Raw genomic sequence first — 50,067 nt, 5'->3', positions numbered from 1 at the left:
TGGCTGCATACACTGGAGGCGCGAGCGCACGGGATTCCGTCAATTTAGAGTTGGCTGCATACACTAGGGGGCGAGCGCACGGGATTCCGTCAATTTAGTGTTGGTACACTATACTGGTGTCCGCACACCCCTTTTCGGCGCTCCAGTGTAAATCGGCTTGCACGTGACTAACCACTGGCTTCGGATAGTCAACTCGAAATTTATCTCATGAAAAAAAGAAACGGATGCGCGCATCCGTTTCTTCTGTCTTCATTATTTATTGTTGGCCAGCCACTCGTCAAGCTGCTTCTGCATCTCGGCCATTACCTTATCGAAGCCCGCTGCTTTAAACTTCTCAATCGCCTTTGGCAGGTACTCTTCAGGATCGACTGTACCCGTCATAAGCGCAGTCCAAAACTCCTCCTTCACGTTGGAAAGCGTAGCCAGTTCTGTCGCTACCGGAGTCGCGTCGAAGTTGAAGCCAAGCAGTGGAGCAGACTTGCCCGCATCGTTGAACTCCTTGAATACTTCCCACTTGTTCTCAGGATCGGACGGATTCAAATATGTCAGCATGATGTTGCCAAGAGAGAATGTCGGCATATCGTAGTTTTTGTTCTCCGGCAGGTTCTCCATGACGTTGTCGCTAACTTTCTTGTAATGCACGCCTTCGATGCCGGAATCCACCATATTGCGCAACACAGGGTCTGTGTTGAGCAGGTTCAAGAATTCCATAGCTTTCTCAGGATATTCGGAGTTGGCCGATATTGCTTGCATGGAACCCATGACGGACCAGTTGAACACATACGGCTCACTTTGCGGCGTGGAGACGACCGGGTACCCTTTTTGCGACCAGAGATTGTCTGCGAACGGCTGAGTAGTCGCTTTATCTGCGAACCACTTGCCTGTCGTTTGAATGTCCGTCAAGGAATCCAGCGTTGCCGCTTCCGTAGGCAGATAGCCGGCTTTATAGTATTTATGCATCGTAGTCAACGCTTGCTTCATCTCTTCCGTTTCCAGCACGTTCACAATTTTGTAGTCCGTCGTATTGAGCGGAACGGCGAATGGCATCGCTTCGATGACATAATCGTACGGAATATACGGTCCGAAGGATTTGTCCGCCGCGAACGGGATGATTTCAGGCTCAAGCTCTTTGATTTGTTTCAGCAGCGGCTCCAGACTTTCCAGTGTGTATACGCCATCGAAGCTCAGATTGTGCTTATCCAGCAGATCCTTGTTGAAGCGCCACACTTCTTGCGCAGGCAGCTCTTTATTGGCGGGAACACCGTAATTTTTGCCGTCTACTTTCGAGCCCTCCAGGAATGCAGGGTCAAGCGTGTCGACGATGCCCTTGCCATGCTCCTGCAGCAGCTCCGTAATATCGTAGAATGCTCCTTTGCGCGCGTTCTGTACATAGTTGAACGCCCATGAAGAAGTGAACATAATGTCCATCGGCTCGCCGGAAGCGGTCATGACCTGCATTTTTTGCGTATAATCGCCCCAGTCGATCATGTTCATTTTTACCGTAACGCCGATTTTTTCTTTCGTGTATTTGCTTACTTCCTCCATGACGCGGTCGACGTCCTTCTGAGGAGTACCGATTGTATACCAGATCAATTCTACAGGCTTTTCGCTGTTGGCGCTTTCATTTTTACCCTCATTTTTGCTGCCGCTATTGTTTTTCTCGCCGCTGTCCTTTCCGCATGCGCTTACAATTAAGGCAACGGACATGATCAGGACCAGCATGGACAGCCATCCTTTTTTTGTTTTCCCCATTTTCATATACCTCCTAGATGTGTAATCCTTATCCTTGCACCCGTTTCAACCAGCTTTGGGCTACTTCTACATTAAATCATGTAAGCCGTTACAAATAGGGGACATATTAAACATTACATCTCCAAACTAAACTTTCGTATTGGAACAAGGCAACACATCATTGCAAACAATGGATAATGCTGCAAAATCGCCCCGCAAGGCGGGGCTTTGCTTCGAAGCTTGCTCAGGGTACTTTGCGGAGACCCCGGAACTTGATAAATTAAAAAGCCGCGAGACCGCATCTCCCTTTTGCAAAGGAAATACGGTCTCGCGGCTGCGAAAGCCTAAAACTATGCAATGTCCTAATTATGCTTCAAATGCTGCAGCGTCAGCAGAAACAGCTGCTCCACATGATCGTCGTCAAGCGAATAAAATACGGTCTTCCCGACTTTGCGGCGCTTCACGATACGCATATTGCGCAGCAGGCGAAGCTGATGGGATACGGCGGACTGCCCCATACCCAGCACCTCTGTCAAATCATGTACGCACAGCTCGCATTGCTGCAGCGCGTGGATGAGGCGAATGCGGTTCGGATCGCCGAGCGCCTTGAACAAGTCCGCCAGCTGCGATGCGGTGGCATCGTCAACCAGCTTGTCCCTCACTCTGGCGACATCCGCTTCGGAGCCGCCGCATGTATCGTCGCAAGCCGCCGCTTGCCCCATTACACTCTCTTCGATCATAAGACCACCAACTTTTATCTAGTTAGATGCTATTATAGCATATTGCGGTCCTATTCGTACCAGTAGCCCTTATGCCCCTTCGTCAGACGCATAAGCGCCTCCATATAGTAATAATCGCCCCAGATCATATAATCGTCCGGCGAATTGTCCGCTCGCACGCTGTAGGAGCCGCGCTCCAGCAAGCCCTCTGCACCCGGCTTGCCGATCGTCGCATAGTGCTTGATCAGCCCTTCCATGGAACGGTTCAGTCCTTCCTGCAGCCAGCTGCGGTCGGGATGATCCTCGGCCAGCCCCTTAAGGAGCTCATGAATGCCGCATACGGTAATGGCGGAAGCGGAGCTGTCGCGCTTCGTATCTTCGTTGATCGGCGCGTTGAAGTCCCAATAGACGACGCCGTCCTCCGGCAGACGCTCCAGGAAGTGGAGGGCCATCCGAATCGCAGTCTCCTGATAGACGGCATTGCCCGTGTTGACATAAGCCAACGCGAAGCCATATACACCCCAAGCTTGTCCGCGAGTCCAAGTAGAACTGTCAGCATACCCTTGAGCAGTGCCGCCACGGATCGCCTCGCCCGTCTCCTGATCGAAGTAGAACGTATGATAGCTGGAATCGTCGCCGCGCACCAGGAAGCGTCTGCTCTTCTCCAGATGCTCCATGGCGGCATCCACATAGCGGTTGTCGCCCGTCTGCTTCGTCGCCCAGAACAGCAGCGGCAAGTTCATGAGACAGTCAATGATGATGCGACCTCCGCTTACCTCGTCGCCTTCGCGTCCCCAGGCTTGAATGAGACGTGACTTCGGTCTCCACCGCTTCATCAGGCAGTCTGCCGCTTCCAGCGTCAACGCCCGCGCCGCTTCATCCTTCTCAATCATCCATTGCGCCTTGGCGGACAAAGAATACAAGAAGCCGATATCGTGATGATCCAGTACGACATTGTCCTGCATCCGCTTGCGGAAGCTCTCTACCGTTCTTGCCGCCGCATCTCGGAACGCCTCGTCCCCCGTCTGCTCGTAGCCAAGCCATAGCATGCCGGACCAGAAGCCGTCCGTCCAATCCGTATTGTCGTTGAGCAGATACACATCATCCTTGCTGACATGCGGGAACTGATCGCCGAACCGGGCGATATTGGCTTTCGTTTTCTCTACTGCATCCTGCAGCGCCATATGCAACATTTCATTCATGGTTATCGTCTCCTCCTATATATTGGGCCTACTTACACAGCGGCACAGTATTATTCACAGCAATAAACAGCAAGCTGTCTAATGACGGGATTTGCGGCTGATTCCGTTATACGCAGACGAATAGCGTCAACACATACAGGAGCTATTCGGTCGATCCTCTTATGTCCGATCGCAGTGCCTTGCGACAATTCCTTCCATTCGTCTCCATATCTTCCTTCCAGTACATATTGACGGATTCGCTCACCATAACGAATATCCTCCATCGCTATGATATGGTCAATTAACGTTGCTCCCTCTAGCTCCAGCACAACTTCATCGCCTTCACCGTGCGTCTCTGCAATTGGTTTGGCGAATCTTCGGCGTACCTCCTCACCGAAGGCGAGTACACGCTCCATATCCGCCTCCGGCATCAAACCTCGGTTATCCGGTGCTACATTCAAGAGCAGTGTAGCCCCATGTCCGATTGAACGATAATAAATATCCATCAGCGATTCCAGCGACAGAATGCGATCCTCTTCGCCGGAGCGCCAGAACCAGCGGCCTTCACGAATCGGCACATCGCATTCCGCCGGCACCCATTGCGGCGTCTCCGGCAGCCATTGCAGAGACTGGTCGCTAAACATACTGATTTTGGCGGATTCCGCCGTATTCCAGCATGGATATGGCGCCAATCCGTCTTCGTTGCCGACCCAACGAATCGTAGGAGCTCCCATATTGAAGATCATCGCCTCAGGATGATGCTGCTTTACCATACTTATAATACTTGGCCAGTCGTATTCCCTGCCTTCCGATCCCGCACCATCGAACCATAATTCCACCAACGAACCGTAGCCGGTCAGAAGCTCCTCCAACTGCTGCAAATAAAATTGGTCATAAGCGGGCTTATTAGAGTAACATGGCTCATGACGATCCCAAGGCGAGAGGTAGAGGCCGAAGCCGATCCCTTCTTCCTTGCAGGCGTCCGCACATTCACGAACTACGTCACCTTTGCCATTCTTCCATGGACTAGAGGCAACAGAATAATCCGTTGTCGCGGTCGGCCATAAGCAGAATCCGTCATGATGCTTGGCTGTCAGAACAAAGTAACGAAATCCCGCCTGCTTGGCCGTCCTTACCCATTGACGGGCATCCAGCCCAGTCGGATGGAAGAGTTCCGGGGAATCCGTTCCTTCACCCCATTCCTGACTGCAGAATGTGTTCATGCCGAAGTGGCAGAACATTCCCATCTCATAATCCTGCCAACGCAATTGATGCTCTGTAGGGACGGGCAAACTTACCGATCGTGTCATCCATGCTTCCTGCCTCTCTATGCCTTGTATGTTTAAATACGACTTATTCCACCTGGCTACCATGCTACTTGATCTTCTCTCGCAGCTCGGTGGGTGTCAGGCCGGTATATTTCTTGAATACTTTAGAGAAATAGCTTCTCTCGTAATAGCCCAGTTTCGCGGCAACAAGCTCAACCTTCTCATCGCTGTTGCGGAGCAGCTGCTCTGCCACCCCGACCTTATAGCGGTGCATGTAGTCCGTAATATTCATGCCCGTCAAGCGCTTGAAATACCTGGAGAAGTAGCTGGGGTTAAGCCCCAGAAAGTGGGCGATATCGATGGAGCTGATATTGTCAGACATATGGCTCATAATATAATGATCGATCGCTTGCAGTTTCGGCTCCGAGCGCTTTGAATGCTGCGGCTTGTCACTTTGCTCCATCAGCTCGTTCATCCTCCACCTTAACAGGCCGATCAATTCATCGCTGCTCATCGCCGCATCCAGCGACAGATAGAACAACTCGTCTTTCGCCCGAACAGACAGCTTCACCTCCAGCGAGCGCATCAACTCCGTACAGAGCGCAATCCATTCCAAAGGCTGAACGAACTTCTCCGAAGCTTCCCTTCCCATCTCCTCAAGCAACTTCATGACGGCACCTTCGGTACCTTCCAATGCGGCACTCTCCACTTTTTTCACACAAGCCTTCAGACTTCCCGGAACAGGATATAGCAGACAATGGCGGTCCCACCGCCACAACAACAGGTCAGTGCCCTTATAAAACAGCTGCCATCGTTCCCGTTGCCATCTTTTGTACGCATCCGCTATGCCGCCAAGCGTAAGCTCAGACATGCAACAGACAAATCTAATCTGAATCTTCAGGAATGACTCAACCTGACGCTGCACTTCCACCATATACCGCTCCATATCCTGCTGTGGCGTGCCCGTTCCCGTATTGCGATAATTCATCAGCACCATCAAATAGTCTCTATATCGAAATGCGCTGATTCCTTCATGCCGTTCAGAGATTTCCGAAGCTATGTTGTACACCGAATAACGCAGCAGTTCCATATCCTTTTGCGCATATCGTCCATAGAGGCTGGATTGCTGTATATGCCCTATGCCCAGCTTGAACGAAGGGTAACGCCACTTCACGCCCAAACGGCGGGCATATTGAACGGCAGCCTGTTCGTCTGTGCCGCCTCCCGCCAATTGATCGAAGAACGAAGTCTTGAGCACATCCAGATTGCGAATGAAATCCTCCTGATACGAATCTCGCGCTTCTTGCACGGCATGCTGCTGCAGTGCTTTCATAGACTTGAGCAGCGTCTCCTCCAGCTGCGATGCGAAGAGCTTGTCCTTCAGCAAATATTCATCAGCATTCATGTTCATCGCTTGCTTCAAATATTGGAACTCCTCATGGCAGGTCAGAAATACAATTCGGACATCGGGCTTCATCCGCTTGAATTGATCCGCGAGCTGAAGCCCGTTAATCTGTGGCAGCCCAATATCCGTGATGACGATATCTGGTTGTTCCTGCTTGAATAGTTCCAATGCCTTGACGCTGGAGTACGTCTGCAACAACTTGCTTATTCCAAGTTCATCCCACTGGATCAATCCGCTCAAATATTTCAGCATCAACGCGTCGTCATCGATTAGCAGCACTTTATACAAGCTTACCACTCCTTATCCGTTACAGAATGGATGACCGGGAAGCTTAGCATAACCGTTATGCCGGCATCCGCATTCGCCACTATATGCATACCCGCTTCGGAGCCATACAGCAACTTCATTCGCTTCAAAATATTATTCAATCCGATGTGGTCAGGGTCTGCGCTGTCCGGCAACTCAGCTTCAAGCAGCTTCCGGTTCATAACCGTCATCTCAAGCTCCGTCATGCCGACTCCGTTATCCGATACCGCGATCTCAAGCTTTCCGTTGCTAATTCGGGCTTGTAGCGTAATGACGGGTTTAATCTCCCGTTCGACGAAGCCGTGTACAATCGCATTCTCTACAATCGGCTGCAGCAGCAGTTTCGGAATCTGGCAGCGCCCCGCCTCGTCACTGAAATCCGCTCGCCACTCAATCGACATATCACTTCGCATCTCCATCAGACTGACGTAATGGCAAAGTATCTCGCATTCTTCACTCAACAAGGAAGGCTCCTCCAGCTTCAAATAATTGCGCAGCAGCGTCATCAGCGAATTGACTTTCTCGCTGTGAGCGGCGTCCTTGTTCATAATCAAACTGATCTTTATCGCATTAAGCGTATTGAGCAGGAAATGGGGCCTTATCTGATTCGCCAGTGTATGAAGCTCCATCCTTCGCTTCTCATCCTGCTCCGCTCTTATATCTGCGATCAGCGCTTCGATCTGGTCCAACATATCATTAATCGTTCGCCCCAGATGGTTCATCTCATCATTGCCCGTCACCAGAAAACGCATGGATCGATTGCCACCGCCGAATTGCGAGGCAATGCGCTGCAGCTTGTGAATCGGCTTATGCAGAGTTTTGGCAACAAGCATGGATAACAACAAGAACAGAATCATGGAAACGGCGACAATAATACCGCTCACGTAGAAGGTTTTGTTTAATTGGCCGACTACGTCATGCTTCGATGTCTCGAATACAAGCGTCCAATTAACGATCGGTATGACCGCGCTGTCACGTATAGTAGCCTCGTCGTCTTGACGTGTGAGAAGAACGTCTTCGGAACCTGCAAACAGATTCCCTTCGCTGTCAAATAAAGCAAACTTTCCCCTCTCTACCGGCTCGAACAGCGCAGTAAAGTATTTTTCCGAGATCCCGATATTCAGTACCGCCAGCAAGCGGCCGGTACTCGGATCCGTAATGATCCTGGAGCCGTAGAAATATTTCTCCGGATTCCCTTCGGCGGATACGGCTCCCAGCCATTGAAAGTGATGTCCCAACGTCGTAAACGACTCCTTGGCTCTAATTTCCCTCCAATGCTTCTCTAATTGCACCATATCATTCCCCATTCCGAAGAAACCCGGCGTAGATATAATCAGACCTTGTTCATTAGCGACAAACAGATGAATATGATCAAGCGTCGCTTCGAACGACACGAGTGTCAAAAGACTTTCAATACCGCTATAAGTTGTATAATCCTGGTAACTGTTAATGCTGCCCAAGGTTGCGTAATGCTTATAGTAAGGCTTTAACAGATCATTCTCCGTGAAAATAAGAGATGCATATGACAAATCGTTAATCGTCTCCGTAATCTCTTTCTCCATTAATTGCAGAATGCTTTTGTTCGTCAATTCGATATTATCCATGTTGGACTTCTTATTCAGCACATAGGATATTATCGACACCGTTATAATGGGCAGCAGGATCAACATAATGAAAGATAGCTGAATTTTACGATAATAGGTACTCCGAAACATTCCTTTCACATCAATCACCTGCCATATTCACCATTATAGTAACCTCCTGGCCTGTTAGATAGAACGATTTTTAGGCTTAGGGGTAAAATTTTGACTTTCCACCAGTGGTTGGATGAACCAATGTCAAAAGTCCGCCGGGCTCAGTCGATAGCTCTGTCCTCCGACCATTCGCAACAGCAGAGTTCCTCGTTCCGTACATTGCTCATCAGTATCACTTGCAAGGCTGTGACGTGTATACCTTACGATACATTCTCTGTCTGAACTGGCATGAATAACGGCCCAGTCCAGCTCCCCATCCTTCCACGCTATGTCCACAACACAGCCTCCTCTGGCACGCAATCCAGTCACCTTGCCCGTACGCCAGACTGTCGGCAGAGCAGGCAGTAAGCTGATTTCCTCTCTGTGCGACTGCAGCAGCATCTCCGCAATTGCCGACGTGCCTCCGAAATTGGCGTCAATCTGGAACGGCGGGTGATCACCTAACAGATTAGGGTGTACGGAATGATGGAGCAGCGCCTTCAAATGCTCGAATGCCATATCCGCTACTTTCAGTCTGGACCAGAAGTGGATGATCCATGCCCGACTCCAGCCGGTATGGCCACCCCCGTGGGCTAACCGGCGTTCCAGCGAAATTCTTGCAGCTTGCGCAAGCTCATGATCATGACCAGGCGATATCTGCTCGCCTGGATACAAGGCAAACAGATGAGAGATATGGCGATGACCCGGTTCCGTCTCTTCATAATCCTCCGCCCACTCCATCAAGCCGCCATTCTTCCCGATACATGGCTCAGGCAATTTCTCAAGCGCTTCCCGCAGCCGACGACCGAACTCCTCATCCATCTGGATAATGCTGATCGCATCAAGACTTGCCTGGAATAAGGCATAGGCGATCTGAGAATCCATAGAAGGACCGATACATAAACGGCCAATCTGTCCTCCAGGCAGCCTGTAACTGTTCTCCGGCGATACGGAAGGTGCTGTTACCAACCGTCCTTCCTTGTCTTCGACGAGAATATCCAGAATAAATTCTGCAGCTTCCTTCAATATCGGGTAAGCCCGTTCTCTCAGGAATGCTTCATTCATGCTGTAACGATAATGCTCCCATGCGTGTAAGGCCATCCAGGCTCCGCCCATCGGCCAAATAATTGCAGGCATGTAGAGTCCGACAATATCGGTCTCCGCCCACAGATTGGTTGCGTGATGGGCAACGAACCCTCTCGCCCCGTAGACCTCACGTGCTGTCTCCCTACCGGTCTCCCGCATTCGGTCCAGCAGATCGAATACCGGCTCGTGGCATTCTGCCAAATTGCAGGATTCGGCTGGCCAATAGTTCATCTGGAGATTTATATTCAGATGATAATCGCTCTCCCATGGCGGCGTGTAGCTCTCGTTCCATACCCCCTGCAGGTTGGCTGGCAAGGTTCCCGGTCGGGAGCTTGAGATTAGAAGATAGCGGCCATATTGGAAGAACAATGCCATAATACCGTTATCCTTATCCCCTTTCTGCAGACGACTTAATCTTTCATCGGTTGGATATGCACCAGGCTGACTATTCTGATCATTGCGCTCGTCCTCTCCTAGTTCGAAACTAACTCGATCATACAAACTCCGGTAATCTTGAATGTGATCATTCCGGATAACTGCATACTCTTTAGCCGCAGCCACTTCAAGTCTTCTTAAGCATTCTTCATGCGGATCCTTGAACCGGAAAGTCGTCGCGGCGGTTACGTAGAATGTGACATTGTCCGCTGCTTCTATAGACAGAAAATCTCCTGTCGCGAAGACGGTTCCTCCCGTAGCTACAGCTTTGACAACTGTACAGTAGTGAACACCATCCGGTCCGCATTGCCCAGTCATGAATACCGTATCAGAACCTCTCCTGCCTATTGCACCATCAAATGGCCGTCGCCCCAGATTGGTGCTTACGGTTATTCCACCGGGGACATCTGCGGTTAACCTCAATACAATAACTTGATCCGCATAACTGGCAAACGCCTCCCGTTCGTAATGAATGCCCGAGACATCATATTTCAGTTTAACGATGCCTTCCTTAAGATCGAGCTCACGCCTGTATGATTCTGCTTCTCCAGACACGCCATGATAAAATAACTTCAAGTCCCCTAATGACTGGTACGGTCCGAAGTGTTTCGGAGCTGAGGTGAGCGTCATGCGTGCCAATCGTTCAGCTTCCTCAGGCTTTCCCTGAAAGAGAAGGTCGCGAATTTCCTTCATTCGCTCGCCCGAATCCGGATTTCTGCGTTTAATAGGCCCTCCATACCAGATCGAGTCCTCATTCAATTGAATCCGTTCCTCCAGAATGCCCCCGAATACCATAGCGCCGAGCATTCCCGAGCCGATTGGCAATGCCTCTTCCCATTTTGACGCTGGTTGTCTGTACCACAGTTTCTCATCCAATTGGTTCATAATCCTCACCTCAGATATTTTTTCTTACATCCACGCAACGCAACGGCTTTTTCCTGTTTCCCATTATAAATACATCCGTCAAGCCAAAATAGTAAGATTCAGAGCCAATGTGTGTGTTTTATTAACTTTCCGGTCAGGATTGCATTCATGCAAACAAAAATACGTTCCTAAGAGGGCTAGACCCGCTTGGAACGCATTTTTGCAACGCGTAAGTTTTTATATCGGTTATTTCGTATTCTCTTCGATGACTTTCGTTGCTTCCTCTACCATCCACTTTTGAATCTCGTCAACAGACCCTTCACCCAGCATGAATTTGCTGAAACCGTCAGCTTGTATTTTGCCAAGTTGCGAGCCGAAAGTAGTCAGAACCTTAGAAGCATCCAGATATTCGATTTCATCTCCGAACAAAGTGCTTTTCAGGGAATCAAGATCATACATCTCTTTGTTTTCACCAGTCATACGATCAAGGATTGGATTCGGATCGGCTTTCTTCCAGCCAGAGAATTCCGCTCTGTGTTCTGATTCAACAGTAGTCAAGAACCGCATCAGCTTAAAGGATGCAACTTTATGCTTGGAGGTAGCTCCCATCGTCAGATGTCCTCCGCCGACAAAGTATTTCCCGCCTTCGTAATCCTTAGGTTGTGCGTTTGCCGGTGGCAGCGGAACCGGTGCAAATGCGGTAACGAAATCATGCGGATATTGCTCTTGATTGCCTGGATCTGGTATCATCCAGCTGCCCGTCAAAATCATGGCTGCTTCTTCATTAAAGAATTCTGTACGGTAATTCAGTTTCGCTGCCAGCACATCTGCGTAAGTTTTCGTCGACTTGTCAATTGTCTCCATATCCTTGCGGAGCTGGAAGAAATATTTGAATGTTGGATCAGAGTAGTTTGTTGTTCCATCTTCATAACGGAACGGGTCTCTCATAACCGTCTGTGCGGGAGGATTCATATACAATTCCCACGTGTGGAAGTAACTTCCGTAACGTTTGTCCACGCCTTCACCTTTGGTCAGCTTTTTCGAATATTCGCGAAAGTCATCCCAAGTCCAGCCATATGTTGGCACGGGAAGACCAGCTTCATCCAAAGCATCTTTGTTCAACAGAACAAGCTGATAACCAGTAGAATATTGCATGCCATAATATTGGTCATCGATTTTGGGATTAACCAGATATTCGTCTTCCGGTACAAGACCGTCCTTCTCGTAAAACTCATTCAATGGCTCCAAAGCACCTCTTGCCGCTCTCTCCACTACAGCGCCAAGACTTGGTACGCTGATAACATCGATCGCTTCTCCGGAAGAGATCAGGAAGTCCAATTTCTTCAACATCTCTACGGAGTTACCCGGAACGAGCACTACATGCTCTACTTTAATGTTTGGGTTTTCTTGCTCGAATTCATCCAGCAAGGCCCGAGTATTGTCCGCAGTTGCCTCATTATCCCAATTGTAATACTTTATCGTGACTTGCTCGTCAGACTGCTTCCCATCTTTCTGAGAATTGCTTGGTGTCTCGGAGCCGCCGTTATTTTGCTTGGAATTGTTGTTTGCCGAGTTGCCGCAGGCGCTTAGTACCATGACAAACGTAAGCATGACAGCGAGCAACCACGTCATATTTTTGTTCTTCACTTGCATTTCCCCCTCGTAATCATAAATTGTAATCGTTTTCTGTTGACTATTATAGTTTGTTGCCGGAAACTCAAAGGGTATTATTTTTAGGTGAATGGTGTAAATATTTGACCTCTTTCATTGTTCTTGTTCCAATGCCAACAAATTATACACATATACGCCTTAGTATACTGCAATTCAACAAATGGTCGGGATCGTTAGCCTTTCACGCCGCCTAGAGCGATGCCGTTAATTACCTGCTTCTGCAAAATAACAAAAACAATCAATAACGGAATAATAGCCGAAAGGGATGCCATCATCATAATAGCGTAGTTGTTCGTGTAATCATCCCGGAACAGCGACATGCCTAGCGGTATCGTATACAATTCCTTGTCCAACAGGAAAATAAGTGGATTCTGGTAGTCGTTCCAGGTCCAAATAAATTTGATAATGGCGACGGTTGCCAGTACCGGCTTACACAATGGCAGCATGATCGACCAAAAAATTCGGAAATAACCCGCCCCGTCGATCTTGGCAGCCTCGATGAAATCATTGCTTACGCTCGTCATGAATTGGCGCAGCAAAAACGTAAAGTAAATCGAGAACATGTCCATCAGAATAATCGCCGCATGCGTATTATACAACCCCATCCATCTGATAAGCATAAACCTCGGAATCAACGTCGCCTGCGCCGGAATAATCATGTACGAGATCAATGCAAAAAATACCATGTCACGCCCCCGAAAGCGCAGCTTTGTAAACGCATAGGCCGCCATTGACGATATGACAAGAGTGATAAGCGTAACGCTTAAAGCGATTTTGATGGAATTAAAATAGAACAAATAAAACGGCACCTTGCCCATCCAAACAGTCTTGAAATTATACACGACATTAATCGTTTCAGGTATCCATTGAATCGGAAACCGCATGACGTCCTTTTCAAATTTGAACGCCGACGACAACATCCAGATAAATGGTACCAGGAAGAAGATGGAGAGTCCTCCCATAATAATGGTTACGATAACTTTCGACATATTTTTTTTCAATACTAACATCTGATCTCCCCCTAATTACACTGTGTCATCTTTTCTCATTTTCCAGGTTGCCGCCGTAATAATGCCGATAATGGCAAACAACAGCCAGGAGATAGCAGAAGCGTAACCCATATTGTAGTCGCGGAAGCCCTCTTCATAAATTCGGAACACAAGTACGGTAGAGGAATTATGCGGTCCTCCTTCCGTAAGGAAGGCAATGATGTCGAACACCTTGAAAGACCCGATAAGCATCGTTATGAATAAGAAGAAAGTCGTTGGACGCAGCATAGGAATCGTAATTTTCATAAACTTCTGCATAGATGTGGCACCGTCAATCTCAGCGGCCTCGTAAAGCTCCTCCGATATATTCGTCAATCCCGCCAAGTAAATTATGATCGTATAGCCGATTCCCGCCCATGTACTGATAATCGCTATGGAAATAAGCGATGTCTTGGGATCAACGAGCCAACGCGGCGGATTGTTTATGCCAATATCCATAAGAAACTGGTTAATGGGTCCCAATGACGGATGCAGAAGCGCGCTCCATACTGCTGCTATAGCGATAATCGAAGAAATATACGGCATGAAAAAGACAACCTTGAAGTAATCTTTAAAGTACACTTTGGAATGAATAAAGACAGCCAGCACCAATGCGATTGCAATAGACACGGGAACAGTCAGCAAAGTGAACAGCAGGTTATTCATTAAAGCTTTGCCAATCGATTCGTCTTGAAACAACTTAATGTAATTATCAAGACCAGAAAACTTGATTCCTGACAGACCGGACAGCAGATCCCAGGAAGAGAAACTCAAATATAACGAGAATACCAGCGCGAATACGTTTAGCAGCAGCATGCCTACTACTTCAGGTAAAAGAAACAGCCAACCAATCAGTGCTTCCTTACGACCTGGCGACCAGAACTTCTTCCGTCCGGGCATCGATATTTGCTTATTTGCAGTTCTTGATGCGCTCACCTGAAAATCACCTCATTAATCATTTATATAAGTACATCTATCTTAATGGTTTTGTTTATCCGTTGAAGGAGAGATTATGACCTCCTAGGGGTAAATTTTTGACTTTATGGATGTAAGCAAGTTCACTGATGGCAGAAAAAAAGCTCCCAATGAGCTCTGTCAAAGAGTCCTCATTGAGAGCGATAACATTTATTCGTCCGGATGCATTGCCATATCCCTCCTATATCGATTCGATCTTTTGCAGCAATCGCAACACGATTATAACAGCCTCAGCTCTGGTCAAAGACGATTGAGGAGCAAGCAGGTCAGCGCTTCTGCCTGTTACGATGCCTGACAGCAAGCAATCCGCGACTCCGCTTCTTGCCCACGTGGATATTGCGGCAGAATCGGTGAACGGATCGAGCACCTCATCAACCGCTCGAACGGGGAGCTTAGTCTTCAGCTCAGTGAGGGCTATTGCCCGTGCGATTATCGTCATCGTCTGCTCGCGCGCGATCCTGGTGTTGGGCCGAAAGGTGCCATCCTCGTATCCATCGATAAGACGATGCGAGTAAGCTCGATCAATGGCGTTATAATGCCAGTCTGACGCTTTCATATCCGGAAATGGCAAATCTCCCGTCCCAGCCTCAAGCCTCAGTCCATATACGAGCAGCGTCGCAAATTCGGCGCGGCTGACGGGCCGATCGGGCTGAAAAGTTCCATCCTTGTACCCGCTGACCCAGCCTAGCGAGGCTGCTTCGCGAATGTCGGACTCCGCCCAATGCTCCGATATGTCCACTAGCGGCGTTTCGACCCGTCCCAGCCATATCTCTTCCCGGATATTCGACGCATGAACGCTCATCTTCAGTTCCGAATCGACCAGCTTGGCTTCATTTAGCGTTAGCTCCGCCGGACCTGCTGCGACTCGCTGAAAGGTAATCGTAACTAAATCGATATTTCCGCTTGTTCCCGCGCCGCTTCCGATTTGCGTGTGTGCAAGGCGAAGACGATTCGACTCAACAGTAGGCTTGATCGAAAGCCCGGGCAATCCGCTGCGCGCGTCAATCCATTTTAAACGGGAAGAGTCGAACTCTAAATACAGGTCATATGCGTAAACATCGGTCAGTTCAATTCCGCGAACAATGATCTGCACATGATGATTGACTTCGCGGACGTCAAAGGCAAACAGCTTGGAATTCCCGGCTTGCAAGGCATGAGACGGAAAGGGGGAAACGATCAGCAGCAGCAATACAAATATGGATATTCGATGTTTCATCCTCTATTCATCCTCTCGTTACCGATCCTTGAACTACTCGTTTAACCAATTATCCAATATCATCCTTGCAATTGCCGCAATCGAACGAATAGTAATCTCGTTTTCATCATAAATATCGGCCTGGCCGATCTCGCTCCATATCGGATCAGTATGTTTCGCCCCAAAATATTGCGCAGCAATGGAAAGATCCTCAATTGTAATTTGTGTCTCATTCCCTGCCAGCGATACAATTTTCCTGAAAAATTGCTGCAATTGCGCGTTCAACTCGGTTATTGCCTGTAACACTTGCGCTTCTGTCGCTCCGGATTGCCCCATAACCGTTTCCGCAGACTGAATCACGGATTGCAAGACCGTCTTCGAGCCGGGCTCGTACTGTCCTACTTTATTGCCCTCGACCGAATGGTCCAGCTTCGCTCGGGATGCCGTTATTAACGCGGCCAATTCGGATTTATCGACCGAAGGATACGGGATCGCCGCGTCTAGGAACGAATCGATGGCGGATTGCAGACTTTGAAGTGCTGTATTAACCTCCTTTTGATCAGCCACTTGGTTCGCCACTACCAATTCCGCAGCATTGATAGCCGTCTGCAGCGCCGTTGCCGCCGCCGGCGGGTATTGGCCCGGCTGCGTACCTGTGTCGGAGCCGCTCAGCAATATTTCTGCCTGCTCAATCAACGCGTCCAGAAGCGTTTTGTTCGCAAGCTTAATTTGGCTTTCAACAATAGCCCTGTCGGTATTGATCACCGATGATTGGCCGTCGACGGCAAGCTTGAAATCGCTCATACTAACCGCGACGCTGCCGACAGCAGCATCAGACTTCACCTTGCCAATCAACTTGAGCAGTTCTCCACCTGCTTCGAAAGAACTGTCATCCGTTTTAATTAACAGAATTCGTATTTGTCCGGTTGCCGGCTTCACCGCCGACCCTGCAACTACGAAGTTGTCAGACAACAGTTGAATGGCATCATTAGTCAAGGACAGTATACCGTCTTCATCCGCGGAAGTAGCGAATTCCAGATTGGTCGTGTCGTAATTTACAATGAAATCCGCCCCGTTAAACTCGGACTCGGGAACGTCAAGCCCTTCCAACCCTACTGTCCATTCGGCGGACTGGGCAACATAAAGCGTCGAATTGCCCATAAGAGTCGCTGTTGCAGAACCGGACGGTGTATTCCCGAATAGAGATTCCCATTCAGACAACGGCGCTATTTCCGGCCAGTGCTCCGCAGCAGGCGGCTGCTCACCTTCATGCAGCGGGACAATATAAAGCGCTATCGTCGCTTCCTGTCTATCGGTCAAATGCACGGCCAGCTTCTTGGTTGGCGTCTCCGCCGTTATCGCGCCCGGCTTCGAATATTGAATGGCCGGATTGGGAGATGTCGGCAACGGCTTCGCATCCATAACGGTCAGACGATCCTCTTCTTTTTCCCCTATTAATCCGACCCACAGACGTTTGCCGTCGATCGTCAAGATAGCCGACTTGCCGCCTTCGGCCAACTCATAGCTTGCTTTTCCATTAAAATGCAGGAAAGTATACATTTCGCCCGGAGAGTTCAGCACAATTTCATCCTGCACCAACACATGGCTGCGGTCATTGAACAGCGCCAGACCGCGTTTTATGCTCTGTGCATCATGATTGCCATAGGCTCTAATCAAGTCCATAGTAGCAAAGGCATAGGTATCGCCGGATTCCATATGCGTAATCGGAGCAATGTAATTACGGAAGTCTGCGCCATAAACATAGGTCTGATCCGGATCGCCCGCCACATTCGTCGCCGGCTTTGGATTAATGACAAGTGTATTGTGTCCTTCCGCCCGCTTCGTATAGTACGTCCATCTTGGCCCCCAAGTGCTGAAGAAACTAGGCCACTCGGAGCGGTTCCGATCTCCGAGATCGGAAAACCATCGCTCTCCGAGCGCATCCAATACAAACGAACCCGCATCCAAATCCATATGACCGTTTTGAGCGGCGCCAGCTTTAAAATTAACGGATACGCCATTGCCATCCTGCCACGACTGGCGCATTGAGCCGATTTCAATGCCAGGATAGTGATGATCCAATTCGATATCAACATATCCAGTCCCGTCTGCTCCTTCAGGTTCGTACCATAGCAGAGAAAGCGGATCGATCGTTGCTGTCGCGTCCGAATAGGGAAGCTGAAATTGCTTTAATTCCGCCTTGTTGTAACGCTCCGCCAAATAAAACATTTGCTCGTTGTCCCCTATGCCATGTCCGCTGTCGCCGAAGTCGTACATTTTACCCGAGGAGCCTTCCAGATGAATCGGAAAGTACCCGCTATCTGCCAGGCCGGGAAAACCAATTAACGGATTATTGGCTTCTCCAAGCCCCGTATCCAGAGAAGCGAGCAACCACGCCAGATTGATCCATGTGTAATTCCAGTACGCGTAACCTTCGAACCATCCTCCATGCGGATTGAAATGCTCCAACGATTGGAGAATGTCCTCCAAACCGCTGTTCAGAATCTCTTCCGATAAATATGGCAATTCGTCTCCAACGGCGAGTGCGCCAATAAGTTGTCCTGTATTCCCTACCGTGTTCCAGTTATTGGACTCCGGATACGGCGTTACCTTTCCGTTCCAATAATTAGTTGCATATGGGGCGTCATTGCCCAGCCGGTAAGTAAGCAAGCCGGGAATCAACCCTTTTTCAATTATATCGGTTCTAAGCCGTTCGAGCCTCTCAGCGCCCCATTCATGATAGAACCAGTCGTATGCGAATGAGGCGGATATCAGTCTGGCTGCCTGTTCCAGAAACATGTCCGGGTTCCACAAAACCTCTGCCATCAAATTTTCCATCTCCAGCCAGGCGCGCTCCGAATAACGGGTATCCTCGGTCAGATTATATAACATGCCCAATACCAAAATACGCCTTGGGTCCTTGCTGTTGAAGGTCTGGTCCGCCAGCAAGCTTGCTCCTTGCTGCTCAAGGTTATTGAACCATCGATTCGCCCGATCATCCGATTCAATCTTATCGCTCAACCGCTCAAAATCTGCCTTGGTTGCAATAAGGCGTGGGTGCTCAGCAGATAAATTCTGGAGCGAGCTCTGTGTCGGCTCCGCGCCCACCGTTAAGACGAAAGTGTCGGACAGACCTCCATAAGAAGCTGTTATCGTCGTCTCTCCCGGAGCAATCGCTTGTACATCTCCCAATGCGTTAACTGTTACTGCCGAAGGATTGGAGCTGCTGAATACAACACCTTCAGTTACGGGGGACGGACGCCTGCTGTTCAAGATCTCGTATGAGTGAAGACGGACGGTATCTCCTACTGCCAAATAATCGACGTGTTCCGTAATGAACAGTATCGGAAGTTCCTTCGCGAGCTGACCAACTTCCGCAGCATTCAGTGCCTTGCGGAAGATATGCATCTCATCCAGATGTATATTCAGCTTATCTCTGGTTTGATTAGCCAGCAAGCCGGAGGCGTTGACACCGACCTTAGGAGTTAGCGCCGTATCGACGCTGCCTGTCACAAGAGACAAGTTAACGGCTTTATCCGCCGCCTCCGTTCCGTCGATATAAAATCTGGCATAGCCGTCGCGGTCATGAGTTACGGTGAAGTGATGCCAATTCGTGTCCAAAGCACGGTATGCCGTCACATCCGCATAGGCGGATTGCCCTTCAACTTTCATCTGCCAGCGAATATTCTCATACGCATCGGTATAGATTCGCCAGCCCGTTTCGGAACTCTGATTTTTATTAGTAATCAGAACCGGCCAGCCATCTGTTTTCGTTGTATTAGGAAACTTGAACCAAAACGAAATTGAAAAATCCGTATCGGCGCCAAATTTCAGATCATCATGATTTCCCAAATCGATATATGGAGCAGGATTGCTCGCATTTACTTTGGTATAATCCGTGTCGACTTGAAGCGCTTGACCAGCGTAGCCTGTTGTGTAGGCAAACGATCCTGCAACGGACGGGGTTACACCACTTGTTCCGTTATTCGCTGTGTCGCCTTCAAAGGGCAGCCTTACAAATCGCTCCGAATCCGGCAACGATTCACCGCGTACCGTTGGCATCGCTGCTGGAGAAAGCGCATTCACAACAATCATGAAACATAAAACGATTGCAAATTTAACTGAATGAAGCTTCTTCATTTGTTCATCATCCTCCTTTTTATTTAGGATCAGTCTAGCGGATATACAATAAGGGGACGTGCACATATTTTACACAAAATGGGTATTATTTTGACAAGTCAAAATAATACCCGTTTCCGTCAAAAGTAAAGCCACGTTCCATAACCGATTATCTCCGATAAGACGGCAGACCGGTGCGTAATAAAATGATCATGCCTAATCTTTCTTTTTGCACTCGAAAACATCATGCCCTCTCCTTTCAAAATGTAGAATTGTAGCATAGTATATAAAGATAGAAAGATATAAAGGTGTAAATTTTTTACATGGTTAGAGAGAATTTTTGACATAAGGAGGAGGACTGTCCGTGTTTACCTTGAAGGAGAAGATCTATTTGCTTCAGATGCTGAAGAAGAGCAAGCGCAGATCGTTCTGGCGCTTGAAGAAAAGGGACAATATGCATGCACAGTTGGTAGAGAAGCTGGAGCAAATGGTGCGAAACGAGCAGGTGAATAAAGAGCACTTGTAACATCAAAAGCAGCTAATGTATTGGCGGGAGGAAGCATGCAAGGAAAAACACATTTGGCTATTGGAGCGGCAATCGGAGGCGTTGCCTCCGTTTATTATACGTCTGGAAATATAGCATGGGACGAAAGCGTCTATTATATTGCCGTCGCGGCATTCTCTGCGCTAAGCGCCGATCTGGACGGCCCCAGCATGCTGACAAGCAGAATAACGAAGCTAAGCCGACATATTCGAACATGGGCGTTATGGATCAGCATCGTTTACTTTGCCATTATTGGCTACTTGTACTTGACGGCTCAGCCCGTATCGATGACGATGACGGGTCTCGCCTTCGCCGGCTTGCTGATCGGACTCGTCATGAAGCAAGGAGCCCTTCGCAATGCGATGGTTAGCCTGGTGGGGGGATATTTGATCTACAAGGGACTAATTGCCGACCGTACCTGGCTGATGGGACTGGGCACATTCATCGTATGGGCGCCGTGGCTGAAGCATCGCGGCATGACCCATACGGTGTGGGTTCTGCCGATATGGGGATGGCTTGGCTGGGGAATGGAGCAGGACCTGGGCATTGAAGGACTGGGGATGACCGCTCTGCTGGGATACATGTCCCATCTCGCAGCGGATACCCTCACGCCAAGCGGCGTGAAGTGGCTGTATCCGCTATATAAGAAGCCGTTTAGACTCCGCATGTAGTCCCTTCGACTACTCGAAAACTCAGATGTTCTCGAATCAGAATCTCTCCGATACGACCTTCGGCTGCAGGAATAGAAGCAAATAGTCGCGCCCCCCCGCCTTGGAATCCGTGCCGGACATATTGAAGCCGCCGAAGGGGTGGGCGCCGACGAGTGCTCCCGTGCATTTGCGGTTGAAGTACAGATTGCCGACATGGAACTCGGCCCGCGCTTGCTCCAGCCTGTTCCGGTTGCGGGAGATGACGGCGCCGGTCAGGCCATACTCCGTATTGTTCGCAATATCCAGCGCCGCGTCGAAGTTGTCGGCACGGATGAAGGCGAGCACAGGACCGAATATCTCCTCTTGCGCAATGCATGCAGAGGGAGCGACATCCTTGAATATCGTCGGCTCGATGAAGTAACCGCTGCTGTCCCCCTTGCCTCCGCCGTGGATTAAGCCCCCCTCGGTACGTCCCTTCTCGATATAGTCCAAAATATTGCGATATGCGCGTTCATCGATGACTGGTCCCATCGCTGAGGATTGCTCCATCGCTTTGCCCATCTTTAATGATTTCACACGCTCCACGACTCGCTCCACGACATCTTCATAGACGGATGTATGGATAACAGCCTTGGAGCACGCAGAGCATTTCTGACCGGAATAGCCGAAGGCGGAAGAGGCAATCGCTTCGGCAGCGGCATCCAAATCCGCGTCTTCATCCACGATAATCGTATTTTTTCCACCCATCTCCGCTATGACTCTTCTTAGCCACTTGCCGTCCTGCTGTCTGGCAGCCGCCTTCTCATGAATGCGCAGTCCTACCTCCTTGGAGCCGGTGAATCCGATGAACCGGGTCATAGGATGCTCCACAAGGAAGTCACCGATCTGGCTGCCTGCTCCGGGCAGGTAGTTGACCACTCCATCCGGCAGCCCGGCTTCCTCCAGCAGCTCCATGAACTTCGCCGCCACTACGGGAGCGGCGCTTGCAGGCTTCAGCACGACGGTATTGCCCGCGACGACCGAAGCCATCGTCATGCCCGCCATAATCGCAAGCGGAAAGTTCCAAGGCGGTATAATGACGCCTACGCCGAGCGGCAAGTAGATCAGCTCATTATGCTCTCCGTACAGCGGCACTAGCGGCTGTTGCTCTGACAGCCTCTCCATTTCCCTGCCGTAGAACTCCATGAAATCTATCGCTTCCGCCGTATCTGCATCCGCTTCCGCCCAATTTTTGCCCGCTTCATAGACAAGCCACGCCGAGAATTCGTGTCTGCGGCGCCTAAGAATAGCTGCCGCCTTGTACAACACCCTCGCTCTGGCTGCTGGCAAGACTCGCTTCCACTTCTCGAATGCTGCAGCTGCCGCAAGCATGGCTTGATGGGCAAGCTCCGTATCTGCTTGCGCGACGATACCGACCGTCTGCGCGATATGGGAAGGATTCAGCGAATTCGCTTTAACACTCGTATCCAGCCAGTCCGGGCCAATCTTCAGTCCGTACGTTCGGCCCAGTTGCGACTCCACGCTCATCAGAGCCGCCTGGAAGTCGGCAATATTATCACTGCGAGTAAAGTCGGTAAACGGTTCATTCCGGAACGATTCCCGCATATACACTCCCCCCTTTTTTATCCCCAACAAAGTGGGGCTCCGCTTCGAAGCGTACTCAGGTATTTTGCGGGGACCCCGAATTTCATATTTTCAATTATGTTTAAAGGGGCCCCTCTTGAAATTTATGCTCGCGCCTCGCTTCTCATGAGAGCTACTTGTTTCTGTATTATTTTTGCTCCCTTAATCAAAGAATAAGCTCCTGCAACAGGTAGAGAAAAGGATCGTAATCAGTGATAATTGTTTTCATTGATAATAGTTTTCATCGGTGATTGTCAATGACATTTCGATTAAGGAGGAGATAAGCATTGTTAAGCATACGCAAACCGCAAGCGAAAAACTGGAGCAGAAGTTTGATCCGCACCGCTGGTATGCGTTGGCAGTCATTCTGCTCCCAATCTTGCTGAATTCCTTGAATACTTACATGATTCAGGTCGCGTTGCCGTTAATACAGAACAGTCTGAACGCCAGTTTTTCCGATGCCCAGCTCATTGTGACCTGCTTTTCGCTAAGCTTGGCCGTATCGCTCATCGTGAGCGGAAAACTTGGCGATATCTACGGCCGGAAACGGCTGCTGGTCATTGGCGTGAGCGGATTTACGCTAATGGCCTTGCTTGGCGGCATGACTGCGAATCCGATGCATCTAATTGTTATTCGAATCGTCCAAGGGGTAGCCGCGGCGTTGATTCAACCCCAAGTGCTGTCCATGATGCAGACCAATTACCGCTCGAGGGAGAAAGGGCTTGTATTCAGCATTTACGGTGCATTGCTGGGATTCGGGTTCGCCTTCGGGCTCACGCTGGGAGGCCTTCTCGTTAATTGGAACGTGTTTGATTGGGGTTGGAGAACTGTATTTTTCTTCAACGTTCCCTTCGGACTTCTGGTCCTACTGTGCTTGCCGCTGCTGCCGGAATCGCGCGGCAACGGAACACAGAGGATTGATTGGTCTGGCACGGCCTTCATCATGGGCGGGTTGTTTCTGCTTGTTTATCCTTTATCCGAAGGTCAGAGACAGGGATGGCCGCATTGGATATGGGGCTGTCTAGTTTTATCGCTGCTATTGCTGCTTGCCTTTAGCGCAATCGAGATACGCAAGCAAAAACGCGATGAAGCCCCGCTCGTCGACCTGACGATTTTCAGGCAACGTATATTTCGCGTGGGGATGCTTTCCGTTATTTTGATCTATCTCGGCATGTTTTCCTTCTTTTTCATTTTGACGTACTATTTGCAGTTTGGCTTGCATTACGATGCCCAAGCGACGAGTCTCGTTTTTCTGCCTCTTGGCGCTGGTTTTTTCCTGACTTCGCTCATTTCATCGCGAATAGTGGACAGATGGGGAATGTATGTGCTGAGAATCGGAGCTTTGGTCACAGCAAGCTGCTGCATTTTATTTCTTTTGTTGTTGCACTTCAATGCGGTGAATTTGCAGCGCCTGCCATTCCTGGCTCTTCTTCTCGCATACGGTCTGGGACTAGGACTGGTCACCACCCCGCTCACCCGCGTCGTGATGGGCGCCATTCCAGCGAAGGATGCAGGAACAGGCTCGGGCCTGTTCAATACTGTCATGTATTTGGCCAATTCGTTAGGCGTAGCGTTGATCAGCATTTTATTTTCCGCTGCGCTGCGACAGCCCCTGGAAACGGCAAGCCTGTCTGATTACACAAGGGCATTTTCCATCTCGATAGCGGCCTGCGGAGGACTAAGTCTGGCTGTTTTTATCTGCCTTGGTTTTCTTCGTCAACGACAACAATCTTAACTACCAGGTTTTCCGAAAACTCAGGAGGAATCATCTATGTTTATGAAGAGAATCGTCTCACTATTGATCACTATGAGTCTTTGCTTGATCGCGCTATCGGCTTGCTCGCAGCATAACGTTGAACCCAATGCTTCGAATCCGGATCAATCCGAAGTGACTGCGAGCAGCTTGGCTGAGAACAAACATTATCCGCTGACCTTAACGATTTATGACGATGCCGGAAAGGAAATGCAGCAAACCATTAAAAAAGAACCGAAGCGCATTGTTGTAATCGGGCAAGGTTTCGCGGAATGGATGATTGCCTTCGGCGAAGAGAAGCGAATTGCGGGATTAGCCTATCTGGACAAATCCTTCTCCGAATATGAAGAACAAATCAAAGAGCTTCCAATAATGACGGACATGTGGCCTTCTAAGGAAGCCATCCTGGAGCTGCAGCCCGATTTGATTATTTCCATGTCCTCTGCCTTCCAGAAAGAACGGATCGGGGATATTTCTTTCTGGAACAAGAGAGGCATTCCGGTACTTGCCGGAATTAACTATACGACCGGACGCACCATCGACAGTTTTTTCGAAGATATTGAGAATCTGGGAACCGTACTGAATATTCAAGAGAGAACGAATGCCTTTATAGAGAAACAGAGGGATCAGATTCGGGAAATCGGGAAAATAGCGGAACGGGCCCAGGACAAGCCTAACGTTCTGTTGCTAGGAACGAGCGGCGAAACGACTTATTATTACGGCCCATCGCTTTGCCTCATTGATGAAATGATTGTAGGCGCAGGCGGCGAGTATATCCAAGTATCCAAGGATACCTATGTAGAAATGTCCGAGGAATCCATTTTGTCGGTGAATCCCGACAAAATTATCATTACGGGCTTCCAAAAATCGGATAGCCAAGCGTTGATCGATCAATTCCTGCACAATCCAAAGCTGAAAAATGCGACTGCTATTAAGACGGGCAACGTGAAGGTGGTTGAATATACGACCGCTGTTCGCGGAAGTCTCGGGCTTGCTGATTTGTACAAGGATGTGGCCCGATATGTTCAACCCGAGCTGTTTAAAGGAGAATAGGCATGGCATTCATACAAAGACAAGAACTCAACAACCAATCGTTCGATAAGGAAAGCCGGCTGCAAAGCCGTTCCCTGTTCTCATTCATTGTAGTTGCCCTGCTTGTTGCGGTTGGAGTATCCCTCATTATTTCAGTGTCCATCGGACAAGTATCCGTTCCTTTTAATCAATCCCTCTGGATCTTGATAGAGCAAATCATGGGGGTGCAAGGCGATCGTAACACCACGGACGCAAGCGGCATGTTCCTCGATGTGATCTGGCATATCCGCTTTCCGCGAGTACTGCTGGCAATGGTAACCGGCGCGGGATTGGCGCTTTGCGGAACCGTCATGCAGGCAGCTGTCCAGAATCCGCTTGCCGATCCTTTTATACTCGGAATTTCCTCCGGCGCTTCATTAGGCGCGACATTCTCCATCCTGCTCGGCTTCGGCATAGGAGGAATTCTAGGAGAGCTTGGCATTGCCTCATGGGCGTTTATCGGGGCATTGGCTGCAGCGGTTCTTGTTCTGGGCCTTGCCAGCATCGGCGGAAAAACCTCCTCGGTAAAGCTGATTTTGGCTGGAACAGTCATTAGCGCGCTGTGCGGCGCTATTTCCAACTTTATTATTTATTTTGCCAAAAACGCGGAAGGCATTCGCTCGATATCCTTTTGGACCATGGGGAGCTTGGCGTCGGCCGAGTGGCGGACTCTTCCCCTCATAACGACAGTGGTTATTGCCGCATCGCTCTTCTTCCTGCTCCAATTCCGGGTCATGAATACGATGTTGATGGGGGAGGAAGCAGCGGTTACGCTAGGGGTTAATTTGAATCATTTCAGACGGCTGTATATGGTGATTTCATCAATTGTTACCGGCGTTCTGGTCAGCACGTGCGGAATTATCGGGTTTGTCGGCTTGATTATTCCCCATATGGTGCGCAGCGTTGTCGGTTCCAACCATAAACGTCTTGTTCCTGTCGCTCTTCTTTTCGGTGCTCTGTTCATGATATGGACGGATGTGTTCGCCCGAACCATCATTCCTAATGGAGAATTGCCGATTGGCATCGTCACCTCCCTTCTGGGAGCGCCGATCTTCATGTATATATTAATCAAAGAAAGCTACGGATTCGGGGGGAGATAAATTGAATCTGACAGCGGATCATATATCGGTCACCTTATCGGGAACGGACATTGTGAAAGACATCAGCCTTAAAGTGGAGAAAGGACAGTTTGTCGGAATTATTGGACCGAACGGTTGCGGAAAATCGACTTTGTTGAAAAGTATTTATAAAGTTATTAAACCGCAAAAGGGTCTCGTCTTTTTGGGAGAAAAGGATGTTTTGAAATCGTCGGCGCGCACGATCTCGAAAGAGATGGGGGTGGTCAGTCAATTCAATGACTTGAGCTTCGATTTTACCGTTCATGAGATGGTGATGATGGGGCGAACGCCGCACAAGCATCTAATGGAATCGGACAACAGACAGGATTATCAAATTGTCGCAGATGCGCTCGACAGGGTTAGCTTGTCCCAGTATGCAGACCGAAGCTATTTGACGCTATCAGGCGGCGAGAAGCAACGCGTCATATTGGCTAGAGCGATCGTGCAGCAGCCCAAATTGTTAATTCTCGACGAGCCGACCAACCATCTGGATATCAAATATCAGCTTCAGATTCTGGCTATCGTCAAATCGCTAAACATCGGCGTGCTTGCAGCTCTCCATGATCTGTCGATGGCGGCTGCGTACTGCGATATTCTGTATGTAGTCAAACAAGGGGAGATCCTGGCATCAGGAAAGCCCAAGGAAGTTCTTACGAATGCGCTTATCCGGCAGGCGTATGAAATTGATTGCGAGGTCTACTCCAATCCCGTTACGGGAGACTTGGCCATCGCATATTTGCCCTGAGACAAGGCTTGCTTGTCATAAATGAACCCCATCGATTAGCGCTGTACTCAGGCTGCGGCTTGACAGGAATGAGGACGATCTCTGATCTCCCTATCATGTCAAGCCGCTTATCGTTTTCATTGTAACGGGTGCAAATGGCTATGAATGGAGATCGTTACGCAACTTGTTTTGCTCCACATCCAGCTGGCTGATTCGTTTCATAAGCTCACTGGGATTGCAGCCATAATGCTTGCGAAATGCCGTGGTGAAATTACTGGCGTTGCTGTATCCGACCGAGGCGGCCGCTTCGCCGACATTTAAGCGCTCCACTTCCATATACCAAAGCGCTTTCTCCATCCTTTTTTGACGCACCAGCTCAAAGATCGTCATCCCAAACAATTCGCGGAAGCCTTTTTTCAGTTTAAATTCATTCATCTCAATCCGCTTGGCGAGTTCGCGGATCGACAGCGGATGTTCAAGATGCTGCTGTATTAACGCATGCGCATGCTTCAATCTGGAAATATCTTCACGGCGAAGCATGATGTCGCCTCCAACAGATCCGTACTCGTCCGACTCCCCGAACAGCGCAATAAATTCCATCGCCTTGCTTTCCATATATAATCGTTTCAGCGTTCCAAGATGCGAACAATGCATCATTTCAGATACACATCTTTGAATGGCTGGTGTGCTCGGATATTGATCAATATTCCCGCGGTGGTGGCGAAGCCACTTCTCCATCTTCCGTTTCTCGGTGACATCCTCAGCGTAACGCAGCAACTCGCTCGGCGTGAACCTGATTTCAAGAAGCTGATTTCTTATGCCTGCTCTTTTTTCCTCGCAGACCCGAACATCCTCCAGGAATAGGACATTTCCCGTTTGAGCTATCGTATGGCTGCTTTTGCCGTTCCAATCACAATGAATCTCGCCGCTTACGCAATAACTCAATTCAAACAATTGGCAGGATTCCTGAATCTGAAGTTTCATATCTTGGTTGAACGTGACATCCGTAAGCATGATCTCCATACCGGGACGAATCTGTGTCCTTGTAATATTTCCCTTGCCTACATGCGAAGGAATGGCGAGTTGCTGCTCCCAAGCTCTTTGCTGAACTTGTCCCTCTACCATCTCCGTGAATTGGTCGAATAAATCATGAATCTTGGCCACATGCAGAGCCATTTCTCTGCCACCTCCCGGTTCCATGCATAGCTATAGTGTAGCGCAGCCTGTTGCTTTCTTACAATTTTTTCGCCAAGCGATTGAGAGAACCTATGCGGCACACCAAAAACAGCTGCTAGCTTCAGTTGAAGCAAGCAGCTGTTTTTATAACACATCTTCTTTATTTACATCGCGCTCAAAGTCTCTGTCAGCACCGGAACGATTTGCGATTTGCGGGATACGACGCCTTTCAAGAGCGCCTTATTGTCGTCAAGCGTTACGTTGAACGCCTTCTCTACAGCCTGCGCCTTGCCGCCAAGCGCCAAGCCGATGGAATCGTTGTTCAGAATGTCTGTCACGACGAGCAGGAACAAGTCCAAGCCTTTCGCTGCAATGATCTCGTTCAGCGCGTTCTCCAAGTCTGCGCCGCGTCCGATGACATCGTTCGTATCAACTGCGTTCACCTGCGCAATTTCCACTTTGTAGCTGCCCATGGAGAATTCCTTCGCATCCAGGGAGATCAGCTGAGTGATCGTCTTGTCGCTCAGGTCAGCGCCTGCTTTCAGCATATCCAGACCGTACGCCTCGGCGTCAACGCCTGCAATGGCCGCCAGCTCCTTCGCTGCGACAACATCCTGATCGGTGCAGGTTGGCGATTTGAACAACAGGGAATCGGAGATGATAGCGGACAGCATTAGTCCTGCTGTCTCTTTGCGAATGGCCACGCCATTCTCTTTATACAATTTGTTCAGAATTGTCGCTGTGCAACCTACTGGCTCCGCACGGAAGTAGAGCGGGCCGCTAGTCTCGAAGTTGGCGATACGATGATGGTCGATAACTTCGGCTACTCTTACTTTGTCGATATCGTTCGCGCTCTGCTGGCGCTCGTTATGGTCGACCAGTATGACTTGCTCAGCCTCGTCAGCCACATTCTCTACGAGACGCGGCGCCTGGAAGCCGAAGTAGTCCAGCGCGTATTGCGTCTCCGCGCTCACTTCGCCCAGACGTACAGCTTCAACGTTCTCTCCCAGCTTGCTCTTAAGCTCCGCATAAGCGATAGCCGATGTAATTGTGTCGGTATCGGGATTTTTGTGTCCAAAGATCAATGTTTTGCTCATATCCTGTAACTCCTTAATCAGTATTGATTCCTTCCGAGCGCATACCGCCACCGCAAGAAACCTGCCTCTATCATTATACACTAAAACCTATTATAACCTTAAGTACTATGTATTCCTATACCTTTAGTGTGATTTATTTTATAAAACTTCTAGTATCCAAATCTTGACACCAATCGATTACAAGTGTAATCTATATGCGATTACATATGTAATCCAAATGAAAGGAGGATAACGCATGTCCAATCAAACACCTCAAATTTCGGACGCGGAATGGGAGGTAATGAGCCTTCTGTGGGAACAATCTCCCGCTACCGCTCAAGATATGATTAACAGATTGGCTAACTCGACAGATTGGAAACCAGCTACTGTCAAAGCGTTAATTAATCGCTTGCTCAAGAAAGGGGCTCTAACTTTCAAAGCCGGAGGCAAAACGTATTACTACTCGCCTGCCGTATCTCGGGAAGCATGCTGCCGGGTTGAGCGCCAAACTTTCTTGCAACGTATTTATCGAGGCTCTGCAGCTCCGATGCTCATGCACTTCTTGCAGGAACAAGAATTTTCAAAGGAAGAACTGCAGGAGCTAAAGAGGTTACTTGAAGAGAAGATCCAGAAAGATACTACTTCCCAATGCAACAATAGACATGCTCATGCTCCGTGCTTTCGCATTGACAAGTCATGTTCCGCGAGCCGAATGACGAGATAAGAAAAACGCCTAGCGGCGTCTTGCTCTCTTGCTGCGCACGCCCCCTTTTCGGCGTTCCAATGTAGGATTCATACACTGTTTCGGCTCGAACTCTCCTTTTCGGCACTCTAGTGTAGGATTCATACACTATTTCGGGTCGAACGCTCCTTTTCAGCGCTCCAGTGTAGGATTCATACACTATTTCGGCTCGAACGCTCCTTTTCGGCACTCCAGTGTAGGATTCATACACTATTTCGGCTCGAACGACCCTTTTCGGCACTCTAGTGTAGGATTCATACACTCATTTGGCTCGTACGCCCCTTTTCGGCGCTCCAGTGTAGGATTCATACACTATTTCGGGTCGAACGCTCCTTTTCGGCACTCTAGTGTAGGATTCATACACTCATTTGGCTCGTACGCCCCTTTTCGGCACTCTAGTGTAGGATTCATACACTATTTCGGGTCGAACGCTCCTTTTCGGCACTCTAGTGTAGGATTCATACACTCATTTGGCTCGTACGCCCCTTTTCGGCGCTCCAGTGTAGGATTCATGCACTCATATGACTCGCACAAGTCTATCCACTAGCTTAGGGTATTCAACTCGAATTTATAAACTCTTTATCATAAAATCCCCCACAAAGTGGGGCTCCGCCTCGAAGCTTACTGGGGTACTTTGCGGGGAGCCCGGAACTTATAATTTCTATATATGTAACAAAAGGCGATCCGGCAGCCGGTTACGCAACCGGTGCGGATCGCCTTCTCTATCCTCTAAGCTCTAAAGCTCTTCAGGAACTCCACGGCAAGGCCGATGTCGCCTTCCGGATTCGTGCCCACTTCACGCTCAATCGTCAAGTAGCCCTTGTAGCCGATATCGTTCAGCGCCTTCAAGTAGTTGTTCCAGTCCACGCCGCCTTCGCCGAGAGGGACCTCGCGGAACGCGTCGCCCTTCTCCACCATCTGCGCGATCTTCTCATGATCCGTCTCCACTTCGTAACCGTAAGCGCCGTATACGTCACGGGGATCGATGTCTCTCAGCTTGATGCCGTCCTTCGCATGCGTGTGTACGATGTAGTCCTTCAGTGTATAGACGCCTTGAACGGGATCATCACCTGTCACCATTACCATATTGGCCGGGTCGAAGTTGACGGAGACACCGTTCGTTCTCAGCGTGTCCAGGAATTCCTTCAGATGGGCGGACGTCTCAGGACCGGTCTCGATTGCGAAGTAAGCGCCCATATCACTGGCGAACTGGCTTAGCTCCTCGCACGCTCCCTGCATTGCCGCATAGACTGCTCCATTGCGGTCGTCCGGCACGATGCCGATATGCGTCGTCACGATATTGGTGCCCAGCTCCATGCCCAGCTCCATGATCCGCTTCGACTTGTCGATCTTGGCACGGTTCTGCGAAGCGTCCTGGAAGCCATGGCCGCCCAGATCGCCGACAAGCGCCGAGATTTCAAGGCCTAGCGAGTCGATGTATCCTTTGAATTCCTTGCGCTGCGCAGTTGTCAGATTGTCGGGGTCCATCTCGCCTTTGACCGCATAGATTTGAACGCCGTCGGCTCCCAGCTTCTTCGCCTTGACCAACCCTTCTCTTACGCCCACCTGGAAGCTGTCCACAATAACGCCGATTTTATTGGTAATGATCGTTTTTTGCACGTTACGCCACGCTCCTTTTCTATTGAACTTAGATGGATTCCCACATTTGCTTCACGTAGTTGAAGCCCATCTGCGTGCCTTTGCGACACTCCTCCATACCTTCGAACTCGATGGAGACATAACCGTCATATCCGCTCTCCTTCACGATGCGAAGCACATGCGGCATATCGATATCGCCTTGGCCGACAACGGCGCCGCGCAGCCAGTTGCCCGAAGACGTATTGAACCAGCCTTCGCCCGGGTTGCGGTAGGATGGACGGTAGTAGAAGTCCTTCACATGCACCATGGAGGCGATGCCGACGTTTCTGGCAACGGCTACAGCGGGATTCTCGTCCGCGCAGAGGAAGTTGCCGATATCCAGCGTCGTGCGGAAGTTCTCTCTGTCGACTGTATTCACCAGCGCCTGTACGCGGTCGCTATGCTGAATGAAGTAGCCGTGGTTCTCCACGCTAGTCGTAATGCCGAGCGGCTTCGCGTAATCGGCGATGCGACGGCAGGCTTCAGCCAGTCTTGGCAATTGATTTAGGAAATTCATAATAGACAGATCCTTGGAGCTGGCCACATCGTGGCGCATGCGCTTGATGCCCATTGCCGCGCAGACGTCCACTTCCCTCTTCACCCGCTCGATTTCCTTCTCCCAATCCTCATCGCTCAGGTCGGCGAAGTTCGCACCGATCGCATAGTTGGACAGCTCAATGCCCGCTTCGCTAGCGGCATTGCGGATTTCTTCCACCAATGCCGGCTCGTCCGGCAGCGCAACGCCCAGCGGCACGATCTCCGCATGATCTGCGCCCATTTCCGCAATGGCGCGGACAGTGCCCGGCAATGTCAATTCTCCCGCCTGATACGCTTTGTTCAAGCTGTATGTGCTTATTCCCAGTTTCATAGTTTTACTTCCTCCCCTTTAGCTGCTGATTCGTAAATGCCGCACAGAATTTTCATAATTTCCACACCGTCTTGCACCGGGCTGATCGGCTGCGAGCCGTTCTTCACGTTGTCGACGAAATGATTGATTTCATTCTGGAATGCGCTGTTGAACTCGAACGCGGCATGATCCGTCTGCGGATAAATGTTCACGATGCGGTCGTTCATCTCCGAGACGATTAGCGTCTCCGGCTCGACTTCAATGCCGCCCTTCTCGCCGAACAGACGAACGTTCGTCTCATCCTTCTTCGCATGCAGAGTGAAGCTGACGTCCACCATCAGAGAAGCGCCGTTCTCGAAGCGAATGATGGCATTGGCCAGATCTTCCACCGTATTTCTCTCGGCATCGTAGTCTGCCGCTTTATAGAAGGACAGATCTTTAATATTGGAGCGGTTGCCCAGCTTGCGATACGTATTCGCACTGACGCTAACCGGCTTCGGACGCCCCATCAGGTACCAGCACAGGTCGATGACGTGCACGCCGATATCGATCAGCGGGCCGCCGCCGGAACGCTCGATATCCGAGAACCAGCCGCCTGGATTGCCAAGCCGTCTGAACGTTTGCGCCTTCGCATAATAGATTTCGCCGAACTCGCCCTTCTCCGCCAATCCTTTAAGCAATTGGGCATTTGTATCGTAACGGCGGACAAAGCCCACCTGCAGTATTTTCCCCGTCTTCTCTACCGCTTCCTGCACCTTAAGCGCTTCCTCTACAGTGCGGCACAGCGGCTTCTCCACCAGCACATGCTTGCCCGCTTCCAGAGCGGCAATGCTGATCTCTGCATGGCTATTATTCCATGTACAAATGCTGACCGCTTCAATGTTGGGGTCTGCCAGCAGCTCGCGATAATCGGTGTACACTTTTTCGGCGCCGTATTTCTCCGCCGCCTTGCGAGCCCTCTCCTCATTCAAGTCGCATACTGCATAAATCGTAGCTTCCTCGCTCTTTTCATAGGAGTTTAAGTGCATGGACGATATAGAACCTGTGCCGATAACGCCGATCTGTACTGGTTTCATTAGCCAATCTCCTCTCAATATCACTCATTTTCGATATTTTTATCCAATTTTGAATGTAAGCTTTTACACTACACTCTATCGTATTATAATATGACTAGAAGGTAATGCCATGTAGCACAGTGCGGTTTGTTTGTATAATTGTGCTTTGAAGAGGTGAGCGTATGTATTTGGAAGACGAAGCCGAAAGCTCGTTATTGAACAACGATATATCCTTGCCGGAGAAGATGGATATGCCCGATCCTCATTTTCCGATCAAGCTGCATCAGATCGAATGGAAGAAGCCTGATTCGCTTCTATTCCCGCCGCATTGGCACGAGCATCTGGAATTTCTGTATGTCGTATCGGGAACGATGGAAGTGGCGTGCGGCTCAACGATCATACAAGCGGTTCCCGGCGATATGGTGGTCATCAACAGCAATGAGCTCCATCAGGGAATGTGCTTGTCGCCGGATTTGTTCTACTATGCGCTTATCGCGCATCCATCCATTCTGCACAGCTCGTCCGCGGATGCGGCGGAGACGAAGTTCATCGTACCGATCGCCCAGAACCGCTTAATCATTCGCAATCATATTCGCAACAATGATTCGGTCAACGCATGCATGCTGTCGATCGTACAGGAGATGAAGGCGAAGGGATTCGGCTACGAGTTGGCGATCAAGTCCGAGCTGTACAGGCTGCTGACACTTCTGCTGCGCAGCCACGTCGAGACGGTTCTGACGAAGGACGAATTCGACGAGCGGATGAAGAATGTCAAGCGGTTCGAGCCGGTCTTCCGCTACATTGAACAGCATTATATGGAAGAGCTCCCCGTGGAGGAACTTGCCGCCATCGCATCGCTCAGCCGCTATCACTTCAGCCGGCTGTTCAAGGAGCTGAGCGGCCGGACGATTACGGAATATATTACGGCCATTCGGCTGAACAAGGCGGATTACTTATTGCGCAATACCGGGCAGACCGTCTCCGAGATTGCCAGCGCGTGCGGCTTCAACGATATCTATTATTTCAGCAAGACGTTCAAAAAATATAAACATCTGGCGCCGTCCGAATTGCGCAGGGGGATCTAGCTAGGCCGATGGAAATAGCGCGCCAGCTCGATCCTTCCGTCTTCGCCGACCTCCACGCCTTCATCGCGCAAATATAGACTTTGCAGAAGTCTCCCTTCGTCGCTGGACAGAGCAATCTCTCCCTTCGCATTGACAATGCGGTGCCAGGGCAAGCCCTCCTTCTTGCTCATGGCATGCAGAATGCGCACAACCTGCCTAGCCGCACGCGGGCTGCCCGCAAGGGCGGCCACGCTCCCATACGTCATCACCTTCCCCGGCGGAATGCTCTTGATAATGTCAATGACTGCTTTCGTGAACGGTTGCAACTTGCCATCGCCTCCTCGCTTATGTTCCAGACGTCTTGGCCATCTCGCCCGGCGTAATGCCCCAATACTTGCGGAATACCTTCGTGAAGTAACTGACATCGCGATAACCGACGCTGCTGGCCGCATCGTACACTTTGGCCCCCCCAAGCAGAGAAGCCTTCGCCCGCTCCATCTTCCGCTCCAGCACGTAAGCCGAGAACGGCTTGCCTTGCTCTTGCTTGAACAACCGGCTTAAGTAGGAGGAATTAATGAACAGCTTCTCTGACACGGTATGAAGCGTCAAATCCTCGTGGATGCTCTCCTCAATCATGACGAGCACCGCTTCCACCGTACGATGTCCCGCCGCTCCCCGCTTCTGCATCAGATATTGAACGAACCGGCGAATCAGGCGATGGAGGTAGTCGCGCATCTGCTCCTTCGTTGCGATCGTCTGCAAGTTCTGCATATACGGAAAATCTTCTCCGGCTACTTCCTTCACGGAGCATCCTCGCTGCTGGATGAGCCGTATGAGCAAGCTGTTGAAGTACAAAATCGATTCCCGGACCTGCTCCACATGCTCTGCTCCATCCATCACAGATGTCCATAGCTTGTCCATCGCCTTCAGAGCAGCTTCCTCGTTGCCCTTCTCCAGTCCGATCTCCAGCTCGCGCTCCAGATCCGGCCGGGCATAATTCTCCCCTTCCAGCTCGAACCGCTCCTGATAAGTGGCCGCAATGCCATTGCCGTAGACGAGCCGCTTCTGCAGCGCTTGCCGCGCTTGCTCGTACAGCTTGTTCAACTCCAGCGGCTCGTCCGTACAGGCGCTGATTCCGCTGCTGGCCGTCAGCTTGAAGATTTGCCTCACGATATCGAGCAGCTTCTCGATGGAGGCGTTGACATGATGAAGGAAGCCTTCGCGATCCTCCGTTCCGCGCGAGCGGAACACGATAACCGTAGAGCCGTCGAAGTCGGTGAACATCCATACCGCGCCTTCCGCCAGACACTCTCTGGCAATCGACTTGACGGATACCTGCAAGAGGGACGTATCCTTCCCGCTGAATCTCTCCTCGTCCTCCGGCAGCGGGTCTATGTCCACAATGGCTGCGCAGTAATAGTCTTGCGGCTGCAAGTTCAGCAGCACATCGCCGCTGCGCCGCTTCAGCTCCCAGGCGGAATACTGCCCGTGCAGCCAGTTGCGAAGGAACATCTCTTGCAGATAAGGCAGATGCTGCGTCCACTTCTGCTTCAACGCCGCATGATTGTGCAGCTCATCCAGCTTGGCTCGAAGCTCTCCAGCCGCGGACAACACCGCCTCCAGAATTTCCGTATCGCCGGCGGGCTTGAGCAGGTATTGGCTCACCCCGTATGCCATCGCGGATTGTGCATATTCGAAGTTGTCGTGGCCGCTGAGCACGATCATCTTCACCAGTTGGCCGCCGGCCTGTATTTCCTTCGCCAGCTGGATGCCCGACATGCCGCTCATCTGCACGTCCAGCAGCAAAATATCCGGCCGCTTGCGCTCTACCAGCTCCAGCGCCTCCTCCGCGCTGGCCGCGAGGCCGACCACATCGATGCCATGCTCCTCCCAGCCGATATCGTTGGCCAGATGCAGTCTCAAGCGCGGCTCGTCCTCTACGATAATCAATTTCATGTCATCACCTCCATCGCTGACAGAAGAACCTTCCGCTGCGCTCCGGGGAACGACAGCAGAAGGTTCTCAACCTTTTGCTTTTGCTTCAATTTGGAGTTAGACGATTACTTCTGGCTGTTATACCACTCTCTGGCGTCTTCCACCATCTCCTTGCCGCCATTCGCCTCCCATTGTGCCAAATAGGAATCGAACGTGTCAAGCGACTCCGATCCGCCGATGTACTTCATATAAGTATCCTCGGAGAATTGCATGAGCGATTGCGTATATTTGGATACGCTCTCGATCGGCTTCGCCTTGGACATCGGATCTACGACGAAGTTGCCTTCCGCTTGCTGCTGGAACTGCTCATAATAGCCTTGCAGCACAGGGTCCTTGCGTACACGCGCCTGCCAGTAGCCCTCATAGACGCGCTGATCGGTGCCCGTCAGGAAGTGGCTCGCATTGGTCAGGTCGTCATTGAACTTCGGCAGGATCGGATAGTATTTGCCGTCCTCCACCTTATGGTGCACGCCTTCTTCACCGATGACCAGTTCCTTGAACAGCTTCTCTTCCAGCTTCATGTTCATCAGATTCATCGCATGCTCTTTGTTCTTCGCCCACTTCGGAATGGCGATATAATAGCTGATGCCGGCTCCGGCCCCTACGGAAGGCTTGCCGCTGTCTCCCGTCAAGTATGGAAGCGTCTCAAGCTTCGCATCCGGGAAGTTCTTCGCCAGTGCGCTCACGATGGACGGAGAGCTCCACCAAGCGACGCTCATCATCGCAGCCTTGCCGCTTGTGAACTTCTCGATGACCTTCGAACCGGTATTGATCGGCCATTCGGAATCGATCAAGCCCTCTTCATACAGCTTGTTCATGAAGGCCAGATATTCCTTCATCTTCGGATGCTGCGCCTGCTGAATCAACTCTCCGTTCAGTTCGCCCCATGCGAAAGCGTTGCTGGACAGCGTCGGAATATCGAACGTCGTGGCAATTTCCGGGAAGATGCTCTTGTAGCCGGACAGCGGTACGACGTTTTTCTTCTCTTTGATCGTCTTCAGCACATTGTACAGCTCGTCGCGGTTGGTCGGCATCTCCAGTCCGAGCTCATCCAGCCAGTCTTTGCGAACGACCAGATTGGTGCTGGCGGACAGTCCCGTGCCGCCTTCCGGAATACCGTAGATCTTGCCGTCTGCCGTAGCCGCTTTCCAGGTCTCTTCATTGATGCCCGCCTTCAGATTGTCTCCGTATTGATCCAGCAGCTCATCCAGCGGCTCCAGCGCGCCCGCTTCCACCAGATTGTAGAACTGATCCTTGCCCAGCTTCATGAAGTCGTAAGGCTCCTTATTCGCCATGAGCAGGTTCAGCTTCTCGTTGAACATCTCCTCCGGCAGCATGTCATACTTGACCTTGTAGCCCGTCTTCTCCTCCAGGAACTTCGCGACATAATCGTTATTGGGATCGAAATGGTTGAACGGCTGCAGCTGTCTCAGCGTCGGCTTGTCGCCGTCCAGCACGTTTTTGGCTCCCTCGTCGTTCTTCCCTTTGTCACCGTTATTCGAGCCGCCGTTGTCCGTTGCTTGCGGCTTCTCGCTACCCTTATTCGTTTCCTTGCCGCTATCCGAGCCGCTGCAGGCCGCCGTTACGACAACCAGCACCATAATCATCATGAGCGATATCAGCTTTTTCATCTCTGTCTTCCTCCCCTTCGGCATTGTTGAATGATGGAATGATGGTTGAACCCTCTCTATGCACTGCCATCCTGCTATCCATTCTTCTCTCTCTCCGGCTTCATACGCTACCCCTTCACAGATCCAAGCATGACCCCCTTTACGAAATACTTCTGCAGGAATGGATAGACGAGAATAATCGGAATCGTCGCGACGATAATCGCAGCCGCCTGGATCGCTTGCGGTGATGCGTTCATCGCGGAGTTGACGTCAATCATATCCGTCCGCATGAAGATGTTGTTGGCCGAGGCCAGAAGCTCCTTCAAGTACAGCTGCAGCGGCTTCAATTCAGGATTGCTGATGTACACCATCGCCATGAAGAAGTCGTTCCAGAACTGAACGGCGAAGAACAGCGCGATCGTGGCCAGAACAGGCATGGACAGAGGCAATATGATGCCGTAAAAAATTCTGAAGTTGCTTGCCCCGTCAATTTTGGCGGATTCCTCAAGCGCGTCCGGCAAGCTCTCGAAGTAGCTTTTGATGACGAGCAGATTGAAGACGTTGACCATCGCCGGCAGGAACAGCACGGGGAGCTTGTTGACCAGCCCAATGCCGCTCAGCAGCAAGTAGGTCGGAATCAGTCCGCCGCTGAACAACATTGTGAAGACGAACAGCAGAATGAACCACTTGCGTCCTCTTAGCCGCGCTCGCGACAGCGGGTACGCCGACATTGTCGTCATGAGCAGACCGAGCAGCGTACCGACCACCGTTACGATAACGGAATTGCGGAACGCTCCGAGAAACATGCTGTCGGTGATAACGAAGTTGTACGTGCCGAATTGAATGTCGACGGGAAGCAACCCGACCTGGCCCGATATGACCGCCTCTTCGCTGCTTAGCGATTTGGCGATCAGATTAAGGAACGGGAACAGCGTAATCACGCCCAGGAATAGGAAGAACAAATAGTTGCATGCGGTGAACAGCTTGTCGTATAAGGATGTTTTGTGCGCCATCTTCGTTGTCTCCCTTCTACCAAAGCCCGCGCTGCAGGAACTTTCGGCTTAAGTAATTGCCCGTCAGAATAAGGAAGAGTCCCACGACGGAATCGAATAGCCCCACCGCTGTCGAGAAGCTGTAATCCTGCTGCCCGAGGCCGATTCGGTACACATATGTGCCGATGACGTCGGCAACGGAATAGACGAGCGAGTTGTACATGACGAGAATTTGCTCCGTGCCCGCCTCCAGAATATGTCCCAGGCGAAGGATGAACATCAGAATGATTACCGGAATCAAGCCGGGCAGCGTAATGTGCATAATCTGTCTGAACCTTCCCGCTCCGTCGATCTTGGCCGCTTCATAAAGCTGCGGATCGATCGAAGCGATGGAAGCCAAGTAAATAATCGTGCTCCAGCCGACCTCCTTCCACCCTGCGGACGTTACCAGCACGGACCGGAATACGTCGGTGTCCATGAAGAAGCGGATCGGCTCGCCGCCGAGCGATACAATAATGCGGTTCACGATGCCTCCGTCTGTGGAGAGCAGGTCGATGAACAAGCCGCTTACGATAACCCAGGACAGGAAGTGCGGCAAATAAACGACCGTTTGAATGCTGCGCTTGAATATCATGTTCCGGATCTCGTTCATCAATATCGCCACCACGATGGGCAGCGGGAACAAGAATACAATTTTGTACAAGCTGATAATCAGCGTGTTGCGGAATACGACGCCGAAGTCCGGCGACGAGAACAGCCGCTCGAAGTTCGTCCATCCTACCCACGGGCTGGCCTTCAACCCGTCAAAAATATTGAAATCCTTGAACGCAATGACAATGCCGTACATCGGCGTATATTTGAAGAGCAGCAGAAACAATATTCCCGGTATGAGCATCAGGTACAGATCCCAGTCTCTGCGCACATCAAGGCCAAGCCTTTTCATATAAGTTGCAATCATTGCCAGTGTCATCCTTTCCCCTGTTGTCGCTTCTGCAGTTCTGTCATATGAGTCATCCTAATTGCAGGTGACAAGGATGGTCTTCTCATTCGTCTTCATGCCATCAACGTAGACTTCGATAACGATGCTATTCTCCCCTTGCGCAAGCTTAACCTTGTCCGAGAAGTCAATCGGCTCGCTCGTGTCGGTCTGGCCAGCGCGCGGATTGGCGCGATTGCCGCTTAGCTTCGCTTTCTTCCTGTTGATCTTCACTTCGACCGACTCGCCGAACCCCAGCACCGTAACTGTGCCTTCAAGCTGAAGCTGATGATGATCGACGGTGATGCCGTCATATGCCCGGAAGCCTTCCAGCAGAGCTGCCCGCACCTCGTCTCCCATCGCATACAGACCGGCCACAAGCTGCCGCTTCTCTCTCATGCCCGACGGATCTGCCGCCGATAGGACGAAGCCTCCTTCGGGAATATCGCTGTCGTTAGCATCGACGATCGTCCAGTTCCAGTTCATCGCCTGCTCCTTATTCGCCGTATGCACCACTTGCCCGGTTCCGCCTACTGCGATTTCCACGCCCCACTTGTTCGTGTCCGTCGACAGTCCGAATTCGTTCGTGAACATGTTGATGTTGCCTTCATTACGGTTCATGTTCAGGAAGTCGCCTTCCAGGAACCCATCCGGCTGGCCGGGCTTGCTTATTCCCAGCTGATACGGCTTCACGTACGCTTCATCGTTCAAAGCCGCCTTCACTGTATCGAAGTTGACCAGCGAGTAGTCGAACAGCATCATGCCGTCCGTCTTCTGCTTCGCAGCCTGGAACACGATGCGCTGCAGCTCCGGCTCCCTCACATTGCTCAACGCGATGGAGGCGTACAGCGGCACTTCTCCCCGGGTCAATATGTTGCCTAGCGTCATATAATGCTCGATCTCCGACTCCGTGCTCTGATAGGTCCCGATCATCAGGAAGTCCAGATTGCCGATATAGCCGGTGCTGTAATAGTCGTCGGTATAGATGCGGTCCTCGGTAAAGCCAAGCCGCCCGTCATACCTGAAGTCCGGGCTCGCCCAGTTAATGCCGTTCATGTACAGCGAATCGTACCAGGAGCCGACGTATGCGGATACCTGGATCGGCTTGCCCTTCTCCTCGCCATACTCATCCGCCAGCTCCCTCACCTCGTCCGTGAAGCTCTTGATGACGCCCGAGCGGAACGCCCACCAGTCCAGATAATGTTGACCCTCTACCCGGGTTGCACGTCCTTCGCTGTCGTATACAAGTTTATATACATCGTCCGGCCAAGCCTCCAATTCCTTGCCCCGTTCCTCCAAGTACTCCTCGAACTGCTCTCTTGTCTCTTCGCTGAAATCCGCGAAGTAATTGTCATACCTTCCCCGGTCAAGGTTAATGCCGTCCACGTCGTAATTCTTTATGATCTCTTCGAATGTAGCTAGCTGGTATTCGCGAACGTCTTCATCCGCGGGATTGACGAAGGCAACGATTTTATTGGCGGCTGCGCTTTGGCGAATCGGCAGGATCTGCCCTCCGTCCTCCGGACGGTACACCATCTCCTCCCACTCCGGATGCGCATCCAGCACCGCATTCTCATGCATCGAGCCTTCCGCGAATACATTCACCGCCGCATGAATCGTCAGGCCGAGCGCCCGGCAATGCTTGACGAACTCCTCCAGCAGATCCAGCTCCGGATTCGCCCCGATGCGGTTGGGATCGGTCATCTCGCTCACATAAGGCCGCCCTGTCAGATCGTTCTGCTGGTAGGAGACGAACCCTTCATAGCCCTTCACATCCAGAATGATGCCCGTTATGCCGGCGTCGGCCGCTTTGACAAGCATGTTATAGACATCCTCGCTGGACTGGAACTTCTTCGCATTCGGGCCCTGTTCCACCCACATCAGCACTTCCTCGTCCGTCACGATCGGACCGGGCTTGTAATACATAACTGTCGATGTCCGCGCCAGCTCTTCCCCATCCCTTGTCAGCACGGTGTCGACGTAGTTCACGCCCTCCTGGAGCGTCAATGCCGCTTCGAACAGTCCCGTCTCATCGACCGTTGCCGGAGTGCCATACACGGTTAGAGCATCGCCCGGCTGTATATGCGTGACGGAGCCGGTCAGCGTGAAGCTCTGCTCGTTCACGGTGAACATCGATTGCTGGTCCACCTTCACGCTCGGCCGCGGGCCGCTGCTGATAATGTCCGCCAGCGGCACGACGTCGCCGTTCTTGCGCAGCTTGATGATATCCCCCTGTTGGAAGTTCTCCGCCAAGTACTTCTTGAAGCCCTTCGACGCATAGGAATCATCATGCGCCAGCAGAAGGAACCCGCCTTCCGGAATGACGACGTCCACCGGCGCCGGCTCCCACACGGGCGGCAATCCGTTCACGGACGGATTCACCACTTGCACGACCTTGTTCTGGTGATCCATCACGACGGCAACATAATACTTGGGAACGGTATACGCATTCCCGTATAAGTGCGAGATCAGCGCTACGTAATCGCTCTTGCCCGACAAGTCCTGATCGACATAAGCGATGGCATGGCGCGGGCCATTCAATTCAATCGTAATATCGATCGGCTCCGCTTCCACCTCGATGAGGTCTGCCGCTGCGACAGACTGATTATCGGTCGAAGCCGTATTTGCAGCGCCTCCGTTGCCGCTCGGTGACTCTCCCGTGTAAGCCGTCGTCGATCCGCTCGGTGACTCTCCCGTGTAAGCCGTCGTCGATCCGCTCGACGCAGACCCTCCCGTAACAGCTCCTCCGTTCTGAGCAGACACTTGTATTCCCGATGACGGCCACAGAGCAAGCACTAAGCTGCATATCAACGCCATACACCATATCCTCCTCATATTTACCAGCCCCTTCTTTTGCGATTTCTGTTGCAGGTTCGGTGTTGTTCCTTGTCATTGTAGCTGGAATCGCTTTCAGCTCACTAGACGGGGATGATGACTTTCATTGGTAAATTGATGACTTCCCCCGCAGTAAAATATTTCTTTCGGCTATAAAAGAAAAAACGAGCAATCGCCGGAGGAAACCCGGCGATTGCTCGTTTGACGTATATTTCATACTGTTCACGTATGCCCCACTTTGGAGCTCTTGTGTAGGCTGCATACACTATTTCAACTCATATGCCCTATTGCGGTGCTCCTGTGTAGGCTGCATACACTATTTCAACTCATATGCCCTATTGCGCTGCTCCTGTGTAGGCTGCATACACTATTTCGACTCATGTGCCCTATTGTGAAGCTCGACGCTCCCCTCAAGCCGAGGCTACCGTCTCCCGCTCCAGCGGGAAGCGCATTGCAACCATCGTCCCCTCTCCTGCCACACTCTCAATGTGCAGCATGGCCGAGTCCCCATAATACAGCTTCAAGCGGCCCAGCACATTACGCAGTCCGAACAGCTCCTTATGCTGCTGCTCCGTTATCGCCACCAGTTGCTCCTTGCTCTCCATGCGCATCAGCTCTCCCTTCATATAAGCCAGCCGCTCCTCCTGAATGCCTGCACCGTTATCCTGGACAGTCAAGCAGAGCATGCCGTCCTCCAGAGTGCTCGAGATGACCAATTCACCGCCTGTCCCCCGCTTCTCCAGTCCGTGCAGGATCGCATTCTCCACGATCGGCTGCAGCAGCAGCTTCAGCACATGAATATCCCTCGTCTCCTCCTTGATATCGAAGCGCACCGTGAACTGGTCCATGAACCGGAACTGCTGCACGCGCAAATAATACATCAGATGCTCCAGTGTCTCGGATACCGTGAACGTTTCCCGCCCTTTGCTCAGATTAAGACGGAAAAACTTGGACAAATTCAGCACCATCTCGCTAATTTCGTCCGCCTCATAATTTTTGGCCGTCCAGTAGATGGAATCCAGCGTGTTATAGAGAAAATGAGGATTAATCTGCGAATGCAGAAACTTAAGCTCGGTCTTGCTGAGCTGCAGCTGATGCTCGTAAATATCCTGAATCAGCCTCTGCTGGTCGGCAATCATACCGTTGAACGCCTCCGTCAACGCGCCGAATTCATCCTTCCTCGCATTGGGCAGACGGGTACCGAACTTGCGCAGCCGCATCTGCTTCATCCCGTGCAGCAAGCTGGACAACGGCGCAGCGATCCCCTTATAGACAACCAGCGAGATTAGAAAAGCAAGTACGATGCTGAGCAGAATGATCACATTCGTGAACTGCGACAGCTTCCTCGATTCCTTGTACAATTCGCCTTCGGGCTGCACCATGACCAGCGACCAGCCTGATTGCGCCGATTGCATGCGCCATACGAGCATGCCAGCCTCCATTCCGGCCGCCTTCCTGCCTTCCAGATGTCTCCACTCATCCTCCACATACAGCTCGTCCGTGCCTGCCAGAAGCCGGCCATCGGGCGAGTACAGATAAATGGACGTCTCCGGCGTCACCTTCAGCTCCTCAATCATGCCTAGCAGCTTATCCCTTGATATCGTCAGAATAAGGACATTTGACGCGCTGTAGAGCTTGTGCACATCCATTATGCGCATGAAGCTGACGGTGCCGTTACCGAACAGCGGAGAAGCCGTCTCTTGTCTCATCGGCGCATACAGCACCGTCTTCCCGCTCGCCTGCTCCACCTCATCGAACCAGGACTCCTTCCGGTAATCCAGCTTCCTTCCCCCATGCTGCGTCGACAGCAGAAATCCCGAGGGTGTATGCAGTATCGATATTTCCTGCAAATAGCCGTTAATGGCCGTAATATTCGTTAATCTGTCGATGATGTTGTAGAACCCGTACAATTCACTTGGCAGTAGAATGTCGTCCGCTTCGTGAAGCACAGGCTCAATGCTATGGTCGGATGAAATAAGAGCTGACAAGTTGTCCAAATCCTGCAGCACCAGATCGATATTGCTCAGCGCGGATTGCAAGCTGTTCAGCGTCCGCTCATCGGTCTGCCCTTCCAAAATATCCGTCGATCTAAAATTGGCGAACAAGCTGACGCCAACAAGCGGGATGAGAATAAACAGGAAATAGATCGTCAGGCGAAGCTGAACGCGCTCCTGATACATTTGGCGAAGCTTCCGAAAAAAAACGGTCATGGCCTCTGTCCCTCCCATGCCTTGCTGTCCCTGAACCATGCGTTCACTTCATTGGATATTTCCCAGCCGCCCTCTCTTATCCACTGCTTGACGAACTCATCGAACGCATTGCCCTGACTAATTCCCATAATGATCTGGGTGAACGCTTCGTCCTCCAGCTTCTGCAGCTTCGTCCCGTATCTTCCCATAGAGGGGGTCGGCGGACCGCGAAAATCGCTTCGCAGCACATGTGCCAGCACGTACTCCACATTGTCGTTCATCTCATACTGCTTCCCTAGCGAGTCCAGCCGTTCCTTGCGAACGGCTGGATCATTGGGATCGGCGATCGCATGCAGCGTTCCGCGGTAAATATGCTCGTTATGCTTCCCTTCATCCGTCACCATGACGCCGTCCTCCAAGTGCCATACCTCGCCCTGAAAGCCCAGCTTCAAATCCCGGTAGCCATCCCCCGCGATAAAGCTGAGTACTTTAATGACTTCCTTCGCATTCGCGCTGCGGGCAGGGATAACGCTATACGACTGCAGCAGATCGCGTTCAGCCGTTCCCGATTGCCCCTCTTCCCCCACAGGGTAGGGAAGCCTGATCCATTGCGCATTGGGGTCCTTGTTCATATTGTCCAGAATCGGTCCCCGCGTGTCGAACCAAGTGGCGGAGAACATGCCGACACTCCCATTGACGATTTTATTGATGAAGGTACTGTTTTTATTCAGAATAAATTCCCGATCCAACATACCGTCACCGTACAACTTGGCCAAAAAGCTCAGCGCTTCCTTCGTCTCCGGCAAAATGCCGCTATAGACAAGCTCGCCGTCCACTTCCTTCCACTGCGTAATGCCGTTGACGCTGCGCGGCACGCCGAACGCCCCGAAGAACGGAGCGGTCCGCGACAAGCCGGCGGGCATAATCGTAATGCCCCATGTGTCGTCCCGGCCATTGCCGTCCGGATCGTCGTAAGTGAATGCTCGCATCACTTCATAGTACTCCTCCAAAGTGACGGGCGGATCAAGCCCCAGCGCATCCAGCCAGTCCTTCCTCGCATACATCACTTCATTGCCCGATACTTCGGCAAGGCTGGGAACGGCATAGATGTCGCCATTGAATGTCACCGCATCCCACGCCTCTTTAGGAAACGCTTCCAAAAGCTCGCTGCCGTATTGCTCCAGCAGTTCGCCAAGCGGCATGAGCGCTTCCTCTTCCACGAAGCGCGATACCCATGCGGGATCGCTCGTATTGATCAAGTCGGGCTGAGCATCCGATGCCATAATTAAATTCAGCTTCTCCTGATAGCTGCTGTACGGAGGCGCAATGATGGTGATATCCACCCCTGTATGCCGCTCAATATATTCCAGATAAGGATTGTGATTGTCGTCCAGCCCCTCCGGGAAAGTCCGGCTCGCATCGAAGACGACGAACGATACGGCACTTTCCATGGAAGAAGGGGGCGTCCGCACGGATGACGAAGAACCGGCTTGCATTCCCCCCGAAGAGCTTCCCTGTGAACCAGCTTGCTGAGTCATGCTGCCGGAGGGACTCTCTTTGCAACCGGCTAATGCGCTAATGGCGATGAAGCACAAGCAGATCAGCAGCAGCCTGCGTCCCGCGGTTCGCGATAGATGTCTCTTTATTGTCTGATTGAACATTCTCTGTTTCTGCATGGTCACGTCCCCCTCTTCAGTATGATTCCTTGATGCCTGCTCCAGATTCGGAATCGGGAAGAACTCTATTTTAGATGGGGTCCCGTCAGGAATATAGTCGGCAACAATGACTATTTCCGGTAAAATGATGACATTCGTCCATTCTCAGCGCCAGAGGTATGAAATAACCTAACAAAGTGAGGCTCCGCTTCGAAGCTTAATCAGGTACTTTGCGGGGACCCCGGAACTTATATTTTCTATAAATGTAAAAAACCGTCCCGCCATAGACGGGACAGCTTCACTACCGATTAAGCATTATAGAACTTCACCAGCTCATCCGCAACGGCGGATAGATCCGCATCGATTCGCTTCTGCCGCTGCTGCTTGTTGAACAGGATGGCGATCTGCTCGGGGAACTGCTGTTCAATGCCGCAGAGCCGGATCGCTTCATCGAACTTCGCCGGATGGGCAGTCGCCAGCGACACCGTCACCTCGCCTGCTCCCGCACATTTCTCTACCGCCGCCACGCCGCATGCCGAATGCGGGTCCAGCAGATAATCCGCCTTTGTTTTGTAGTCCGATATCGTATCCAGACATTCCTGGCCCATTACGCCATGAGCGGAGAAGTCCGCCTGCACCTTGGTCAGCAATTCCGGCGGCAGGGCAATCTCGCCCTCCGTCTTGAACTGCTCCATCAGCTTGCCGACTTGCGCAGCGTCCTCATCCAGTACGTAATACAAGTAACGCTCGAAGTTGCTCGCCACCTGAATGTCCATGGATGGGCTGTAGGTGCTGCAGAACTCGCCTGGCATATATACGCCTTCCTGGACGAATCTCTCCAGAATGTTGTTCTCGTTCGTGGCCAGGATAAGCTTGCCGATCGGCAGGCCCATACGCTTGGCCAAGTAACCTGCAAATATGTCGCCGAAGTTGCCCGTCGGCACACTGAAATTAATGCGTTCGGCAGATGTCTCCTGCTTCACGCGGAAGTATGCATAGAAATAATACACGGTCTGCGCCATAATGCGGACGAAATTAATGGAGTTGATCGCAGCCAAGTGGTTGGCCGCCTTGAAGTCCAGATCGGCGAACAATTCCTTAATCATACGCTGGCAATCGTCAAAGTTGCCGTCGACGGACAGGTTCAGCACATTATCGTCCTGGACGGTCGTCATTTGCAGTTCCTGCACTTTGCTGACCTTGCCGTGCGGATGAAGAATGCATATTTTAATGCCGTCCTTGCCTCTTACGCCCTCAATGGCGGATGCGCCGGTATCTCCGGAAGTTGCGCCAAGAATATGAATTTTCTTGTTGTACTTGGTTGCGACATAGGAGTACAGCTGGCCCATGAATTGCAGGGCGATATCCTTGAATGCGAATGTCGGACCGTGGAACAGCTCCAGCAGGTACGTACCTTCGTGCAGCTTGCGAACAGGTGTCACTTCCTCATGACGGAAAGTGGAGTAGCTGGCTTCCACCATCTGCTTCAGGTCTTCTTCGGGAATTTCGCCGTTCGTATAATAGGAGAAAATCGCCATAACCAGCTCCTGATAGCTTAGCTTCTCCCACTGCTGCAGCGTCTCCGCAGATATGACAGGAATCGCGCTTGGCACGAGCAGGCCGCCGTCGTTGCCCAGCCCCATCATGAATGCATCGATAAATCCAATATTGCCAACCTTGCCTCGGGTACTGATATAATCCATAAATCGATCCTCCTACTTGCCACCGCCATTGTGACGGAATAGCTCTTGTTAGCATTTTATCATCGTTTGCCGCGAAATTGAATGGCAATTTCAAATAACCGCACAATGCGGCACTCTACCTGCCCATTTCCATTGCGTCTCCATCGTTGCGATCAGAACAGCTCCAGCTGCTCCACATCCGGCGGTGACGGCTGTGCAATCGGGTCGCTGCCGTCCGGGCGCTTCTGCCCCAGCATCTCCATCAATTCCTTGGCGTTGTCCGCAGCATCACCGCCGGAATTATTATTGAAGATGACGCACACCCGTCCGCATTGCCGCTCCAGCTCGATCAGCTTATCTCGCCATTCCGTCAATTCCGCTTCGCTATACCGGTACAAGTAGCGGACCTCGCGCCAATTCGGAGCACTTGCCGCATTCCAGCCCGCCACATTACGCCCGTGCATGCGCACGATGGTCACATCCCGAGTCGTAGCTTTCAATACGGTTGGAATGCTCCCCATCCCCGCTTGCGGCTCGTCGCAGACGCCATGAATCCATCCTTCCTCTTCCATGAACGCAAGCGTCCGCTCCCGCATCTCGCCTTCGAACCAGCTGGCATGTCGGAATTCCAGTGCACACGGTATGCCTTCCATCCTTTGCTTCGTATACTTCAACAGCTTGACATGATGACTGTTGCAGTCGAACCAGGGCGGGTATTGGAACAATACGGCCGTCAATCTTCCGCTCTCGATGGCCGGCTCCAGCATGCGCTTGAATGCTTCTGCCATATCGCCTTGCTCGCCCTTGCCGGAGCCGCCCCGTTGATGCCCGGTCATGCCGCCATACGCCTTCACTACAAATTGCAGCGAATCCCTCGTATCCTGCACCCACTTGGCGAATCGATCTCTGGATTGTATCGCGTAGAAAGTACTGTCTACCTCGACCACTGGGAAGTGCTCGCCATACACCTTCAGCTTGTCTCCCGGCTTGGTGCCGGCCTCATACAGGTCGTCGTGATCGCCCCAGCCGGCCAGTCCAATCTCGATCGTCACATCCGCACCTCCCTTCACTCGCTCCTGGCGGCACCATTTTTGCCCCATACATATAGACATATAGCACGCACACATATCACGCCACAGCGGCGATACTGCTTCTGGTGACGGTCACTTTGTACGATTTTTCATACAAACGCAGCACATTTGCTCCTCAAGTCCCTCACTTTGTACGATATTTCATACAAACGCAGCAAATTTGCTCCACTTACCCCTCACTTTGTACGATATTTCATACAAACGCAGCAAATTTGCTCCACTTGCCCCTCACTTTGTACGATTTT

36 protein-coding genes are annotated in these 50,067 nt (G+C 51.2%); 8 read left to right on the top strand and 28 right to left on the bottom strand.

From position 1 onward, the window contains the following. Positions 1 to 252: 252 nt before the first annotated feature. From M6D81_RS28610 to M6D81_RS28555, 12 genes are all read right to left on the bottom strand, one after another. The gene (locus M6D81_RS28610) at positions 253 to 1,752 is read right to left on the bottom strand and encodes an ABC transporter substrate-binding protein (protein WP_262680735.1); all 1,500 of its coding nucleotides are present in this window, start codon (positions 1,750 to 1,752) and stop codon (positions 253 to 255) included. Between the two features lie 341 nt (positions 1,753 to 2,093). Continuing rightward, on the bottom strand, positions 2,094 to 2,471 hold the full coding sequence (locus M6D81_RS28605; protein ID WP_262680733.1) for an ArsR/SmtB family transcription factor: 378 nt from the start codon (positions 2,469 to 2,471) through the stop codon (positions 2,094 to 2,096). A 50-nt stretch (positions 2,472 to 2,521) separates the two neighbouring features. Then, the gene (locus M6D81_RS28600) at positions 2,522 to 3,643 is read right to left on the bottom strand and encodes a glycoside hydrolase family 88 protein (protein ID WP_262680744.1); all 1,122 of its coding nucleotides are present in this window, start codon (positions 3,641 to 3,643) and stop codon (positions 2,522 to 2,524) included. Positions 3,644 to 3,702: 59 nt separating this feature from the next. Then, a complete protein-coding gene (locus M6D81_RS28595) occupies positions 3,703 to 4,941 on the bottom strand; it encodes an alpha-L-fucosidase (RefSeq protein ID WP_262680732.1) in 1,239 nt (412 codons plus the stop codon). Positions 4,942 to 5,005: 64 nt separating this feature from the next. Further along, positions 5,006 to 6,583, bottom strand: a complete 1,578-nt coding sequence (locus M6D81_RS28590; RefSeq protein WP_262680742.1) for a response regulator transcription factor — start codon at positions 6,581 to 6,583, stop codon at positions 5,006 to 5,008. A gap of 11 nt (positions 6,584 to 6,594) precedes the next feature. Then, a complete protein-coding gene (locus M6D81_RS28585; protein ID WP_262680741.1) occupies positions 6,595 to 8,325 on the bottom strand; it encodes a cache domain-containing sensor histidine kinase in 1,731 nt (576 codons plus the stop codon). A 123-nt stretch (positions 8,326 to 8,448) separates the two neighbouring features. Then, positions 8,449 to 10,749 (bottom strand): glycoside hydrolase family 95 protein, encoded by a 2,301-nt coding sequence (locus M6D81_RS28580; protein WP_262680730.1) that lies wholly within the window; start codon positions 10,747 to 10,749, stop codon positions 8,449 to 8,451. Positions 10,750 to 10,974: 225 nt separating this feature from the next. Next, a complete protein-coding gene (locus M6D81_RS28575; protein WP_262680728.1) occupies positions 10,975 to 12,381 on the bottom strand; it encodes an ABC transporter substrate-binding protein in 1,407 nt (468 codons plus the stop codon). 191 nt (positions 12,382 to 12,572) lie between these two features. After that, complete coding sequence (locus M6D81_RS28570; RefSeq protein WP_262680727.1) at positions 12,573 to 13,409, bottom strand: carbohydrate ABC transporter permease; 837 nt, start codon at positions 13,407 to 13,409, stop codon at positions 12,573 to 12,575. A 15-nt stretch (positions 13,410 to 13,424) separates the two neighbouring features. Next, positions 13,425 to 14,327 carry a carbohydrate ABC transporter permease gene (locus tag M6D81_RS28565; protein ID WP_262680739.1) on the bottom strand — a complete coding sequence of 301 codons (903 nt, stop codon included), beginning with the start codon at positions 14,325 to 14,327 and terminating at the stop codon, positions 13,425 to 13,427. A 256-nt stretch (positions 14,328 to 14,583) separates the two neighbouring features. Continuing rightward, positions 14,584 to 15,618 carry an S-layer homology domain-containing protein gene (locus M6D81_RS28560; RefSeq protein WP_262680725.1) on the bottom strand — a complete coding sequence of 345 codons (1,035 nt, stop codon included), beginning with the start codon at positions 15,616 to 15,618 and terminating at the stop codon, positions 14,584 to 14,586. Positions 15,619 to 15,651: 33 nt separating this feature from the next. Further along, positions 15,652 to 19,737, bottom strand: coding sequence for a LamG-like jellyroll fold domain-containing protein (locus M6D81_RS28555; RefSeq protein WP_262680723.1), 4,086 nt, complete (start codon positions 19,735 to 19,737; stop codon positions 15,652 to 15,654). Positions 19,738 to 20,080: 343 nt separating this feature from the next. Between M6D81_RS28555 and M6D81_RS28550 the strand changes: the two genes are divergently transcribed. Both M6D81_RS28550 and M6D81_RS28545 read left to right on the top strand, forming a co-directional pair. Next, a complete protein-coding gene (locus tag M6D81_RS28550) occupies positions 20,081 to 20,242 on the top strand; it encodes a hypothetical protein (RefSeq protein WP_262680721.1) in 162 nt (53 codons plus the stop codon). A gap of 35 nt (positions 20,243 to 20,277) precedes the next feature. Next, positions 20,278 to 20,931, top strand: a complete 654-nt coding sequence (locus tag M6D81_RS28545; protein ID WP_262680720.1) for a metal-dependent hydrolase — start codon at positions 20,278 to 20,280, stop codon at positions 20,929 to 20,931. 36 nt (positions 20,932 to 20,967) lie between these two features. Here M6D81_RS28545 and pruA read toward each other — a convergent pair whose 3' ends face one another. Beyond that, complete coding sequence (gene pruA / locus M6D81_RS28540) at positions 20,968 to 22,515, bottom strand: L-glutamate gamma-semialdehyde dehydrogenase (RefSeq protein ID WP_262680718.1); 1,548 nt, start codon at positions 22,513 to 22,515, stop codon at positions 20,968 to 20,970. Positions 22,516 to 22,780: 265 nt separating this feature from the next. Between pruA and M6D81_RS28535 the strand changes: the two genes are divergently transcribed. Genes M6D81_RS28535 through M6D81_RS28520 form a run of 4 tightly spaced genes read left to right on the top strand, consistent with a single transcriptional unit; the run spans position 22,781 to position 27,220 of the window. Then, positions 22,781 to 24,268: an MFS transporter gene (locus tag M6D81_RS28535; protein ID WP_262680717.1), complete on the top strand. Its 1,488-nt coding sequence runs from the start codon at positions 22,781 to 22,783 to the stop codon at positions 24,266 to 24,268. A 36-nt stretch (positions 24,269 to 24,304) separates the two neighbouring features. Then, positions 24,305 to 25,339 (top strand): ABC transporter substrate-binding protein, encoded by a 1,035-nt coding sequence (locus M6D81_RS28530; RefSeq protein WP_262680716.1) that lies wholly within the window; start codon positions 24,305 to 24,307, stop codon positions 25,337 to 25,339. A gap of 2 nt (positions 25,340 to 25,341) precedes the next feature. Then, a complete protein-coding gene (locus tag M6D81_RS28525) occupies positions 25,342 to 26,457 on the top strand; it encodes a FecCD family ABC transporter permease (protein ID WP_262680714.1) in 1,116 nt (371 codons plus the stop codon). A gap of 1 nt (position 26,458) precedes the next feature. Next, positions 26,459 to 27,220 (top strand): ABC transporter ATP-binding protein, encoded by a 762-nt coding sequence (locus tag M6D81_RS28520; RefSeq protein WP_262680712.1) that lies wholly within the window; start codon positions 26,459 to 26,461, stop codon positions 27,218 to 27,220. 138 nt (positions 27,221 to 27,358) lie between these two features. Here the strand turns inward: M6D81_RS28520 and M6D81_RS28515 are convergent, their stop codons facing one another. Together M6D81_RS28515 and M6D81_RS28510 are read right to left on the bottom strand one after the other, a co-directional pair. Beyond that, a complete protein-coding gene (locus M6D81_RS28515; RefSeq protein ID WP_262680711.1) occupies positions 27,359 to 28,375 on the bottom strand; it encodes an AraC family transcriptional regulator in 1,017 nt (338 codons plus the stop codon). A gap of 164 nt (positions 28,376 to 28,539) precedes the next feature. Then, positions 28,540 to 29,472: a manganese-dependent inorganic pyrophosphatase gene (locus M6D81_RS28510; RefSeq protein ID WP_262680710.1), complete on the bottom strand. Its 933-nt coding sequence runs from the start codon at positions 29,470 to 29,472 to the stop codon at positions 28,540 to 28,542. 235 nt (positions 29,473 to 29,707) lie between these two features. On the opposite strand from M6D81_RS28510, the gene M6D81_RS28505 reads away from it, so the two are divergent. Beyond that, positions 29,708 to 30,175 carry a BlaI/MecI/CopY family transcriptional regulator gene (locus M6D81_RS28505; protein ID WP_262680708.1) on the top strand — a complete coding sequence of 156 codons (468 nt, stop codon included), beginning with the start codon at positions 29,708 to 29,710 and terminating at the stop codon, positions 30,173 to 30,175. Positions 30,176 to 30,922: 747 nt separating this feature from the next. Here the strand turns inward: M6D81_RS28505 and M6D81_RS28500 are convergent. The 3 genes from M6D81_RS28500 to M6D81_RS28490 are packed head-to-tail and all read right to left on the bottom strand — an operon-like array spanning position 30,923 to position 33,754. Next, on the bottom strand, positions 30,923 to 31,813 hold the full coding sequence (locus tag M6D81_RS28500; protein ID WP_262680706.1) for a sugar phosphate isomerase/epimerase family protein: 891 nt from the start codon (positions 31,811 to 31,813) through the stop codon (positions 30,923 to 30,925). Between the two features lie 28 nt (positions 31,814 to 31,841). Then, positions 31,842 to 32,699, bottom strand: coding sequence for a sugar phosphate isomerase/epimerase family protein (locus tag M6D81_RS28495; RefSeq protein WP_262680704.1), 858 nt, complete (start codon positions 32,697 to 32,699; stop codon positions 31,842 to 31,844). After that, complete coding sequence (locus M6D81_RS28490; protein ID WP_262680703.1) at positions 32,696 to 33,754, bottom strand: Gfo/Idh/MocA family protein; 1,059 nt, start codon at positions 33,752 to 33,754, stop codon at positions 32,696 to 32,698. The genes M6D81_RS28495 and M6D81_RS28490 overlap by 4 nt, the downstream gene beginning before the upstream one ends. A gap of 161 nt (positions 33,755 to 33,915) precedes the next feature. Here M6D81_RS28490 and M6D81_RS28485 point away from each other — a divergent pair, with 161 nt between their 5' ends. After that, positions 33,916 to 34,818, top strand: coding sequence for an AraC family transcriptional regulator (locus M6D81_RS28485; RefSeq protein WP_262680702.1), 903 nt, complete (start codon positions 33,916 to 33,918; stop codon positions 34,816 to 34,818). Here the strand turns inward: M6D81_RS28485 and M6D81_RS28480 are convergent. The 10 genes from M6D81_RS28480 to M6D81_RS28435 form a co-directional block, all read right to left on the bottom strand. After that, positions 34,815 to 35,123: an MGMT family protein gene (locus M6D81_RS28480; protein WP_262680700.1), complete on the bottom strand. Its 309-nt coding sequence runs from the start codon at positions 35,121 to 35,123 to the stop codon at positions 34,815 to 34,817. The two genes, M6D81_RS28485 and M6D81_RS28480, sit on opposite strands and share 4 nt — an antisense overlap. 19 nt (positions 35,124 to 35,142) lie before the next feature. After that, positions 35,143 to 36,753: a response regulator gene (locus tag M6D81_RS28475; RefSeq protein ID WP_262680698.1), complete on the bottom strand. Its 1,611-nt coding sequence runs from the start codon at positions 36,751 to 36,753 to the stop codon at positions 35,143 to 35,145. Between the two features lie 104 nt (positions 36,754 to 36,857). Further along, complete coding sequence (locus tag M6D81_RS28470; protein WP_262680697.1) at positions 36,858 to 38,423, bottom strand: extracellular solute-binding protein; 1,566 nt, start codon at positions 38,421 to 38,423, stop codon at positions 36,858 to 36,860. Between the two features lie 107 nt (positions 38,424 to 38,530). Beyond that, on the bottom strand, positions 38,531 to 39,415 hold the full coding sequence (locus tag M6D81_RS28465) for a carbohydrate ABC transporter permease (RefSeq protein ID WP_262680695.1): 885 nt from the start codon (positions 39,413 to 39,415) through the stop codon (positions 38,531 to 38,533). 16 nt (positions 39,416 to 39,431) lie between these two features. Next, positions 39,432 to 40,352, bottom strand: a complete 921-nt coding sequence (locus tag M6D81_RS28460; RefSeq protein WP_262680694.1) for an ABC transporter permease — start codon at positions 40,350 to 40,352, stop codon at positions 39,432 to 39,434. A gap of 57 nt (positions 40,353 to 40,409) precedes the next feature. After that, positions 40,410 to 43,187 carry a family 10 glycosylhydrolase gene (locus tag M6D81_RS28455; protein WP_262680692.1) on the bottom strand — a complete coding sequence of 926 codons (2,778 nt, stop codon included), beginning with the start codon at positions 43,185 to 43,187 and terminating at the stop codon, positions 40,410 to 40,412. Positions 43,188 to 43,615: 428 nt separating this feature from the next. After that, positions 43,616 to 45,415: a cache domain-containing sensor histidine kinase gene (locus tag M6D81_RS28450; protein WP_262680691.1), complete on the bottom strand. Its 1,800-nt coding sequence runs from the start codon at positions 45,413 to 45,415 to the stop codon at positions 43,616 to 43,618. Then, the gene (locus tag M6D81_RS28445) at positions 45,412 to 47,070 is read right to left on the bottom strand and encodes an extracellular solute-binding protein (RefSeq protein WP_262680690.1); all 1,659 of its coding nucleotides are present in this window, start codon (positions 47,068 to 47,070) and stop codon (positions 45,412 to 45,414) included. Before M6D81_RS28445 ends, M6D81_RS28450 begins: the two co-directional genes overlap by 4 nt. A 287-nt stretch (positions 47,071 to 47,357) precedes the next feature. Continuing rightward, positions 47,358 to 48,752, bottom strand: a complete 1,395-nt coding sequence (gene thrC, locus M6D81_RS28440; protein ID WP_262680688.1) for a threonine synthase — start codon at positions 48,750 to 48,752, stop codon at positions 47,358 to 47,360. A gap of 152 nt (positions 48,753 to 48,904) precedes the next feature. Continuing rightward, positions 48,905 to 49,831 (bottom strand): DUF72 domain-containing protein, encoded by a 927-nt coding sequence (locus M6D81_RS28435; protein WP_262680737.1) that lies wholly within the window; start codon positions 49,829 to 49,831, stop codon positions 48,905 to 48,907. Between the last annotated feature and the right edge of the window lie 236 nt (positions 49,832 to 50,067).

Source organism: Paenibacillus sp. J5C2022 (genome assembly GCF_025567625.1).
Classification (GTDB): Bacteria; Bacillota; Bacilli; order Paenibacillales; family Paenibacillaceae; genus Pristimantibacillus.
The sequence above is the reverse complement of the archived record's forward strand: the minus strand, read 5'-3'. Positions and strand labels throughout refer to the sequence as shown.

Coding starts and splice junctions, on each gene's coding strand:
- M6D81_RS28610 (WP_262680735.1), bottom strand. CDS start 1,752: ATGGGGAAAACAAAAAAAGGATGGCTGTCCATGCTGGTCCTGATCATG.
- M6D81_RS28605 (WP_262680733.1), bottom strand. CDS start 2,471: ATGATCGAAGAGAGTGTAATGGGGCAAGCGGCGGCTTGCGACGATACA.
- M6D81_RS28600 (WP_262680744.1), bottom strand. CDS start 3,643: ATGTTGCATATGGCGCTGCAGGATGCAGTAGAGAAAACGAAAGCCAAT.
- M6D81_RS28595 (WP_262680732.1), bottom strand. CDS start 4,941: ATGACACGATCGGTAAGTTTGCCCGTCCCTACAGAGCATCAATTGCGT.
- M6D81_RS28585 (WP_262680741.1), bottom strand. CDS start 8,325: ATGTTTCGGAGTACCTATTATCGTAAAATTCAGCTATCTTTCATTATG.
- M6D81_RS28580 (WP_262680730.1), bottom strand. CDS start 10,749: ATGAACCAATTGGATGAGAAACTGTGGTACAGACAACCAGCGTCAAAA.
- M6D81_RS28575 (WP_262680728.1), bottom strand. CDS start 12,381: ATGCAAGTGAAGAACAAAAATATGACGTGGTTGCTCGCTGTCATGCTT.
- M6D81_RS28570 (WP_262680727.1), bottom strand. CDS start 13,409: ATGTTAGTATTGAAAAAAAATATGTCGAAAGTTATCGTAACCATTATT.
- M6D81_RS28565 (WP_262680739.1), bottom strand. CDS start 14,327: ATGCCCGGACGGAAGAAGTTCTGGTCGCCAGGTCGTAAGGAAGCACTG.
- M6D81_RS28560 (WP_262680725.1), bottom strand. CDS start 15,618: ATGAAACATCGAATATCCATATTTGTATTGCTGCTGCTGATCGTTTCC.
- M6D81_RS28555 (WP_262680723.1), bottom strand. CDS start 19,737: ATGAAGAAGCTTCATTCAGTTAAATTTGCAATCGTTTTATGTTTCATG.
- M6D81_RS28545 (WP_262680720.1), top strand. CDS start 20,278: ATGCAAGGAAAAACACATTTGGCTATTGGAGCGGCAATCGGAGGCGTT.
- pruA (WP_262680718.1), bottom strand. CDS start 22,515: ATGCGGGAATCGTTCCGGAATGAACCGTTTACCGACTTTACTCGCAGT.
- M6D81_RS28530 (WP_262680716.1), top strand. CDS start 24,305: ATGTTTATGAAGAGAATCGTCTCACTATTGATCACTATGAGTCTTTGC.
- M6D81_RS28525 (WP_262680714.1), top strand. CDS start 25,342: ATGGCATTCATACAAAGACAAGAACTCAACAACCAATCGTTCGATAAG.
- M6D81_RS28515 (WP_262680711.1), bottom strand. CDS start 28,375: ATGGCTCTGCATGTGGCCAAGATTCATGATTTATTCGACCAATTCACG.
- M6D81_RS28510 (WP_262680710.1), bottom strand. CDS start 29,472: ATGAGCAAAACATTGATCTTTGGACACAAAAATCCCGATACCGACACA.
- M6D81_RS28505 (WP_262680708.1), top strand. CDS start 29,708: ATGTCCAATCAAACACCTCAAATTTCGGACGCGGAATGGGAGGTAATG.
- M6D81_RS28495 (WP_262680704.1), bottom strand. CDS start 32,699: ATGAAACTGGGAATAAGCACATACAGCTTGAACAAAGCGTATCAGGCG.
- M6D81_RS28490 (WP_262680703.1), bottom strand. CDS start 33,754: ATGAAACCAGTACAGATCGGCGTTATCGGCACAGGTTCTATATCGTCC.
- M6D81_RS28485 (WP_262680702.1), top strand. CDS start 33,916: ATGTATTTGGAAGACGAAGCCGAAAGCTCGTTATTGAACAACGATATA.
- M6D81_RS28475 (WP_262680698.1), bottom strand. CDS start 36,753: ATGAAATTGATTATCGTAGAGGACGAGCCGCGCTTGAGACTGCATCTG.
- M6D81_RS28470 (WP_262680697.1), bottom strand. CDS start 38,423: ATGAAAAAGCTGATATCGCTCATGATGATTATGGTGCTGGTTGTCGTA.
- M6D81_RS28465 (WP_262680695.1), bottom strand. CDS start 39,415: ATGGCGCACAAAACATCCTTATACGACAAGCTGTTCACCGCATGCAAC.
- M6D81_RS28460 (WP_262680694.1), bottom strand. CDS start 40,352: ATGATTGCAACTTATATGAAAAGGCTTGGCCTTGATGTGCGCAGAGAC.
- M6D81_RS28455 (WP_262680692.1), bottom strand. CDS start 43,187: ATGGCGTTGATATGCAGCTTAGTGCTTGCTCTGTGGCCGTCATCGGGA.
- M6D81_RS28450 (WP_262680691.1), bottom strand. CDS start 45,415: ATGACCGTTTTTTTTCGGAAGCTTCGCCAAATGTATCAGGAGCGCGTT.
- M6D81_RS28445 (WP_262680690.1), bottom strand. CDS start 47,070: ATGCAGAAACAGAGAATGTTCAATCAGACAATAAAGAGACATCTATCG.
- thrC (WP_262680688.1), bottom strand. CDS start 48,752: ATGGATTATATCAGTACCCGAGGCAAGGTTGGCAATATTGGATTTATC.
- M6D81_RS28435 (WP_262680737.1), bottom strand. CDS start 49,831: ATGGGGCAAAAATGGTGCCGCCAGGAGCGAGTGAAGGGAGGTGCGGAT.